Below are 57671 nucleotides of genomic sequence, written 5' to 3' on the forward strand. Positions count from 1 at the left end.
TGGAGCTGACTGATACTAATCGTTCGAGGACTTAACCAAAATAGATTGCTCGTTCTTCTTGTTTTCTTCTTACAACATTATCTAGTTTTGAGGGTACAAAACCTCAAATCAAATAGTCTGGTGGCGATGGCGAGAAGGTCACACCCGTTCCCATACCGAACACGGAAGTTAAGCTTCTCAGCGCCGATGGTAGTTGGGGGTTTCCCCCTGTGAGAGTAGGACGCCGCCGGGCACACGAAAGAACAGCTGTAATGGCTGTTCTTTTTTTTGTGTAAATGTCCGAGTGGGATATAGGATTAAGCCGAATAAATGTCTAAGTAGAAAGGTTAGCAAGGAGGACCGCATCGTATGATATACGCGGGCACTGAGTGACTGAAACTGACGCACAGACCCGCCGGTGATGTGTAATGAACAGCAGAGAGCACTGTTCTTTGTTGTGTGTAGTCATGGTTGCGATAGAATGTTCTCAGAAGAGAAGGCTAACTCCTGTCAGAAAAGCAACTTTTATAGTCTCCGCACAACCAAATGGTCACCAAATTTCAACCTTACAATATCTCCTTTTAAAGTTGTTGCAATCTCTTGTGACATCGCTTTTTGTTCTTCTTCACTCTCAGCGAGTAAAGTTAGCTGCTTTCCTCCCATTACTCGGTCTTTTGAAAGTGTAATGATGGCTAATACATCAAATTTAGGGAAGCCTCCGCTGGTCTCAGCCAAATTAATTCCTCCCAACGAAATTTGTTCTTAGTACATCTTTATTTTTTTTGGTGCTCTCAAGCAGGGGGGTTTTTTTAATGGCTTCGAGTAACCGGTCAGAATCCTTTAGTATTGGAACAAAGGTTATGATGACCTTGCCATTATCAAAGTCTTTTCTAGTGAAATGGTATCGTTTTAAGCCTAATGTCCGTGTTGCTTCAAATAAGGCTGCTTGTTGTTGTCCCCTATGGTCTAAAGTGATACGAAAACGGTCTTCATTCGGTGTGAGTACTGCTGCAATTCCCTCACTTTCAAATAAACTTGATGCATTTTCGGAGCCAAGAAAATTAGTTACAAAAATATCATCTACATATAAATCAGTTTCTTTTATTGATATAGAACCTTGTTCAACCGACGCTATGTCTCCAATTGTTTTACCTTTAGAAAACCTTTTGAGAATGAAGAGGACTATTACTCCGCTAATTACTCCTGCTGCTATCCTAATCGGGATTGATTGGCTATTGACTGCTTGTATTGCCAGAGCTGTACAGAATGATACGATAAGAGCAAAGTAGTTACGAGCTTCAAAGGTTTTTGCGATACCATCTATATATGCGTCGCCTCGACTTGTATACTCTGTATTCTCAAGATCTTTTAAGCTTTCTCTTTCTGCTTTTCTTACATCCCTGAATTGCTGAATGGCCAGAGTTAAAAAGGTAACTGCGATAAAATTCTTAGTCATTAGTGCGGGAATCGCTACTGCACCTAGAGCTGAGGCTATGAATCCAGTCACTAAATTAGTCATATAACCATTTGGATAACTGGGGTATTGTCTGAAATCCTCTTTAACAGTAAGAATGCGTGCGAGTGTCCCAGTCGTGATAGCTACTGCAATCATGACAATATGTTCAGTTGAAATAACGTCTGCTTTCATAAAGACACCCCGATGAATGATTTTAGCATTTGTGAATGAAATATTTTGAACATATACACTGGACAAGGTGAATAAAAATGAGAGAAAGCCTATCCATATTTTTTGAAAAAGTTGGGATGCATTTATGATAGCTTTTCTCCGAAAAAACGTAATGGTTATAGCAGGAGGTACCATTCAAGGCATAGGAATGGGACTTTTTTTATTTCCACATGCAATCCCGTCCGGGGGAGCAGGCGGGATCGCAGTGCTTTTGAATTACTTTCTCGGTATAGACATGGGATTGGCTCTTTGGATTGTAAATTTCTCTATGCTTGTTGTCGCAGCAAAATATCTGGGAAACCGTTGCGCTCTATGGACCATGTGTGCTATCACTGTGACCTCATTTACCATTACATTCTGTGAACAATATTATTTTCCAGCGGTCCGCAATGAATGGATTGATCTTGTTATGGGTTCCATCTTTTTAGGAACTGGCATTGGTCTATTGCTTAAGGAAGGAGTCTCAAATGGCGGTGTTGGGGTCATCGCGCTTATTATCGCCAAGAGAAGGAACTCACTTCCAGGATCCGCTTTATTTTGGATTAATTGCTGTATCTTTGTAATGACTGGTTTTATCATCAGTTTGGAACTCATCGTCCAGGCGTTAATCAGTCAATGGATTTCCACTAAAATGGTCGATATTGTTTATTATTATAACTATAACCAGGCTTATACTTTGGGTTGGAGGAAAAAGTAGTTTATACATAATTATAGCGGAAAGCAGAATTTTTCTCTTTTTTTCCGTCAGACCTTTTTACATGAATCGTCAGAATGGCAAGCAGTCCTACGATGAAAGTGAGAGTTGCGATTGACAAAAACATTCCTGTACGCGACCAATCCATTAGCCTGGTAAAAATTGGCGGCCCGACAGCCACTCCTATAAAGCGGACTGATCCATATAAGGAAGTGACAAATCCTCTCATTTCTTTCCCAACAGACCCAGTGATTAAGCTGTTTATGCAGGGAAGAACCAATCCCGTACCGATACTGCTAAAGATAAGGACGAAAAGGAATGGAACAATTTTCTCAACCATGGTCAGGAAAACGTAGGAGAGAGTCATCAGCAAAAACCCAAGAACTATCAGCCGTTTCATCATCAGCATGTTCTTGCCGATCTTAGACCCTGTTATGTAGGCAGTGCCTCCTTGTACTAGCAAAGGAATTGCAAGGATTAGCCCTTTTTTTACTCCATTTATTCCATATTTAGACTCTAAAACATCTGAAAGGTAAAACAAAATCCCAAAAAGGGTAAATAAACAAGTGGCACCAGCAAGGTATGTTGTAAAGAGCCATCTGCCCTCCTTTTTAAAGACATGCAAAAGACCTCGTGAATACTTTTCAAAAGGGGGAGGGACTTGACGGTTCCTCTTCTCTTTTATGAATATCCAAGTCAGTATTATAGAAATCAGACATATAGCTGGAAAGGCGTAAAAAACCGCATACCAGGCTATGATGGCAAGCAGTGAACCAATAATGGGGGATAGTACCTTACCCAGGCCGTTTGATGCTTCTACAATCCCTAAAACCCGGCTTTGTTCTCCGCCTTTAAATAAATCCCCGGTAAGGGCCATCGCTATAGGTGCTGTACCTGCTGCCCCGATTCCCTGTAATGTCCTGCCAATAAGAATCCATATATAATGATTTGATAAAGTACTGGCACCGAAACCAGCAAGCAGTCCACCAATTCCATATAAAATTAGGGCAGGAAGTATGATGGCTTTTCTCGAAAAACGGTCAGACAGGTACCCAAATATGGGAATGAATATTGCAGCAGCAACTGAAAATACAGTAATTGTCAGGCTTACCTGCAGCTGTGTCAGTCCCAGTTCTGATTTCATTTTGGGAAGGATGGGAATCAGCATCGAATTACCCAGCGTCATGATTAACGGGATTGATCCAATTGCAGCAATTAACATGCCTTTATTCTGTTTAGCCAAGTATCCTGCACATCCTTCTTTTTAAAATGCAATGTTTATTTAAGATTGATCGGCGGGGGAACAAGCCAGCCTTTTTCTTTCGTGATTTTAAGTAATTTCCCCTCATACTCGGTCTTTTGGACGTGAAATTCTCCAAACATTTCCGCAATGTCTGACCTGATTGAAATACCCATGACATAGCTGCAAAGAATTTTACCGACCATCAATTCTCTTTGGACGAGCAAAGCAATTTCAGGATCATTGAAACGCGCACCTGCTGGTATATCCTCTACTTGAACATCAGGCCTTGCGGGGGGAGCTGGCGGCAAACGAATTCCGTTTTGCTTTAAAATTGCTTCTGTTTGCTGCTCCTCCTGCTTATAGCAATTCTCCAGAAGATCCTCCAAAAAAACCTTTAAATCATGGTCCCCAGTGTGATTAATCATAATTTGAAGAGTTACAAGATATCCTTTTGCAGCATAAAGATGGGCCCACAAATTGAATACCTCTCCCGAATGAAGTGGTTCATTCTCGGGTTTACCAGTAAAGATTCCCATAAAAACTCCCTCCAGCTTTTTTTCAATGTAATTAGTTTTCCTGCTTTTAAAATTTTTATGTTCTTTTTTCTTTGCTATAGACAGGAACCTAGTTTTTGTCTGTGACATAGGCTAAAACAGTTGTTATCAAATGATTAAGAGGTGTAAGAGGATGAAGTGTAATTCAGCATATATCAAAAAGATGATTGCAGGCTTTGTTCTGCTGTTCAGCATTGTCCTTTCTGGATGTAATCAATATAGTGAAAGGAAACAGGATGCGGAAGCTTCATCTTCTGACAAAATAGTCCGGATTGGTTATCAAAAAAATTGTCCGCTTGTGATTTTAAAATCGTTGGGAACACTTGAAAAGCAACTTGAGAAAAAGGGTGTAAAGGTTGAATGGAAGGAATTTCAGGCAGGTCCAGCATTGTTGGAGGCATTGAATGCAGGAAGTGTTGATTTTGGAAGAACAGGAGATTCCCCGCCAATATTTGCCCAAGCAGCTGATTCTCCAATTGTCTATGTTGCAGCAGGTTATTCCAAATTTAAGGGCAGCGGCATACTCGTACCCAAAGAGTCAACCATTCAATCGTTAAATGATTTAAAGGGAAAGAAAATTGGTTTTGCTAAAGGTTCAAGCTCCCACTATCTTCTTGTGAAAGCATTAGAAAAGGCAGGTTTGGAATATGGTGACATCACTCCAGCTTACCTTCAGCCAGGTGATGCCAGGGTCGCCTTCGAACAAGGAAACATAGACGCATGGGTTGTCTGGGATCCTTTCGCTTCAGACACAGAATTAAATTCAGAAGCAAGAATGCTTGTAAATGGTGAGGGGTTGACTTCTGATCGTGACTTTTTTATCGCAAATGCCAATTATGCTAAATCGAATAAAGAAATACTTAATACGATAGTGGACCAGGTTCAGGAGTCTTCAGAATGGGCTAACTCCCATCATGAAGAATTAGTATCAATGCTTGCACCTCTGCTGAAAATCGATGAAAATTCAATCGAAATGGCAGTAAAAAGAAGAGAATACGGAGTGGATCCATTATCCGATGAAATCATGAAAGAGCAGCAGGAAAAAGCTGACACCTTTTACCAGCTAAAAATTATCCCGAAAGAAATTGTTGTTAAGGACGCCTTATTGGACTGAGCTATATAGGGAAGGAGAGGTTTTATGAAAGCCCGATTTATAGCAGGTATTCGCCAGATGATTCCGTGGGCTATACCCATTTTATTATTGGTGTTATGGCAGCTGCTTTCATGGAAAGGAATCATCTCAGAGAGAATTTTACCCGCACCCACTGATGTGTTCACAGCAGCAATTGTATTGATAGGGACAGGAGAGTTGACGGAACATATTACGATCAGTCTAGGAAGGGCTATGCTTGGTTTCTTGATTGGAGGTCTTCTTGGTTTTTTCCTGGGGATCATAAACGGTATCTTTCGACTATCCGATCTATTACTTGATACATCCATTCAGATGCTAAGGAATATTCCTCATTTGGCGTTGATTCCCTTAGTAATTTTATGGTTTGGCATTGATGAAACATCCAAGATTTTTCTAGTTGCACTCGGTGTTTTGTTCCCGGTTTATATTAACACGTATCACGGAATCAAAAATGTCGATAGTGATTTGATTGAAATGGGCAAGGCATATGGGTTAAAGGGCGTAAAATTATTTCTAACCGTAATCTTTCCGGGTGCGTTATCTTCTATTTTAGTAGGCATTCGTTTTTCACTTGGTGTAATGTGGCTGACTCTCATCGTGGCTGAAACGATTTCTGCTCATTCAGGAATTGGTTATATGGCCATGAATGCAAGAGAATTTATGCAAATGGATGTCATAGTACTGAGTATCCTGATTTATGCTTTATTTGGGAAGTTATCCGATATGATCGCTCGTTATATGGAAGGTAAATGGCTTAAGTGGAAGACATAATCCCTTAGGAGGATTGGGTGATGAAAAGTGGAGGAAAAGAGCAGCATATACACTTGAATAATTTGAAGAAGAGCTTTGATAACACGGTTGTACTGGACGGGATCAGCTTAAAAGTGAATCACGGTGAGTTTATAGCAATTGTGGGGAAGAGTGGGTGCGGCAAGAGTACACTCCTTCGGCTGATTGCTGGTCTTGAGAAATATGATGAAGGCGCTATATATATCAAGGATAAAAAACTTGATGGTTTAAATGCACATGCCAGGATTATGTTCCAGGATGGCCGTTTGCTGCCCTGGAAGAAAGTGTTGGAGAATGTTGGCATAGGCTTAAAAGGGAAATGGGAGCATGATGCAATGGAAGCCTTGAAGGATGTAGGATTAGAAGGAAGGATGAAGGATTGGCCATCAAAACTATCGGGTGGGCAAAAGCAGCGAGTCGCCTTGGCCAGAGGGCTGGTGCATAAGCCAGAGATTTTGCTGCTCGATGAACCATTAGGTGCGCTTGATGCGCTCACAAGGTTAGAGATGCAGGAATTAATTGAATCGATTTGGGAGAAAGAAAAAATTACGTCCATTCTTGTCACTCACGATGTTGAAGAGGCAGTGGCACTTGCTGATCGTGTTATTCTTATTGAAGATGGAAAGATTGTACTCAGTAAAACCATTAACCTTCCAAGGCCTAGGCAGAGAACCCAGCAGGTCTTCACTAATTATGTTGATGAAATTTTATCTAGGATTATTGACCCTAATGAGAAGAATCTCCGGCTAATCATTAAATAGAAAAAATTATAACTATGATGGGGATGTTAGTTACTTTTTACCCCATATAAGATACAGGCGAGTCCACAGAAAATCAAAATGATTTTTTGAAAAGAAATTTTTTCAGCAAGCCCAACCAAACCGATAGTAGTTGTAGCAATGAGGATAACCGGACCGACAAATGCGAGTGTGCTATTGACGATCAAAGCCTTTTCCACATCATTGTATTTTAAAATTATAGCAGCCACCAAAATCTCAAAGCTTCCTGAAAAAAACCTCAAAAAAGCCATGCCTAAAACTGCTTTTTCAAATAAATGGAACATAGTATCCTCCTTAAAAAGCTTTTGACCCCTTCTAATAATATGCACCATGTTTATGACAGAGGACAGGTAAAGGGTGTACATGCAAAATTTTTTTAAATGACACATTTATAAACATAGTAAAATGAGAGAAAGCATAACAGCCTAACAGACTGTTATGCTTTCTATTTATGTTGTGATTTCTTCTTTTGTAAATTCAATTTCAAATCCCAAATCCTCAAGCATTTTATGATCAGCTGTCGTTTCTTGCCCTGCTGTTGTCAGGTAATCTCCAACAAAGATTGAGTTGGCAGGGTAGAGGCCCATAGGCTGGAGGCTTCGCAAATTAACTTCTCTGCCTCCGGAAATTCTGATTTCTTTTGTAGGATTAATAAAACGCATCAGACAAAGGACTTTTAGGCAATATCGAGGATTCAATTCATCGGTTCCTTCAAGAGGGGTTCCGTCAATCGCGTGGAGGAAATTGACTGGAATTGAATCTGCGTTAAGTGCCTTCAGGCTTCTGGCCATGTCGACCACATCGTGCTTTGTTTCCTTCATTCCTATAATCACTCCGGAGCATGGTGAAATCCCGGAACTTTTAACAAGCTCTACAGTATTTACCCGATCTTCGTATGTATGCGATGTCGTGATGGCATCGTGATGGTTAGAGGAAGTATTGAGATTATGGTTATAACGGTCAACACCGGCAGACTTGAGTCTTTCTGCTTGTGAAGGTTTAAGTATGCCAAGACAGGCGCAAACCTTAAGGCCATATTTTGCTTTAATTTCCTCAACTGCCGAAGTAACAGTTTCAATTTCCTTTTCACTTGGTCCTCTGCCGCTGGCAACAATGCAATATGTGCCAGCATTCAGATTGAACGCTTGTTCTGCACCCTTTAGGATTGTGTCCTTATCCATCATTCGATACTTTTGGATAGGGGCATCGGAGACGCTGGATTGCGCACAGTAACCGCAATTCTCCGGACACATTCCCGATTTGGTATTGATAATCATATTTAGCTTTACCCGATTTCCATAATAGTGATGGCGAATCGTGTATGCAGCCTGAAGCAATTCAAGCATTTCTTGGTCTGGACAATCAAGTATACTTAAAGCCTCCGCATCAGACAACTCGTTCCCATCGAGTACGCCCATGGCTAACTCCTTCCAGTATCCCATTGATCTATCCTCCCTTTAAGCTGCTTTTCTTAAGTGTTTGAAGCTGCCTTTGGATAAAACAGATTTCTCTAGTCTGTGACCCATCATGCCGGCGAATACAGCAAGGATGATGTCTTTTGGAAGAGGGACAACCATCCATAACCAGGCCATTTTATACGTAAAGCCCTCTGGTGCTGCTGCCCAGAATTTATAGGCAAAATACATCCAATTTGTACCGAAAACATAATTAATGACAAGCCCAATTAATGAAGCGATGACAAAAGCAGAAAGAGTGCGGTTCTTCTCAACAATCTTGCCTGCAACATATGCTGTGAAAATGAATGAAAGGATAAATCCGAATGTTGGACTGATCAAAGTAGACATGCCGGCGCCAAATTTGGCAAACACCGGTACACCCACTAATCCTACAAGTGCGTATACGGTCATTGAAATTGCCCCCAGCCGGCTGCCAAGGATGATGCCTGCCAGAATGGCAAAAAAGGTTTGGAGTGTAATCGGCACCCCGCCAACCACCATAAATGGCACAAACGATGTTATGTTCGCCCCGATAGCCATAAGACCGACGAACATGGATGCTAGAGTTAAATCAAGTGCTTTAAACTTCATGTAATTTGCTCTCCTTTTCTGTAATATAAATTCAGGATAAACTTTTTGAATATTTTATGTCAACTTAAAAATAATTAAGTTAACAAATATTCTGCAAAAAACAAAGAATCTAGGTATATATATGGAATAAGGGAGAATTCAAACTAGTAGATTTTGTGATGGCAGCTTGCACAGAGGAAAGTTTTTATCGATTTTTAAACAGAAGACGGATCTCAAACGGTCAAATCAATCAATTTCTAAACGATTAGCAGCGGATCATGAAAAAAAAACAAGGTGCACGGGGATAATCCGTGCACTTTGTATCATCTAACGCGATTATTCATTGCCCGTTCAGGCAATGGACGATCTATATCCTTGCTTTTATCGGTTTCTAATGCAGGATTTTCTGATGGGTCATCCTTGTAATCTTCAAAAGCAGGTTCCCCCATATCCAGCTCGCCTGGACTAAAGGCATTCGTTGGATATTCCTTGGTTGACTTCTTTTCGACATTATAGCCTGAAATGGAACTGTTGACAGGATTATCTTTTTCTTCCTTTATTTTCTCGATTGAATCTATAGCTTCTTTTTCGTTTTTGTATGATTTAATGATATGTTTTTTCTCAATTTCCATTTCGATCAGCCTCCTAATCGGTTTTATTTACTTATACCCAAGATATAATACAGACTAACTTTTACTTTTTTTCCATGGCTCGTCTTTTTAAACTATCTTTCTGGTAAAATATTTTTAATACAAAGATGTTTTTGCATCTAAATTGAATAAAGGGGACTTTTAATTGTGAAGAAAAGGATCATATGGATTGCTACCGGGATCATCCTGGCAATTTTCATCGGACTTACTGCTGCTGGGAATTACTTTTATAATGTCGCCATAAACCGGAGCCAGGAATCTGTGGAACTCCATGGTGGCGGGGAAAGTGTCACGGCAGCCACACTGTTAAGTGAAAAAGAGGAGCAGAAGAAGCTTGAGGAAATTACAGCCTGGACAAAGAAACAAAAATTCGAAGTGGTCGAAATAAAATCAGAAGACGGACTAAGGCTGAAGGCACGGTTTTTAAAAAATGAACAGCCCTCTGGGAAAGCTGTGATTCTTGCTCATGGTTATAAAGGGAACAGTGAACAAATGCCAGGAATCACGAAGTTTTATTATGAGCAGGGGTATGATATTCTTAAGCCTGATGCCAGGGGGCACGGCCTTAGCGAAGGGGACTATATAGGTTATGGCTGGCATGATCGCAAGGATTATGTGCGGTGGTCAAAATTCTTATCTGAAGAAGCTGGGGCTGATGAAATTTTCCTTCATGGATTTTCCATGGGAGCTGCGACTGTCCTGATGGCGAGCGGGGAAGAACTGCCGGAGGAGGTTAAGGGAATTATTGCTGACAGTGGCTATACGACGGTGCTCGAAGAACTAAGCCACCAATTGAAATACATGTATAATCTTCCTGCATTCCCGGTTATGCAGGTTACCAGTGTAATCACGAATATACGGGCAGGCTACACCTTTGCTGAAGCCTCGGCTATTGACAGTGTCGCGAAAAATAAACTTCCATTACTCATTATCCACGGGGACAAGGACGCATTAGTCCCAACTGAAATGGGAAAACGTATTTTTGAAAAAGCAAACAGTGATAAAGAGCTTTGGATTGTCCCAGGAGCCGGTCATACGGAGGCATATACAATTGCTGAGCAGGAGTATCAAGAAAAATTAAAGGCCTTCTGGACGAAAGCCATAGGAAAATAGGTGAATTTAATGCAAAAAATCGAAAGAATAAGCGAGCGCTTTTGGTATATGACACCTGTTTCTGAGACAGACAGGCCGATCCTCGGTATCGTTGCAGGCAAAGAAAAAACACTGATGATTGACGCCGGAAACTCAGAAGCGCACGCCACTCTTTTCAAGGATATGGTTAAAGAGCAGGGTGTAGCTGTGCCCTCTTATGTAGTTTTGACACACTGGCATTGGGACCATATATTCGGCCTGTCTGCGCTTGGAAATACTCTATCCATCTCTTCTAGGAAAACGAGGGAGGAAATTGAAAAGCTGCGCCCTTTATCATGGTCAAACGATGCAATCGATCAAAGGGTAGCAGAAGGAACAGAAATCGAATTTTGCGCAAAAGCGATAAAACAAGAGTTTCCAGATAAGCGGGACATTACAATCGCTTTACCTGAATTGACTTTTGAAGATGAAATCGAAATTGATCTAGGCGGTATTACGTGTATCATCAAGCACGTAGGTGGTGACCATGCTGAAGATTCGGTCGTCATTTATATCAGAGAGGAAAAGATTCTGTTCCTGGCCGACAGCATTTATCCTGATATCTTTTCGGTTAAAGATAACTATACGATCAATGGAATTAGAGACTTGCTCAGTAAAATTGAGATCTTTGATGCTGACACCTATATTCTCTCACATTCAGGGATAATTTCTAAAGAGGAATTCAATCAGGAAGCGAAACTCCTAAAATCTATCGCTGATTTGACTGAAAAGCATAGTGGAGATTCTAAATTGATGATTGAGGACTATAGAGAAAAGGTTAACAGAGACCTTGCAGAGGAAGAACTTGAAACAATTGAATACTTCGCCAATGGATTTGAGTAGAGATGAAACACGCCTTATAAGGTGTGTTTTTATTTTACTAGGGAATACGAATAGTGTTCTGTAGTGATTAATTCCAGTTGGCTTAAAACTTTATGAAAATTGCAATAATCTATAAGTGATACTTTTAGCATGTTACTAAAAGAAAGGACAAAGTATAAATTCATTTGAAAAACATATATCTCTTAAAGGATATTCATCAAAGGAGGAGAGAGCATGCCAGAAGGAAAGCACGACATCATTATTGATGTGCCGATCAAACAGGTCTGGGATTTCGTGAAAGACATGGACAACTGGGCACCTTTATTGCCTGGGTATATTAGTCATGAGAAACTGAATGAAAAGCAGTCTAACTGGACCTTTAAGGAAACGGTCGGTGTATTGAAAAAGAAAATCAGTTTACAGGTTACCATCAAGGAATGGATTGAACCAACTAGAGTGACATTTGAATTGAAGGGAATTAATGAAAACCTGACTGGAAATGGTTATTTTAGCGCAGAAAGCCTGGGCCAAAACCGGACAAAGATGACTGGTTATCTACAAATGACAGCAGAAGGTGCCCTTGCACCAGTCATGAATGCTGTAATGAAGAATTCACTCCCGAAAAGCGGCCAGGAGCTTACCGAAGCAATCGCCGAGAAACTTGAGCAAAGAAAAGCAATTCGGTGAAAATTGCAGGGAGCCCGCAAAGAGCTGGCTCCCTAGTCTAATTTCTTGATTTTCACCGGTCCATCAATCCGTCCGCTTTTGTCAAAATACACAATAACAGCATCTCCATTCTTTATTATTTGGTATGCTGTCAATTTTTCTTTTTTAAAATAAATCCTTTTATCATCCGTGCTTTCTCCATAATATCCAGAACTGTCAACCTTATTGATCGTGTATTCTTCAGTAAAATACTGGGTTTCAACCTCATTGGAAATTTGTTGCGCTTCGTCCATTTCAAACTTCAGGAAAACCATCAATCCAAGAAGAATAGTCAATAAAAACAGCAATAATACCCTCATTTGTTTATCCTCCACTGCATAATCCGTAAACATTATATGTAGCTGGCTTGTCTAAATGACTTAATTCATTGAAAAAGTTTGCTATAATAATAGGAAAATCGGAGAAATGACAGAAGGGTTTGACACATGACGAAACTATACGAAGCCGATTTATATGAGCCGATCCGAAAGCATTTTATAAAACAAGGCTATCGTGTTAATGGTGAGGTACACGATTGCGATTTAACGGCTGTTAAGGATGAGGAACTCATAATCGTCGAATTAAAACTGAACCTGAATATCGACCTTTTGCTTCAGGCAACGAGGAGACAGCGCCTGACTGATCTCGTTTATATCGCGATACCGAAACCAAAGCGCATATCAAGGAAACGCTGGAATGATATTATCCAGTTAGTAAGAAGGCTAGAGCTGGGCCTGATTATAGTATCGTTAGCTGGTAATCGCAAGAAGATTGAGTTCAAGGTCCACCCGGAACCATATAAGCGCATGACAAGCAAGAACACCAGGAAGAAAGCTGCCTTGATTAAGGAAATAGAGGGAAGAAGCGCTGACTACAATATCGGCGGCAGCAACAAAACCAAGATCATGACTGCCTACAAAGAAAATTGTATCCAAATCGCCTGTTACCTAGAAAAACTCGGACAAATGTCTCCGAAAGCGCTCGTTGCTCTCGGGACAGGGGATAAAACGCCCTTGATTCTTCAAAAAAACTATTACAAATGGTTCGAACGGGTGCAGAGAGGTATTTATGTCATCACAGAGCAAGGAAAGTCCGATCTTGAAGAATATCCTGAGGTCGTAGCTTATTATTTAGGTGGGTTGAAAACGGAAGATTGATTTTGAGTGCAAATGAAGCACCAAGATGCTGGAAAGAATCATGTTGCCATCAACATTAAATGAAACTGTAAATTAAAGTCACTTTTTAAGCTGTTTTTTGACCTTATCAAAATTTAATGTTAATTGGGAAAAAGGGCTTAAAATTTCCAGTTCGCCAATATATTTTGATTTTCGCCAATAATTAGGCACATTTCGCCAATAAAAGTTTATAATCGACAATAAAATCAAATTATCGCCAATAAAGTTGTGAAAACCGCCAATAAATATTTATTCATCAATAAAATGCTAGCAATCAAACCTAATTGAAGGAAAATTCAGTTGCTAATTTGACTTTAATGAAGCTCTTTTCTCAAACTTTGTTGCTATTGACTAAAAAATAGGATTAAATGACATTTTTTCTTTGCAAACTTGACTCTTTATAATGAGAAAAGAGCCTGCAAACTTAATACCGACCAGCAAAATGACTTTATATACGTTAAAATCGGCTTTAGGATTTTAACAACTATCTTTACGAAAACAGCCTTAATGAAAAACCCAAGCAACATATTCTCACATTTTTATCGATCATGTACCAATATAGCTAAAAATATATTTACGATTACATATAAGCAAAATAAATTGACCGGCGCCAGCACAATCCTCCTATTAAAATTCAAAAAAACGGGGAGAAAACAAATAAACTGTTTTCTCCCCGTTTTTTTATGCCTTCTCAAGCAGATTATCGTCTAACAGTGATTGTAATTCATCTAACTCACTTTTATTGAAGGTGTTCAATGATAACAAAACACTGTCAATCAGGAATTTTCTTGGTGATGATGATCGAAGCATTTCTTCCTCGATGAAATCCAGCTTTTTGAGAGAATCCCTATTATTGCATTCCATCTTCTTCAAGCGGGATACGACTGATTGAACTTTCATCCTCCAGTCAAGAGACTCAGTTGCAGACACCGGAAGCCAGTTATCCAAGGTTTCGGGTGGCAACAATTGGTCTTCAGATAACGCTAGCTCTTCAAGCATATTTAAAATTCGATTTACACTATACTTGACAACCGGGCGTAAACTTGCTGCCTCACCGTTAGCTTTACGATGAAATCTGATATTCTGAATCAGGATTCCATTAAGCATTATGGCCGCATCGAGAAGGTATGGCTGGCAAATTTCATCCGTAATGTCTCCAAGCCGATTTGAAAACCAGCGTAATATCTTCATTTGTCCAACTTCAATGAATTGCTTAAGTTCTTTATCTCCAGAGAAAAACACTTCTTCAAATAGCGGGATGATTTTGTTTTTACGGTTTGCATTCATCTGAAATTCGATTTGGCTGATAAAGACTTCCGGGTCACCAGGAGCCTTTCCATGCAGCAGTCCATTACGATCAATCTCCATCTTTCTGAACGCTGTTTTAAAAATATCCATAAGCAATTGATTTTTGGATGAGAAATAATTATAGAAGGTTCCTTTTGATATTCCGCTGTAATCGAGGATATCCTGAATAGAGGTGGCCTGGAATCCTTTTTCTATAAATAGCTGATGTGCTTTTTCAATAACATGCCGTTTTCTGTCGTTCATTTTATCACCTCGACCTTTTTGTACTGATTGTATAAAAATTATACTACATTAAATTTTCGGTCTTTACAAATCCCTTTGTTAAGGGGATTTAAAAACGTTGCAAAAATTGTACCGATGGTATATGCTAGTGTCTATGCAATTACATTGTTTACAAATTTGTGAACAATTATAGGGGGATATAGAATGGAACAAAATATGAAAACACCTGAGAAACCGCCCTATGGAATATTGGCGGTATTAATTGTTGGGGCTTTTATCGCATTTTTAAATAATACCTTGCTTAATATAGCTTTGCCTTCGATAATGACTGATCTTGAGGTAGAAGCAACGACAGTTCAATGGCTGACAACCGGGTTCATGCTCGTCAGTGGAATCATGATACCTCTTAGTGCGTATTTGATCCAAAAGTATTCGGTTAGGAATTTATTTTTGACCGCAATGGGTTTATTCACATTGGGTACGATCTTATCAGGAGCAGCACATATATTCCCGATATTATTGGGAGGACGGATGATCCAGGCTTCGGGTACAGCGATCATGATGCCGCTGTTGATGAATGTCATGCTTGTAAGTTTCCCGATTGAAAAACGCGGGACCGCAATGGGAGTATTCGGGTTGGTGCTTATGTTCGCACCCGCTATCGGTCCGACACTTTCAGGCTGGCTCATCGAGCATTACCACTGGAGGATGCTTTTCCATTTTGTAACGCCAATCGCAGCCACGGTATTGTTACTGGGATTCTTCCTGTTAAAAGATAAAAAAGAGAAAGTGTATATGCGTTTGGACATCATTTCTTTATCACTATCAAGCGTAGGATTCGGCGGGCTCCTGTATGGCTTCAGTTCTGCCGGTTCGAAGGGATGGGACAGTCCACATGTTTATCTAACATTAACGATAGGTGCAGTTTCACTAATCGTCTTTATCCTTCGTCAATTACGCCAGGATAATCCGATGTTGAATTTCAGGATTTATAAATATCCAATGTTTGCTTTATCATCAGTGATTTCTATGATCGTCACAATGGCTTTGTTTTCTGGAATGCTGCTTCTGCCAATCTACGTGCAGACAATACGCGGCATTTCACCATTGGATGCGGGCTTAATGCTGTTGCCAGGAGCGATTGCCATGGCAATTATGTCTCCGATTACTGGAAAATTATTTGATAAGTTTGGCGGTCGCGCTTTGGCTGTCGTTGGTCTGATCATTACGCTTGTGACGAGCTACTTTTTCAGCAAGCTTTCTATGGAAACGACTTATACTCAGCTGATCATCCTTTATACGGTTCGCATGTTCGGCATGTCGATGGTTAATATGCCAGTTAACACAAATGGACTAAACCAGTTGCCGGCTCGTTATTATCCACACGGCACAGCAATGAACAACACGCTGCAGCAGGTTTCTGGTGCAATTGGAACAGCCTTGTTGGTAACGGTAATGTCAATGCGTGCAGAATCCTATGGAAAAGAATTAGCAGCCTCAGCACTTAAAGAAGCTTCAGCTGCAGGTAAAGCAGTTACTCCTGCTGTACAAGCGGAAATGGAGCAGCAGATTGCCATGCAAGCGATGCTTCAGGGAATCAATGACGCTTTTTTTGTCACTGTATTCTTATCAGCGATTGCGTTGGTGCTTGCTTTCTTTATCAAACGTGCAACACAGGCGGAAGACACAATTGGCAAAAATGCTCCTGCCAAAAAACCTTCTCATAAATTAGTTAATAATTAATTACTTCCCCCTGGATACCAGGGGGTTTTGTATAATAAAAAGTAAACAAATTTGATTTATAGGGAGAATATTAATGGAGAAAATATCAGAAATGCTTGCGCAAAAACAACTTGACGCTTATAACAAACAAGATTTAGAAGAGTTTTTATCTGTTTATAGTGATGATGTAGTGATTATGGATTTTCCTGGTAACAGGGTGACTGCACGGGGTATTGATGAAATGCGAACCAGATACGGAAAGCTTTTTACAGACCATCCCAATAACCATGCGGAACTATTGGCCAGAATGGTCCACTGGAACAAGGTTGTTGACCATGAACTCGTAACAGGAAGGGAAAATTCCGAACCGAAAAAAGCGGTTGCCATATATGAAATAGAAGGCGAGAAGATCGTGAAGGTTTGGTTTTTATAATCTTGGCAAATAAAAAGCCAGCACCAGTTCGTTACAAGGTGCTGGCTTTTTAACTTCTGGGAATAATCCAGTCCTACTGGTTAAAAGAAGGTTGTTGCATGAATTGGGACACAGACTGCTGCTGATAATGAACCGGTTGCTGGATGGCAGTCTGGAATCCATAGGTGGAAACATTGTTGCCTGATAGCTCGCTGGCCATCTGGGAGCATAAATTGATGACTTCCTGGCATCGATTAATGGCAAGGTCATGATTTCGAAGGCTAACCTCAATCATTTGCGCTGCTTGCTTCTCACGCTGAAGCAATTGTTCAAGCATGTGAATGTTCTGTTGTTCCTGCTGCAGCATCATCTGATATTGCTGGCTGCCCTGCTGAGTTTGTTGAATCAACTGCTGAGCGATCTGGCGTGTTTGATTCACTTGCTGTAACCCATGCTGAATTGTATGCATCTGTTTTCCTCCCAATAATGTAGTTGTGGAAACAATGTTCCTGCAATAGTTTGCAACGAATATCAGGTAAAAAAACTGTTAATGCAGACCATAACCGGTCGAGTTATACCATTATAATTTCGTTCTTAAGGGGGAATCTATCCTTAACTACACAGAAGGGTTTGAAAGAAGTGACGAAACACGAAAACATCCAATTGACATCAGCTGAATTAGCAGCGCTTCACCAAAATTACCTTGGAGATACAATGTCTGTCTGTGTTTTTGGGCATTTCCTTGAAAAAGTTGTTGATCCAGAAATCAAAACAGTCGTGGAGCATGCATACGATATATCAGCACAACATGCAGAAATTATTAAAAAAATATTCCTTAAGGAAAACATTCCTGTTCCCATCGGCTTTACGGAACAGGACGTTAACAAACAGGCACCCATGTTGTTTTCAGATCCATTCTATTTGAATTATGTCAAGCATATGGCAAGAGGCGGCTTAGCGGTATATGGATTTCTTCAGCCACATGTTTTCAGAGAAGACATCTTATCTTTTTACACGAAATGTTTAAAGTCGACAATCGAGTTGAATAATGAAGCAACAAAACTATTGCAAGAAAAAGGACTCTTAGTCAGACCCGCTTATATCCCTTATCCTGACAAAAATGAGTTCATTCATAAACAAAGCTTTTTATCAGATTTCATGGGCAGTAAACGAACTTTGACGGCCATGGAGATTACTCACTTGTACGCGAACATACAGACAAATAAATTAGGGGAAGCACTTGCAATTGGTTTTAGTCAGGTTGCCAAATCAAATAAGGTTCAAAATTATCTCCTAAGAGGAAAGGAAGTAGCGGAAAAGCATATCAAGATTTTTTCCGGATTTCTTCGCGATGAGAATCTTCCTGTTCCGATGACCTGGGATCACGAGATATCCAAATCAAAGGAATCGCCATTTTCAGATAAATTGATGATGTTCCATTTTGGCCTGATGAATTTTTCCGGCAGCGGCAATTATGGAATGTCTATTGCGGCCAGTCAAAGGAAGGATATTGCAGCAATTTATGCCCGTTTAAACGGAGAGATTTTATTATATGCCGAAGACGGAGCAAATATCATGATCCATGAAGGATGGCTTGAACAGCCTCCGCTTGCTGCAGACCGGAATGATTTAGCTAAGAAATAAGCAGAAATTAGTGATGAGCACAATGAGCGATCAAAATAAAGTTATTTCCATGGAAGATTCAAACCTGTCTAAAGAAATTACGGGCATGAAATTCATCAAGAATTTTCGTTCTGCATCAGCAGAAGAATGGTATGTATTTATCCCAGGGTTTAAGGATCCAGTTAGCGGGGGAGCTGCGGGGAAGGCGATAATCCATTACAATCTATACGGCAATAAGGAAATATTTATCAATACAACAGTCATTTTTGATGATCCTGACCTTCATGGGGAAGGAAATCATCTGCTTGTCTATGGACTGGCAGAAGAAATTGTAAATCGGCTGGTAGGGTATGCAGACACATTGCTGTCGGTACATTCTGGGCACAACTCCTATCAGGCGGAATATCGTTCTTAGATAAAATCCTTGAACGGAGGTGAACGCAAATGAAAAAAGATACAGAAGGCGAGGCCTATGAGAGTGAAGTAGCCAAATTATTTGGACTCGATGAAGAAACAAGTCTGCAATCCGTCAATTTTGCCACAACTGAAAACCCTTTATTAAATGAACAATTCCATGAGGAACAGCAAAAATAAATAAAAGCCAGGCGCACGGCCCAGCTTAATTTTGGCGGTTTGCCAGGACGGCATCCGCTTTATGCTGTTGTTGGAACTGCTGGAGGATCTGACTCGATATGGCTGTATTGCCAGAAAAGTTCGGATGCACTCCATCACTAGACAAATATTCCAAATTATCACTGTTGATGACATTCGTCGTTTGTACCACAATCGATGATGTAGTCCCTTTTGCTGCTTCATAAATCATTAAATTCCATTTTGGAAGAAGCTTATCTGCCAGGGAATAGAATTGGTGGTCGGCTGGCATCGGGTTATACAGCTCAAGAAGCACGATTGTTGCAGAAGGATTCAATTCAGCAATTTTCGTGGTAACCTCAGCAAGATTTTGTGAAAAATCCTTTTGCAGACTGTCAAAGGATTTTAAAGCACTGTAAATATCGCTCTTCTTTACCAATTTAAGAATATCATTGCCGCCAACGTTAACAGTTATAAGGTCGGCCTCTTTGATCGCTTCGTCATACACTCCGTCCTGTACCATAAGATTCAACCTCTCACTGGTAATACCGATAACTCCTTCGTTCTGGGAAACGACTTGTTTGCCTGTTTCGGCACTTAACTGGGTGGAAAATTGGCTGATGAAGTTTTCTTTCTCCGGGATATTGTAGCCACGGATAATTGAGTCCCCGATTGCAAGATGATGGATGGTACTGTCTGGTATTGCTCTGTAATAATCTATATAAGTAAGCTTATTGGTCTTTTCAACTGTTGGTGCATTTTCCTGCTTGATTTTATTGATTTGGTATTGGGGATAGTAAATCCACACGGAAAATGACAGGACGGCAAGCAGCGATGATAGCAGTAGAAATTTTATGATTTTCATGTTGATTCACTCCTTGATATATTTCTATTGTATCAAGGATTATGAAGGAAATAATTAGGGGGGTATTTCCATTTTTAAAATAATATTAATATTTAGTAATTCGAAAAAACAACGGTCGTTAAGCTAAGATTTTGCTATAATTATATAATTACTATATTCAAGGAGTACACAGATGTACCAGACATATTCGACAAAAGAGAAAATAAAACAGATTTTTGTCATGCTGATCCCAATCTTGATCACTCAATTAGGGATGTTTTCAATGGTCTTCTTTAATACGATCATCTCAGGAAAATATAATTCTACGGATCTAGCCGGAGTGGCGATTGGGTCATCGATTTGGAGCCCGGTCTTCACAGGACTCAGCGGAATACTTCTTGCAGTTTCGCCAATTGCAGCCCAGCGGTTTGGTGAAAAGAAGGGAAAAGAAGTCTCATCCATCCTCACTCATGGTATTTATTTGGCATTAATCATTGCAGTACTTGTTATCGTTTTGGGTGTTTTTCTGCTGAATCCTATTTTAACAGCGATGAACCTTCCAGAAGGTGTTCACGAAACGGCCTTTCGCTATCTGGCCGGATTAAGCTTTGGAATCATCCCATTATTTATTTTTAATGTATTGAGGTCATTCATTTATGCACTTGGTAAAACAAGGGTGGTCATGTATATACTGCTGATGTCCCTGCCAATCAATTTCTTCTTGAATTATGTCCTGATTTTCGGTCATTGGGGTTTTCCTGAATTAGGAGGAGCCGGAGCTGGTTATGCAACGTCGATTACCTATTATGTAATCGCGGGATTGACTGCTGTTGTCATTATCAAGCAAAAGCCATTCTCGGAGTTTGTCGGGTTGGAATACTTCAAGGAATTTTCGGGTGAGAAAGTGAAGGAGATCTTGAAAATCGGTGTCCCGATGGGATTATCCATTTTCTTTGAAACTAGCATGTTTGCTGTCGTCACCATATTGATCAGTAAATTTAACATCACTACTATTGCCGCTTATCAGTCAGCTTTGAATATTGTTTCTTTTCTATATATGATTCCGATGAGCATATCAATGGCGCAAACTGTTTTGGTCGGATTCGAAGTTGGGGCTGGCCGTTATGATGATGCTAAAGCCTACAGCTGGATGGGGATCTATCTTGGTGCGATCATTGCAGTTGGAGCCGGACTGCTAGTCGTACTATTCCGCTATAAGGTAGCAGGATTTTATTCAAATGAACCAGCAGTGATTGCATTAACCGGCCAATTTTTGGTTTACGCCTTATTTTTCATGATTTCCGACGCAATCCAGGCGACTGCGCTCGCAGCATTGCGCGGATACAAAGACGTGAATATATCTTTTGTTATCACATTGATTGCATACTGGCTCATCTGTCTTCCGGTCGGCTACATGCTGGCCCATAATACCGGGCTTGGAGCTTCTGGTTACTGGGTAGGTCTGACAATCGGATTGCTCGCAGCAGGGATATCCTTATCTTTAAGACTGATATTTATCCAAAAGCGCCGTTTTAACGCTAATTTGGCAGAAGTTATTTAATTTGAGTGAGATTCCATAAGGAATCTCGCTTTTTTTATGCCTCTATCATCGTTTAACCTATTGGTTTTCGAACTCATAATTACTGGATATCCGTACAATGTGATTAATAAAAAATCCTTATCTTGATAAAACAAAGAAGGGATTCTCTCTTTTCGGAGGAATAATTAGTTTATGGAGGTGTAAAAAATGACTTATTTAAATTTGGCCACTGAGAATTTCAAGAACATAAAAAATCAGTCTGAAAGAGCGATGGAGCAATTGAATTTTCAGGAGCTTCATTATTCGCCAAACGAAGAATCAAATAGCATTGCCATTATTGCTAAGCATATGAGCGGGAATCTTCAATCAAGATTTCGTGACTTTTTGACAGCGGATGGTGAGAAGCCTGACCGCAACAGGGACGGGGAATTCGAAGGTACATTTCCCACTAGGGAGGCACTGATATCACATTGGAATGCTGGCTGGACTGTGCTTTTTCAAACACTTTCACAGTTATCGGAGGAAGATTTGGATAAAACAGTCTTTATAAGAAATGAACCGCATACTGCCATTGAAGCGATCCAGCGTCAGGTTGTCCATCAAGCAACCCATGCTGGGCAGATTGTCTTTTTAGCGAAGATAATCAAGAATGAGGAATGGAACACGCTCAGTATTCCAAAGGGTTATTCACAGCAATTCAATGAAAAAATGATGGGGAATCAAAACAAAGAAGAGACCTAACGGAAGGTCTCTCTTAAGAATTAACTGCATGTTTTTTTGGTTTGTATTTAGACCATTGAAAACGAATGAAGCAGCCAATGCAAAATCCGAGGATTGCTATAAATGCGGCTAAAGCTACCATTATAGTAAATATATTTGCCAACAACGTTAAACCATTGGCATAGGCAATCAGTCCGCCTGCTAAGCAGCCAACAGCGATTTTTTGATTGAACTGTTGTTGATCCCACTCCTCCGGGATATAATCCGATTTATTCTTGCTAAGGAAGCTGCTCGCTATTCTCATTACCGGATTATATCCAAATAACAGCCCTGAAATGCCAGCGAGAAGTGGCAAAGCCAAAATCCATTCTAAACCTGTTAACCAGGTACTAATTACACTTAAGACAATAAACCACTGATTTGTTCTAACCAGGGGCCGAGGAATTGTGCGAATTTCATCAGTCATTTCAATTCCTACCTTTCATATTGGTTTATAAGTATTTTATCTTTTTTTTCTTGAAAAGTGAAGCCTTAGGTATTTATTTTTATTTTTTAAAGAACTTGCGGAAATATGGAAAAGTATCCCTGAATATAATGGAATGCTGGTTTTAAATATATAGAGGAATGATGGGGGTAACATGGGGAGAAAAATGAGGGTTATTTGGCTGTTGATTGTTGCGGTATTCATTGGATTGGCTGGCTGTTCGGAATCTACTGCAAAGAAAGCTGAGACAGAGAATAAGGTGAATGAACAGGAGGGCGAGCAAGAAACAGAAAATGCAGATGAAGGAAATGAGCCTGTTAAAGAAGAAGAAGAGGCTCAACCAATTGTAGTGAATGTTATCGAGCCTACCACTCAAGAATTGGTTCGATCACTTACACCGGAGAAGATGGGTTATGGAAATGACAATGCAAGGTATAGAGCAGAATTGGAGAAATGGGCCCGACAATTGGCTCGCGGGACGGATACGAAACCTGGGTACGACCAAAGGATGATTCCGGATAAGCTTGGTCCGGATGGACAGGTGATTAAAGGGAATCCTTTAATTGTTTTGGAAGAAGCGGAGCTAGTTGAAAAGATCCTCGAGGCTTCAGAACTAGGGGGAAATGTCGAGCTGCCACTTTATGTAACGGCGAGTGGTTACCAACTCAATGATGCTGCTCAGCTGGGCGAGGTTGTTGTTGGAAAATACACAACCTATTTTAACGCTTCCGTTGCAGGCAGGACGAAGAATATTGAACTGTCAGCTGAGGCTATTAATAATGTTATCTTGGGAACTGGGGATGTGTTTTCATTTAATACGACTGTCGGACCAAGCGATGAAGCACATGGCTATCAGCCTGCTGAAGAAATTGTGAACAAAAAGCTGGTCATGGGGATAGGAGGAGGCATCTGCCAGACTTCGTCTACTTTATACAATGCAGTTGATGTTCTAGGTGTTGGATATGTGGAAAAACATCATCATTCCTTATCTGTAGGCTATGTCCCAGAAGGAAGGGATGCAACGGTTTCCTATGGAGGCAAGGATTTCAGGTTCGAGAACACAACAGGCGTGCCACTTTTACTGAAAGCAATAGTGGGAAAAGGGTCTTTGACCGTAGAAGTGAGGACCTCCAAAGAGTACCAAGCTCAAATGAAGAAAGGTATTTAATGGTCTTAAGCTGATTCCGCCAAAAGATGGAGGAAGAATCAATCTGATGGTGAATGTTTCCATAATTCAAATCCCTTATTCTTGATTTAAGAATAAGGGAGGCGAAAGATATGGAAATGAATTATTTAGCATTAGAATATATATGGAATACAAAGAAAGAAGAAATGAAGAGAAAACATGATTATTGGGAAACTTATAAACTTTATCAAGAGTTTAAAAGGATTAAGTGGAGTACTTCGTTAAGAAGGAATAATTAATCGAATACTTCCTAATAGCAATACAAAAGAAAACAGCGGCTAATATACCGCTGTTTTCTCCTTTTAGGATGTCCGCCTTTTTTCATTAACATTCACCAACAAGCCGCGTTTGATCCAATAGTCAAAGTTATCCACCGGAAAAACACTCCGATTCTCCGCGTTGTTCATTTTGATGATTACGCTGCTGTTTGAAACCTCTAGAACCTTCAATCTGTCTGAGTTATACATATTGGGCAAAAAGCCATTAAGGATTTCGAACTCCATGTTATTTTTGTATTCCACCTTGAACCTCCATCTACTTTATGAAAATAATATTTACCAGATATAGTTTTATTATCCAAAAAATTAAAAGAAATATGTCATCTTTGCCACCAGGTATAGCAGTTCCAGTAAAGATTTCGCTAAAGACAAAATTTAGTTTCCTGTCTGGCTATATTTACAGCTAGATAACAGAAACTATATAGCGACAATGAAAAACATTTGAAAGGGAAGATGAGATGTGAGGAATAATCGTTATATACTTGGTGAGGGTTTTGAAGCTAAAGCTGTTTCAGATGCTTTAAGGCTTCAGCTAGATGTAAATCGAATGGATCATATTAACGTAGTTGCTATTGAGAAAAGGAATGAGGTGATTGTACAGGTACCGGAAGCGAGTGGTGATTTGGAAAAAGTTATTGAGAGCTTTATGTCAAGTTACCAAACACAAATCATACAGGAATAAAAAGTATCCCCGGACGAACCGGGGATCCTTCTTAAAATGGATCATTATTAGTATTAGAATATGATTCAATTGCATGCTGCAGGGCATTATAGGCTTGTCCGAACGCGCCTGCGGAAGAAATATCACCTGCATTCTCAAGAGCCTGTTCTGAGTGTTTGGCTTGACTTAATGAGCGGATAACATCTTCAATCATTGTGCCTTTGTCACCGTATTGTTCCTTTGCATCCTGAAGCTGGCGAATGCTCTGACCTAAATCATTCGATTCAGGATTTGTATAAGCCTTTTCTAGCTCACTTCTGATTTGCTGTAAAAGTTCCTTCATTAGTTGTCCCTCGTTTCGAAATATTTGTGCCATTGAGTATCTTTACCGATAACAATAGTTGTTATTCGGGATACTTAAGGTCAGAATCCTCAAATCGATAAAACCCAGTACTTTAAAATACTGGGCTTCGATTCCTATTAAGTTTTCAACACATTGAAATACCTTGCGTCTGGATGGGAGAAGACCATAGCTGTGACCGATGCCTCGGGCTCCATCATGAATCCTTCGGTTAAATTAATCCCGATATCTTCTGGTTTGATCAAGTTGAAAAGCTTTCTTTGATCTTCCAGGTCTGGGCAAGCTGGATATCCGAATGAAAATCGCTGGCCTTGATACTTGGCGGCGAAACGGTCCTTCATTGTCATAGCCGGTGTGTCCGGGAAACCCCAACGATCACGGATTTGGCGATGGATCAATTCCGCGAATCCTTCTGCCGTTTCAAGAGCAAGTGCCTGGAGTGCATGGCTTTCCAGGAATCGCCCTTCGTTTTTCAGCTGTTCTGCTGCCTGGCGAATTCCTGCACCTGCTGTCACTGCGAACATTCCGATGTAATCCTTTTCGGAATCACTGACAGGGCGGACAAAATCTGCCAGGCATAATCCAGGTGAAACCTCTTGTCGCGGAAATTCAAATGTTTCTGCAATTTGATCGGGTTTTTCAGGATTAAATACATACAGCCTATTTCCATCTGACTGGGCAGGGAAGAACTGATAAACGGCCGCAGGTTTAATCCAATTATTTGTCTTGGCTTCTTTTAAAAGGGATTGGACTACTTCCTGGAGCTTGACTGCCTTTTCATTGCCATCAGCCAGCAGTCTTTCTACCTTTCCCTTTAGTCCAAGGTGATGCCCCAGAAGCATTTGCTGGTTTACATAGGGCTCAATATGGGACAGGGAGTAGGATTTAACAAGGTGCCTCTTTGTATCCTGCGGGATGAATACCGGTGCCTTTGCTGTTACCTTTGGACGTTCTAAAACGGTTGTGGCAGAAGTTCGGCCCGTTGTCGTATAGTCCTGCTTATCCATCGCAGCTTCTTTCTTAGCCTTTTGTTCAGTTAAAAATTGTTCGTACCCGTCCGGCTCCTGCAATTGATTCGCAATCGACAGCCCATTCATCGCATCTTTTGCATATAAAACAAGTCCGTCATACTCCTTAGCGATTTTCGTATCAGTGAATTTCCTTGATAAGGCAGCGCCGCCCACAAGGATAGGAGTGTCGATGCCAGCCTGTTTCATATCATGGGCAGTCAGCACCATCTGCTGTGCAGATTTAACAAGCAGTCCTGAAAGGCCAACGATATTTGGTTTTTCCTTTTTAATCGCCTCAATAAGGGCAGTTGGTGTCACCTTGATTCCTAGATCGACAACATCATAACCATTATTGCTGAGGATAATATCCACCAGGTTTTTGCCAATATCATGGACATCGCCCTTTACAGTCGCTAGGAGCACCTTTCCCTTTGCTGCTGTTGAATCATTTTTCTCCATATGTGGCTCTAAATGGGACACAGCCGCCTTCATGACCTCTGCACTCTGAAGGACCTCCGCCACAATCAACTGGTTGTCATTGAACAGCCTGCCAACTTCTTTCATCCCGTCCATCAATGGACCATTGATGATATCAAGCGGGGCAGAGTAGGCTTCAAGTGCATGATCAAGGTCGGGAAGAAGGCCTTCTTTCGTTCCTTCAACTACATAGTAGGAGAGTCTTTCTTCAAGCGTCATATCAGGCAGGGTGCTTTTTGTTTCTTTCTTTTTACCCCGATAAAAATCGGTGAATTCCGCAAGAGTTTTATCGGTTGTATTGAATAATAAATCTTCGGCCATTTTAACTTCTTCAGAACTTATTGAAGCAAAACGCTCTAGTTTTTCCGTGTTCACAATTGCGTAGTCTAGGCCAGCCTGGGTGCAGTGGTAAAGAAATACTGAATTTAACACCTCACGGCCAACAGGAGGGAGGCCAAAGGAAACATTGCTGATTCCAAGAATCGTTTGTGTTTCCGGGAAAGTTTCTTTGATTCTCCTGATTCCCTCCACGGTCGCTTTCGCTGATCCAATATATTGTTCATCCCCGGTGCCGACTGGGAAGACAAGCGGATCAAAAATCAAGTCCTGTGCCGGTACTTTATATTTATTGACAAGAAGGTCGTATGACCGATTGGCAATTTCCAATTTTCTTTCAGCGGAAACTCCCATACCTTCCTCATCAATCGTTCCTACCACGACAGCTGCACCATATTTGTGGATAAGGCGTGCAACTGATTCGAACCTTTCTTCGCCATCCTCCAAATTGATGGAATTGATGATTGCCTTACCCTGCGAATAACTCAATGCTTTTTCAATTACCTCATCATCAGTAGAGTCAATCACAAGCGGCGCTTTCACTTTTTTAACAACTTCCTTAATAAAACCTTCCATATCTTGAAGTTCATCTCTGTCCGGGTCAGCCAGGCAGATATCGATGACATGGGCTCCATTTTTTACCTGAGCCCTCGCTATTTCTGCTGCTTCCTCCAGTTTGCCTTCTGAGATCAGGCGTTTGAATTTTCTGGAACCGATCACGTTCGTCCGTTCACCAACCATAATTGGCCTTAGTGTTGGATCATCATAGATGAAAGGCTCAATCCCCGAAACCATATGCAGCTTATTTTCTTCCGTTTGCCTTGGCGGGCGTTCCTGCATTTTTTCCGAAATCGCCTTAATATGTGCAGGAGTAGTGCCGCAACAGCCGCCAACAATATTAAGCCAGCCTTCACGGGCAAAGTCAGATAGCTTCTGAGCGAGCGTGTCAGGCGTTTCATGATATTGACCTTCCTCATCAGGCAGCCCAGCGTTCGGATAACAGCTGACAGCAGCAGTCGAAAGGGAGGACAGGGAACGCAGATGTTCCTGCATGAACTCCGGTCCGGTTGCGCAATTAAGTCCGATCGCAATCGGATTCATATGCTGGACTGAAATATAAAAAGCTTCAATAGATTGGCCAGCAAGTGTCGTGCCCATTGGCTCAATTGTGGCAGAAATCATGAGAGGTAGTTCTTTGCCACTTTTCTGAAATGCACGCTGGATGCCGGTATAAGCCGCTTTTACGTTCAACAAGTCCTGGCTCGTTTCAAGCAGGAGCAAATCGACATTCCCATCGATCAAGCCAAGCGCCTGTTCTTCATAGGAAGCAGACATTTCTTCAAAGGTTGAGCCACCGGTCACGCTTAGTGTTTTGGTAGTCGGACCCATTGAACCAGCCACAAATCGCGGCTGGGAGGGAGTGGAGGCCTTGTCAGCCGCTTTCCTGGCAATAAGGGCGGCTTCTTTGTTGATTTCATAAGCTCTATGGCCGATGCCATATTCATCAAGGACCAGGCTCGTAGCACCGAAGGTATTGGTCTCCACGATGTCTGCACCGGCTTCAAAGTATTCCCGATGGATATTTTCAATTACTTCCGGAACAGTTATATTCAGGATTTCGTTACAGCCGTCATATTCTTCTCCGCCAAAATCTGCGGGGGTCAAGTCTGCCTGCTGGAGCATCGTTCCCATCGCTCCGTCCATGATCAGGATTTTATTCTTCATCTGTTCAGTTAACAAGGTTGACATTCTGTTTCCTCCTCTTTAGAAGGCTGCTGCACTCATTAGCGTAGCTCGATAACTCAACACTCATCTCATAATTCATAAAAGGTGTGATGATATAGATTCCGTTAAACAGTTCTGCTGCAGCCTCAATCAAACCTTTTGTAATCGCGATGCCTTCCTTTTTGGACAGCAGCGGTTCATTATTGAATTTCGCCATAATGTTGAGTATTTCCTGTGAAATCTTGATGCCGGGAACTTCATTATGAAGGAATTCAGCATTTCTGCTGCTTGTTAGCGGCATGAGTCCGATATAAACAGGGGCATCAATATGCTTTGTTGCTTCATGGACCTCCAAAAGCATTTTTTCAGAGTAAACTGGCTGGGTGATGAAATAATCTGCACCAGCGCGGATTTTCTTTTCCATCCTCATGACAGCCTTTTCGATGGAACGAACATTTGGATTGAAGGCAGCACCAATAGAGAATGCACCTTTTTGTCCTAAATCTTTTCCAGAATAGGAGAGACCATCATTAAACTGTTTGATCATCTCTATTAGCTCGAAGGAAGAAACATCAAAAACAGACGAAGCACCAGGAAAATCACCGACACGGGCAGGGTCACCCGTTACGGCTAACACGTCATGCAGCCCGAGTGTATGCAAACCCATTAAATGTGACTGAAGGCCAATGATGTTCCTGTCACGGCAAGTTAAATGTACAAGTGGTCGCAAACCGATTTTTTCTTTTACCAGATGGCCGATAGCTGCATTTGAAATTCTGGGTGAAGCAAGTGAATTGTCTGCAAGGGTCAAGGCATCAATACCAGTTCCCTTTAATGCTTTTGCTCCTTCAAAAAAGCGTGTCGTATCCAGTTTTCGAGGTGAGTCAAGCTCCACGATTACGGATGGACGTTCTTTCACCACTTGATGAAGTGGAGCTAAAGGTCTTTTTACGTCAGCGGGTGTGACAACAATTTTCGGCTTCTTTGCAGGGAGTTTCTTATCCAACACTGGCGGCAACCCTTTTAGCTCATCAGCAAATGCTTTGATATGTTCTGGAGTCGTTCCGCAGCAGCCGCCAATCAGCCTGACTCCCTGGTCACGGAAGCTGCGGGCAGACTTGCCGAAGTACTCAGGATTGCCTTCGTAATGGAATTTACCATCTGTGTAGGCAGGCAGTCCGGCATTCGGATAGGCGGAAAGGAAGGCCTTTGATGGCAGCTCTATCTGCTCAAGACTGGAAATCATATGATGGGGACCAAGTCTGCAATTCAGACCCACAAGATCAGCGCCAAGATCCTCTAGTCTATTGAAAACTTCCTGAAGCGGGGTCTGGTCCTGCATGATTCCTATTTCCTGGAGGGATACCTGAGCAATGATTGGCAGGTCGGTCTCCTTCCGGGCTATCTCAAGAATGGTCTCGATTTCTTCCATATCATAAAATGTCTCTAATAAAAGTCCGTCTACGCCCTCAAGGAGTAAACAGTATAGCTGCTCCCTGAAGCTTCTTTTAATTTCCTCAATCGGGATGGCGGAAGGCCTGATTCCCCGGTTGCCGCCAATCGTGCCAAGTACATACGCATCAGTGCCTGCAGCCTGTCGGGCGAGCTTTACCGCCGCACTATTAATCTCTTTTACCTGATCCTCGAGCCCATATCTTTCAAGTTTTATATAATTGGCTGCGTATGTGTTCGTCTGGATTAAGTCGGCACCCGCATTTATATAGGCCTTATGAATCTGTATTACTTCTTCAGGATGGGAAATGTTCAACTCTTCAAAACAGATACCGGCTCCATAAGAGTGGAGGAGAGTGCCAATTGCTCCATCGGCAATTAATATTTCATTTTCCAGTCGTTTCAGGAAACTCATTAGACTTCCTCCTTTTGTGCTGCTAAAGTTCCTATGTAATCAAAAGCTTGCTCAAAGTCCGCAATCAAATCGCCGGCGTTTTCCAGCCCGACAGAGAGTCGAAGGAGGCCATCAGTGATTCCACGCCTTTCTCGTTCGTCCTGCGGCATGGCCGCATGTGACATTTTTGCAGGGTAGGAGAGGATGGATTCTACTGCTCCAAGGCTGACTGCAAAAACTGGAAGTTTCACTTGTTCTATAAATCTAGTTAAAACCTCCGCATCTTCCAGTTCAAATGAAAGAACCGCTCCTGGCCCATATGCCTGCTGGATCTGAAGGTCTGACTGCGGATGATTCGCAAGACCAGGGTAAAAGACATCCTTGATTAAAGGCTGCTTCTTTAAAAATCCAGCGATTTTCTTTGCGCTTTGCTGAGATTGGTTCATTCTGACTGACAAGGTTTTAATGCCTCTCATGACAAGCCACGCATCCTGAACCCCCAGGACTGCCCCGAACGAGTTCTGCAGGGAATAAAGCCTATTGGCCAGTTGTTCATCCTTAACTACCGCCAGACCCGCCACAGTATCACTGTGGCCGGAAAGAAACTTTGTGGCGCTGTGAAGGACAATATCAGCTCCAAGTTCAAGCGGACGCTGCAAGTATGGAGTCATGAAAGTATTATCAACAAATGTAAGTGCGCCGTGTTTCTTCGCTATTTCGCTGATCGCTTGAATATCTGTTACCTTCAACAGCGGATTAGAGGGAGTTTCAGCATAAAATAATGCAGTATTTGGCCTAATCGCTTGTTCTACCGCTTCAAGGTCTGTCATGTCCACAAAAGTATGCTCAATTCCAAAACGGTTCAAAACATTAGTAACCATTCGATATGTCCCGCCATAAACATCCTCGGTGATGACTACATGATCTCCCTGAGAAAGAAGCAAAAAGGCAGTTGAAATGGCAGCCATCCCGGAAGAAAAAGCAAAACCTCGTACACCGCCCTCTAGCTCGGCGATTATTTCCTCAAGTGCCTCTCTGGTTGGATTAAGGCTGCGGCTATAATCATATTTTCCGAACTTGTCTGCCGACGGCTGGTGGAAGGTTGAGGCATGCTGGATCGGTACGCTTACTCCACCGGTTGCAGGGTCGAATTTATGCTTGTTATGGAGCAGATGGGTTTCGAATGTATATCTGCTCATATCGCTTCTGCCTCCTGGCTTGCCTTTTGGAATGCGTCGTCTAAATCATTTATCAGATCGGCAACATTTTCGATTCCCACAGAGAATCGAAGCAGTCGGTCACAAACCCCGGTTTTTTCACGAATTTCAGCTGGGATATCAGCATGTGTCTGAGTCGCAGGGTAGGTAATGAAGCTTTCGACGCCACCAAGGCTTTCTGCAAAAGTAATGGTTGATAGACTTTTAAGAAACGGATTGACCATAGCAGGAGAGTGTACTCTGAAAGAAATCATTCCGCCTCTGCCTGGATACAAGACATCCTTCACTGCATGATGATTCTGCAAATAATCTACCAGTTCCCTGGCATTTTGCTCGTGGCGTTCCATCCTTAATGCCAGTGTTTTCATCCCGCGAATGAGCAGCCAGGAGTCGAAAGGACTTAACACCGCACCACCGCCATTATGATGAAGGAAGAGGGAATCACATATCTGCTGTCCCCTGGCAACGATGAGCCCTGCAAGGACATCATTGTGACCTCCAAGATATTTAGTTGCACTATGGATCACGATATCTGCACCTAAAGCCAATGGTTTTTGCAGCAGGGGGGTGTAGAAGGTATTATCCACAATCAGCAGAATACCGCTCTCTTTTGCGATATTTGCGATGGCTTCAATATCAGCCTGCTCCATCAGCGGATTTGTCGGCGTTTCTACAAAAAGAGCCTTTGTCCTATGATTGATTGCGGATTTGATTTCGTGTAGATCTGCCATGTCAGCATATGTACTATTTAACCCCCACTTTTTGAAACCCTGCTCAAGAAGACGGTAAGTTCCTCCGTATAAATCCTTAGAGACAATCCATTCATCCCCGTGTTCAAATAAGGACAGAACGGTCCAGATTGCTGCCATTCCGGAACTGCAGGCAAATCCCCGTTCACCTTCCTCAAGGTCTGCGATCGCTTTTTCAAGAATTTCACGAGTAGGGTTGCCAGTGCGGACATAATCATATCCGCTCGATTGGCCAATCCCTTCGTGGCGGTATGCCGTCGTTAAATAGATTGGTGGGTTGACCGCACCTGTTGATGATTCACTTCTGTTGCCAAGCTGCGCTAACTTCGTATCGATTTCTGCCAATGTATTCACTCCTAATGAAAGATAGTCAGATGGCAATTTTTGTTTTATGAAAAGACGAGATAATCGACTTAAAAGGGACTTGATCTACAATTTTGCAGGAAGTCGGTTACGAGAAGTCCCTAATAAAACAAAAAAGCCTTCTTAAGAAGAAGACTTTTACAGTTGATAGCCATTCTTCTTATCTGCCAAGTTTTTAAAACTTGCTGGAATTAGCACCTTTTCAACAAAAAATAGTTGAAGGTTGCTGAAGCTTCACAGGGCCAGACCCTCAGCTTCTCTGGATAAGATTTCATATTATTGAATTATTAAATTTCTCTAAATATTACAGCCATTATTGCAGAATGTCAATCATTTTATTAAAGCGGTGAAGTATATATGCAGAAGATTCCTATAGTGTCAGTTTAATTAAAGTATCCGTCATGGCATAGTGATTCTGTTTTGACAGCTTTTCAGTGTGTGTGGCCAAAGCTGTCAAGATTCTGCGGGTTTTGTGACAACTATTCTGGTTTCGAGGTCAAAGCTGCCAAAATTCCCTTTGTTTTGTGACAGTTTTTCATGATCCTAAGCCAAAGCTGCCAAGCTTCAGCAGACTCAATCCAGCTTACTCAAAACCATAATTCTATTCTTTCATTCAAACGAGAAAGCGCGGGAGCATCAGCATTGAAAAACTGGCTCACAAGAATAAATGAGCCAGTCTTACTAAATTTAAAGTTATTAATATATTCCTACAGCATCAAATGCTTTGTTGACAGCTTCAACTTCTGCCGAAGCTACACCATACAGGTCTTTTGCTGCTTGTACAGTTCCTGCCCGTGCCTGGCTGAAATTCGTGGAAGAAGTGAAATACACAGTGTTTGCACGGTAGAAGATCGCTCCCATTTTATCTGTTCCGACTCCCGGGACCGATACTCCATAATGTGAACCGCCTTCGCTCAGAAGGTAGGCAGCTTTATTGATGATTCCGCTGTTGATATGGACTCCGCCATTGTCGGATGTTCCAGTATAACGTTTCGAATAGTGATCCGGATCACCATATTTTGTAGGGTCACTCATTGAACGAAGGGCGTCACCAGCCGTATTTGGAGTGTAGATATCTTCGCCAATCTCGAAATCTGGGTTATTGTTGTCATGGAATTCAGCAAGTGTGCCGAAGATATCGGAAATCGCTTCATTCAATGCACCTGATTCATACTGGTAAACCAGGTCAGAACTGAAATCAGTCACAGCATGTGTCAGTTCATGCGCCACTACGTCAAGAGCACCGGAAAGCGGGATGAAGGTAGCGCCATCTCCATCACCATATACCATTTGCTGCCCATTCCAAAATGCATTGTTGTAGCTTCTGCCGTAATGGACTGTGGAATTCAGCGCTGCGCCATTGTTGTCATATGAATTCCGGCCAAAAGTGGTTTTATAGTAATCATAAGTGAGGCCTGCATAGTAGTGGGCATCTACTGCGGCTCCGTCATAAGCAGCGTTCAGGTTATTATCCGCATCGACCCAGAGGGAACCTGGCGTTCTCTGGCGGTTCTTGGCATCATAGGTGAACACACCATTTCCGCGAGTATTGTCCTGTAAGTAATAAGAGCCATTTGAAAGAAGCGTGTTCAACGACTTCGTGTCACCCAGCACTCCGACACCTGATCCAACCGTATCTGCTCCGTTTAAAGAAGGATTGTTTTTTCCAGCAGTATCAATGGCGTTGTATTTATTAATAATTTCACCTGTAACAGCGTTGATAAAGTACTGGTAATTGCCTGGTTCAGGGCTCAGGAAGTTCAACGTGACATGGTAAGCGTACACTGCTTGATCCTCACCAGGATAAACAACAAATTCAGCCGTTGGCGTTACTTCATATTCAGGCTTGTAGCCCAAATCACCTTCAGCCACGGCAATTGCATCTCTCTGGGATTTTTTGCTGGAGACTTTTAAAAGCTTGTCGCCCAGTCCCTTGCTGACAGTTCCGCTAAAAACCTTAAGAACACCGTTTTCGTCAACTCTGGCTGCCTGTGTTGCTCCCCAGACAGGAACTCCATTATAGACCTGCTGCAGTCGGACAATATCTCCGCCAAGCTTGTCTGCTTCCTGAGATTTAACAGCAAAACTATCATTTGTTCCCAGATTGTATTTTCCTTTCGAAGCTTTCAGGTACCCAAGGACAATATCCTTTGCTGCTTTCTCTGATGGATTTGTCAGCTTGCCAGCAACAAATTCAGGTACGCCATGGCTTTTCGTAAACTTGTTGGACGGTGAATCTGCTGATGGGGCGGCAAAGCCTGTGGCAGCAACCAATCCGCTGATTGCAAGGCTTGCTGTCAAACTTAGGGAAACGACTTTCTTCAAATAAATTCCTCCTAAAATCAAATTCTATCTAATAGGAATTAGTAGATTATCATATTTATACTTTAATAGTCTGAACATTTCAACAACTAAGTCTAAACTCGTCGAATCTGTAGGTTGGGAAATATTTTTGATAGAGGGATGAATGCTTGAATACAGGATTTTAAGAAAAGTAGTCAGAATTTATTGACTAATTAAGCAATATATTTTTATTATTAAGTTGTAATACCAACTCATAAAAAAGGAGGTTAATAAAAATGAATTCTTTATGGTTAGCCGTGATTGGGATGATTGTCTTTGCGATTGGCTATCGCTTCTATTCCAAGTGGGTAGCAGAAAAGATTTATCGTCTAGATCCTAACTACGTTACGCCGGCACACCAGTATTCGGATGGGGTGGATTTTGTCCCAACGAAGAAAATGATTCTATGGGGCCACCATTTTACCTCTGTAGCCGGAGCTGCACCGATTGTCGGGCCAGCAATCGCTGTATATTGGGGATGGCTTCCTGCATTCCTGTGGGTTACTTTGGGGACGGTCTTCGCGGCAGGTGTCCATGACTTCGGAACTCTTGTCCTTTCAGTCAGGAATAAGGGGCAGTCAGTAGGTACCATCACAAATAAGCTGATAGGCAAACGTGCGAAAATCATGTTCTTATTCATTATTTTAATACTTGTTTTGATGGTCAACGCCGTTTTTGCATGGGTCATCGCGAACTTATTTGTCAGCTTCCCGGCAAGCGTCCTGTCCGTATTCCTGCAAATTCCGCTTGCAATCTGGATTGGCTATGCTGTTTATAAAAAGAAAAAAGGGATGCTTCTGCCTTCATTGGTCGCACTTGCTGTCATGTATGGTGCAGCAATCCTGGCCAGCCGTGTACCGGCCTTGCAGATTGATCTTGTGAAATATTTTGGTGGAGCGGATAACACCGTCATGTTCGGGCTGAGTGGTGTATCAATGGCATTCTTAGTCTGGATTATCGTGTTGATGGTATATGTGTACATTGCTTCAACACTGCCGGTCTGGAAGCTCCTTCAGCCTCGTGATTATATTAATTCACACCAGTTGGTTGTTGGTTTATTCATTTTATATGCTGGGTTAGTCTTCCTTCAGCCCGAGGTTACAGCTCCTGCGATGAATGCAGCGGCTACTGATGTTTCCTGGTTCCCGCTATTGTTCATCACAATAGCCTGCGGTGCGATTTCAGGGTTCCATGGACTGGTTTCTTCAGGTACATCCTCCAAGCAGCTGGAAAAAGAAACGGATGCCCGTTTTGTTGGATACCTTGGTGCGGTTGGGGAAGGTGTTCTTGCGCTGATCGCCATCATCGCGGTTGTCACCGTTTTTGCGACAAAAGCTGACTTTACCGCTGCGTATTCAAGCTTTGCGGCTGCAAGTTCAGGCGGTCTTGGCAACTTCATCAATGGTGCTGCCCAGCTTGCGACTGGCATTTGGATTCCGGCGGACATCGCTAGGACAATTGTTTCTATCATTGTTGTCAGCTTTGCCGCTACAACTTTGGATACTTCAGTAAGATTGATGCGTTATATCATTGCCGAAATCGGAAGCGAATACAATGTCCAGGCTTTGACTAAAACCCATGTAGCTACAACTGTCGCAGTTGTTTCCAGTGCAGCGCTTGTACTATTGCCGAAAGGCCCTAACGGATTCGGTTCTGGTGGATACCTGTTGTGGCCGCTGTTCGGAACAAGCAACCAGCTATTGGCAGGTGTAAGCCTTCTGCTCGTTTCCATCTGGCTGAAACGTCAGGGAAGGAATTACTTCGTTACCTTCATTCCAATGGTTTTCGTTTTCTTCATGACACTCTGGGCTATGATTCAGCAAGTCGTTTTCCAGTGGTCTGGATATGGGGGCGGCGAGCTGAATATGCTGCTCTTTGGTATCGGCGGACTGATTCTGATATTTGTCTTCTGGATTATTATCGAGGCAGTCGCAGCCTTCAGCAGGAATAATCCACCGCCATTAAGCAAGGAAATGTAATGAAATGGAGGCCGGGCGACCGGTCTCTATTGTCATTTTTAGAAAGAGAGGTAATCAAGATGGGTTTTTATGAACAATTTAAGCGTGCCATAGCTGTGTATGATGAGATTCTCAGGCAGCCGCACAGGACCGAAATAGCCCGTGAATTGAGAGATGAAGAAGACCTGTTTATGCTGCTTTGTTTTTCAGAAATGCTCGGCCTGCCCAACCCGGCATTTTACTATACGCTTGAACTCTACCCTGTCATCATCGAGCGTTTTCATGATTGGCATCTGAGGGCCGGAATGGAAAAATCCCCGCTTGAAGGAATACGCTGCTGTTAGGAGGAAGTGTAATGGATATGCTGGAAAAGAAGATCTATTTTATCGGCGGAAAAGGCGGCGTTGGCAAAAGTACTACATCTGCAGCCATGGCGCTCTTACTTGCGCAAAAAGGGAAAAGGATTCTGCTGGTTTCAACCGATCCCGCCCATAATACAGGGGATCTATTCCACCGGAACTTTACTGGCGGTAAAATTGAAAATGCAACCCGGAATCTTGATGTACTGGAGATTGACTCGGAGCAGGAGTCCAGGAACTATATCAATAGTGTAAAAGGCAACTTGAAAGGCCTGGTGAAAGCGACGATGCTGGAGGAGGTTAACAGGCAGATTGACATGGCAGCATCCTCGCCTGGTGCAGAAGAGGCAGCGCTGTTTGACAAGATCACCTCATTAGTCCTGGAGGAAATAACAAATTATGATGCCATTGTTTTTGATACAGCACCGACAGGACATACAATCAGGCTGCTGACACTTCCGGAATTAATGGGCGTTTGGATGGACGGGCTGTTGGAACGGCGCAAAAAAGTGAATGAAAATTATGCACAGTGGATGAATGATGGTGAAGTGGTTGAAGACCCTTTATATGATAAGCTTAATGAACGAAAAAACCGTTTTAAGCGTGTAAGAGAAATCTTGCTTGATGGCATACAAACCGAGTATGTGTTTGTACTAAACGCCGAGCGCCTTCCAATCCTTGAAACGAACAAGGCAATCGAAACATTGCACCAGCACGGTATACATGTTAACTCGATCGTTGTCAACAAGGTCATCCCCAAGGAGGCAGACGGAAGGTTCATGGCGCAAAGGAGAACGAATGAGCGTTTGTATCTTGATGAAATCAAAGAGAAATTCAAAAATCAGAGACAGGTTTTCTTGCCGCTCCTGGAGCAGGATATTTCCTCGCTTAGCACATTGGAATACATTTCAGGTCTTTTGGGAAAACAAATCGATTCAGTCTTAAACCATATTCAAAAGTAGAGTTTTCATTTTATTTATTAGGGTTATATAAAAACATGGATAATTTTTTTGAGTAGCATGGAAACTAAAGCTAATGATTGGCGGAGAATTTGTTTTACAGAAAGGGGCACGAAAATGAGGCGGATCTATGCCGGTTCGATTACATCTTATAGTCAGTTCGGACATTTGAAGGTCCCAAAGGGCATTAGAAATATCTGTCCAGTATGCAAGGAAAAAGTTGAATTTGTTCTTAAGTCGACATATCAGAGCAGCAAACATGGGCTGATGACTGAAAGTGCTTGTCCCTCATGCAAACATAGTGTTCCCTTTGTTATCATTACAAGGGATCACGAGACCCAGCCCGATGTGTACATATATGATCCACAGAGCTCCACAGATCCGACAAGCCAGATACAGCATATTCCCAAAATACCCGAAGAATTGATAAGGGCTTATAAATCGGCAGTCAGCGTCTATCTTTCAAAAGAGAATACAGCCACTGCGGTACTGGCCAAGCGTGTCATTGAGAATGTTCTAAAAAACTTTTTAGGTGACAAGGCAAAGGGCATGACACTTGATCAGCAATTCGAGATATTACCAGACCATATTAATTTAGTAAATCCAGTTACCTCATTAAGCCCCTTGATGAAACCTGAAGGGGGACTCCATAGGATGCTTGAGTTGGAAACGGACATGGATGATGAAATGACAGAACTAATAATGGATTTACTGGAGGATTTGATCCAGTATCTGTTCGTATTGCCCGGAAAAATTGAAATGACCCGGGAACAAATTGAAAAAAAGTTAAATTGAATTGACTTCAAGCAGCTTCCACGGGAGGCTGTTTTTTTGGTATAGTAGGAGGGGTAAAAGGGGGAGCAGCTGTGAATTACATAAAAAACTTTAGTGTGATACTTGCCATCCTGATGGCATTTTTTATTTTACCAATCCTTGCCTCGGCGCATAATGGCTCACGGGATGAACTTGGCGGCCATTTCCGCAATGCAGATTGCGTATATATCCTTCATGAGCCAACGTCGATTGCGAAAAGCGCAGACAATATCGGCGAGCTTATCCGATTGATTCATCAGTATAACAGTAATTCTGATTGTGCAGCCGGACTCAATGAGGAAAAAGTAGATTTGGAGGGGAATACTTTCTCAGGGGCAGGGAATGATGCTTCTGAATCCAATCAGGCTGCAGGCGAAATGCCTAAAGCTGAAGTTTCTACCGGCAAATTGCAGCTTGGAAAAATGTATGAAGCAGAATTGTCTGATTGCATAGACGGCGATACGGCTGTGTTTACGATGAACGGCAAAGACTATAAAACACGTTTTCTCTATATTGACACTCCTGAAAGTACAAGGACGAAGGAACCATTCGGACCTGAAGCGGCACAGTATACATGTTCCTTTTTAAAGCAGGGAAAAATTAAACTTGAGACGGATGGCGGGAGCCTTTTCGATAAATATGATCGACTTCTAGCATGGGTTTGGGCAGGAGACAAGCTGCATCAGGAGGAAATCACGAAGGCAGGACTGGTCGAAGACTTTTACGATTATGGCAGTTATAAGTATGAAAATCGAATCTGGTCTGCGATGGATTATGCAGAAGATAGTGGAAAAGGCATATATGCAGCTACAGATGGTCCAGAAGAGGGAAATGAACAATCACAAGAGCAACCAAAAAACCAAGATGATCATACCAGCCAAGAGCAGCAACCTAAAAATGACAGTGAAGAAAATCAACAAGATAGTCAGCCTGAAGACAGGAAAGAAGATACCAAAGTAACAGACCAACAGCGTGAATCAAAACAAGAATCCGATCAGGCTGACACTGCTGACGAAGAATTTGACTACAGCTTTTTAATCGGCCTGTTGTACGCCTTGTTATTTTACCTCACCGTTCCCATAAAGAAGGCGATGGGGAAGCGGACGCTGATCGCTCACAGGTTGTGGAGCAAAAAATGGCCGCTCAACCTGTTACTTGGCGTAATTTATGCTTACCTTTGCTACATTACCTTACTACTATTGCTAGTGGAAATACTTCATTTTTTTAAGAATAAAAGGCGTAAGAGAAAGTAACGAACACTATCGGATGGAAAAAGGTAAAAATGTCCGTCATCAGGGTTATGACGGACACTAACTGCGGGAATACCCGAAAAACTGACCGTCATCCTTTATGGGTGGCGTTTTCTATTTTAGCTAGAACCCAGCTTTCCTATGGTGACGCGATCTTCAGCATTTTGAAGAAATCATCTCGATTATATGCCTCGTAAAGCAGTCTTTCATGATTGAAAATGGCGTAATACGGCAGCGAATCGATTTTTAAATCAGGGAATTGCTGGCGTGCTTCCTCAAGGTTGTTAATCTTCAAAGAATGTGCCTTGTGTACATATTTGTTATTTACCTGTTCGAGAGCCCAATTTTCCTGCAGCGCTTCTGGTTTATACAGTTCAAGTACAGCCAAGTAGCCTGGTTCTTCGGCAAGTTGTGCCTGATAAGCAACCACTTTTTCAATGATTAATGGAAAAGCATAATGATAGACTTGATCTCCACTGGAGGCCTGGATGATTACGGTACTTTGGCCAGCCACATTGTTAAAAGTATAGGTATCATCAAAAACTGTTTCCAGCGGAAGATTCCCCATCTCCAAATCTCCTTGTCCCTCTGAGCGGTAAACGGATATGTTGTCTATTCCCGCCTTTTCAGGAAAAGTAATCTTCATTTCGCTGAACGGCTTCACACTGACAGGCAGCTGATCATGGAACAGGATTGGCGGCTCATCCTGGTCGATGACAGGTCCGGTGCCTTTTTCTACCCAGGCAAATGTACCTGATTTATATATAACTTCCTGGTCTCCAACGGTGATTACTGCTTCTGGAATACTGTAAGACGGTTCTTTTTCCTGTTCCTGCATAAGCGTCCGGTATCTATCTATTGTGAAAATCAGCAATATCGCGATGAGAAGTATTCCATATGGGAGCCATTTACTTTTCATAGTTTGTATTCTTTGAAGTTAGCACCATTTCGATTTCCTCATCCGTTGGTGGTGGTAGCACTGGGTTTAGATGAGCATTCAACCTATCAATCTTCTTATGCAGTCTAACAACATCAATGAGTATGAACAAAAGTAAAACAATGATTAACCACATTAACATATGAAACACCTCTCTTTTTTCAAATATAAAACAAAAGGCATGGAATAGAAAGGTGAAATTGGATAAAATTTGCGCTGCGCACTGGATTATAATACTATCTTAGTGAGTATAAATGGTGGTGTTACAGTGGAAATTACAAAGCATTTATTAATGAATCTCTCACTTCTTCTTGTCCTTTTGTTTTTTACACAGTTAATCATTGAAAGGCAAGTGAAGGAAGAGAGCCGAGAAAGATATCAATTATTCTATTTTATTATATCGATTTTTACCTGTTATATTTTTTCGGTACAAGTCCAGGATGGCATTCGCTTTGACCTTCGACAAGTGCCGATGATTCTTGGAAGTCTCTATACTGGATATAGTTTTCTGCTTGCAGGCGTCACAATCCTTATGAGAGGTTTTTTAGGCATAAACGATGGGTTCTGGGTCTCGGTGGGGGTCTTTGCAGTGCTTGCCATCCTTCTCAAATGGATTCATCCCTGGTTCAATAGGCTTACTCTGAACAGCAGAGTAGGTATTTCGGTTTTATTGACCGTAATCACTTCTTTTCTGCTAATGCAGATGGTCGCCGTAGTCAGCGAACCAGTCAGACATCCGGAAGCCTGGATTAGTTTCATTTTGATTCCTGCCCTGACTTCAGGTCTAATCAGCTATTCAATAGAGACTATTCGTCAAACATTCATTATCCGGCAAAGACTAGCTAAGGCCGATAAAATTGAAGCCGTCAGCCATTTAAGTGCGGCTATTTCTCATGAAATCCGTAATCCACTTACAACTGTAAAAGGATTCCTTCAACTTCTCGGTGAGAAAGGTTATCCTGATGAAAAGAAAAAGGAATTCATCGATATTGCCGTACAGGAATTGAATCGTGCTGAAGAGGTCATTAATGACTATCTTACTTTTGCAAGACCTGCTTTTGAAAAGGAAGAGCAAATCGAAGTCGATAAGGAATTGAATCAGGTTCTTAATGTACTAAATCCATTGGCTAACCTTAATGGTGTGAAAATAATAAAAAAGTATAGTCCGGGATTAGTCATATCAGGAGATCGTTCCAAATTCAAGCAAGGATTCATCAACCTGATCAAGAACGGTTTGGAGTCTATGCCAAACGGCGGGGAACTAATCGTCCAAACCTTCCGCACCGGAACTGTGATCCATATCCTTGTGAGAGATACAGGCCTCGGGATGACTGAAGAACAGATTGCCCGCCTGGGAGAACCATACTACACGACAAAAGGGCAGCAAGGAACCGGTCTTGGCATGATGGTGACTTTCAGCATAATCCGTGCAATGAGAGGTAAGGTAGAGGTCAAGAGCCAGGTTGGCACAGGGACAACCTTCCATATCCGCTTCAGCAATATAATAGAAAACAGCTAACATTCTCCGTCCACCGATTTGGGGTGGTATTGGTTTTTTTCTACATTTCTCAGCAGAAATCTTCTGCCAGAAATAAGGGACTATAAACAAGAATTTGTCAGGTTTGTCTTTTGTTGACATTAAAATCCATCGTTGCTATATTGAAATTAGCTGATTGCACACGTATTAGGCACTTTGCAATTTGCTTATTCTAATGTTTTCAGACGTTTGAATAGGTCATGTATGAGGAACTAGTCGTTGTGATTTGCTAAATTTTAATCATGGCTTGTTCGGCCGATCTAGGAGGATTTGTCACATGAAAAACGGTAAGGTTAAATGGTTCAATGCAGAAAAAGGATTTGGTTTCATCGAAGCTGAAGACGGCAATGACGTATTCGTACATTACTCTGCTATTCAAACAGAAGGTTTCAAAACATTAGAAGAAGGCCAGGAAGTATCTTTCGAGGTTGTGGAAGGTGCTCGCGGACCGCAAGCTGCTAACGTTACAAAACGATAATCGTTACTAAACTATCATTCTAATTCTAATTTTTAGCTCAGCCAACTGGCTGGGCTTTTTATTTGCCAAAATTTCAATAATTCCGAAACCTTTCCATGATGTAAACCGTAATATCCTTAACAACTATTCCACAAGGCGAGGTGTTTGATGTTGGGTATCTTCTTAGCGATTGCGGCGGGTGCAGGGGTTCTCTTTGCCATAGCTTATTTTTCGGGCAATGGAAGCAAAAAGAAAGTTTTATTGAAGGAGAATATACCGGGTCGTCTCGGCTTGCTGGATGATGTGCCGGCTTCTGCTATCCTAAATAAATTAGAAAACGCACTTCCTTACGAGTATATCAATCAAGTAAAACTTCGATATTTAAGTGACCATCCCCAAATTTCCGATGATGAGTTTGAGTGGCGCCTACTTGAATTAAAACGATATTTCTTCCTCAATTCGGTTATGAAAAGCACTCCAATGTTCAGCAGCGAAGTCGATGAGGTGTGGCATGAGATGCTGATTTTCACGAAGCAATATGAATCATTTTCTGAAAAATATCTTGGCAGAATGCTTCATCATACGCCCAACCTCGAGCCTGAACCAGCACCCCAGCAAAGGGCGTTCTTTGATTGGGTGTTTGCTCAGCTATTTGAAATAACTGAATACACATGGCAGACATGGGGAGACTTTTTCCATTATCCATTGGATCAGCAGGTACTCCAAAAAATCGGTTCACTTAGTGACGATGAGCTGAAGCGGCAATTTTTCAAGGTCACCGAGGATAATCAGGAATTGGTTGATTATTTAACCAAACAGCTGAGGTCTCAACTAAGAAAAGCCCAAGAAATATACCATGTTGATAGAAAAGGGTCTTTTGAAAGGCCAGGACTTTTTGGTGACCTATCAGGTTTAAGCCTGGTAATGGTGTTTTATTCATATTATTACTTTGATGAATACTGGGACCATGCACAAGCTTATGCGTATTCACACCAGGCACATGGAACATCGGGCTGCAGTGCTGTTTTTTGCGGTTCAGGAGATACACATGATTCCCATAATGATGGCAGCGGACACAGCTGTTCTTCCAGCAGCTGTTCAAGCTGTGGCGGAGGATGCTCATCTTAAGAATAAGAAACCTGCTAGTAATCGCTAGCGGGTTTTAACTTTGGATGATTTTCTTAATTGGCTCATTTCTAAAACTTTGTTGCTATTGACTACAAAATAGGATTGAATGACCTATTTTTCTTCGTAAAGCTGACTTTTTTGTGAGAAAAGAGCATCCAAACTTAATACCGACCTGCAAAATAGACTTATATTACGTTAAAATCGGCTTTAGGATATTAACAACAATCTTTACGAAAACAGCCTTTTAATTACATTCTGCAGATTGCCTTCTGTAATAATATCTGAAAAATCTATTCCCAGCTGAACTGCTGTTTGTGCAACCTCCGGCCGGATACCTGTAACAATGGTTAGAACGCCCAGCAGCTTTAAGGCGTCCATCAGTTTGAAGATTTGATGGGCTACCATCGTATCAACCATCACGACTCCTGAAAGATCAACTATCAAGGTATTGATTCTCGCATCGATACTTTGTGTAAGCGTTGATTCCATCAAGCCCTTTGCTCTCGTTGTATCGATTTCACCTATCAATGGCAGAAGCCCGACTTCCTTTGTCAGACTAATTACTGGTGCGCTTAATTCCTTAATTAAAGTTGCTTGAGAGGCTAATCGATTCATAAGGATATCCATGAAAACAATAATAAATGTTTCAAATACGTAATCAAGAGTGTAATTGATTTTTTCTTCCCATGTAAAAACGTCGTCCAGTGTGATCTCCATGTCAGTCTGTTTTACGAATTTTTGAACATATTCCCAGTAAACACGACGGAATACGCCTGAATTCCACGCCACTTCTGTCAGGTCCGTTTTAGATTTTATCCGGTCAGCTGCAGTCTGGCTCGTCCAGGCCGAAATGGTTTCCTTCATCTCTTCCTCAGTCTGATAAAGTGATTTGGCCACAAGGCGAACATAATTTGAATTCTGCTCCTTCACCCTGTTCATAACTTCTGGCGGCGCGTCAGCAGAATAATCCGATCCCTTAATAATCCGCTGGCGTTTAAGCCAATCCTCTGTAAAATGGCTCGCATTGTCGACAAGAAACTTATATAACGCCTCAGTTTTTGGTTCCATTCATAATCCCTGCTTTATTGATTAGTCATAACTCTATTGTGAAAAACAAGCACTTAAAAGTCAAATTTCAAATATAATTAGTAAATGTTAATTCAATAGACAATAGTGAAGGAAAAATCAGGTAGATTTTCAAGAGGGTGTCTGATAGGATTAGAACAAACGTTCCCTGAATCTTTCCTTTTTTTGAGCACCCATTAAATTTTTGAGTTTGATATAATAGTAGCATTGTCAAAAACGCTTTTAGCAAAAATTAAAATAGATGAACTTTAAAAAAGGCTGTTTTCGTAAAAATTGTTGTTAAAATCCTGTAGGCGATTTTAACGTGATAAAAGCCATTTTGTAAGTCGGTACTAAGTTTGCAAGCTCTTTTCTCATAATAAAGCGTTAATTATGTGATGAAACTTAGGTGATTCAATCCTATTTTGTAGTCAATAGCAACAAAGTTTGAGAAAAGAGCCTTAAAAAACAGGGGGGATTGGCATGAAATTTATCCATACAGGTGACTGGCATCTTGGAAAGCTTGTACACGGTATGTACATGACTGCAGATCAGCGAGAGGTATTGAATCAATTTGTAGACCTTGTCGCCGACGAAAAGCCTGATGCTGTTGTAATTGCAGGAGATCTTTATGACAGGTCTGTACCGCCGACAGATGCTGTGGAACTTCTTGATGAAGTACTCTTCAGGATCAACGTGGAATTGAACACGCCGATTGTCGCGATTGCAGGAAATCACGACAGTGCAGAACGGCTGTCCTTTGGGAGTTCATGGTACCGCCATAACCATTTTTACCTTACCGGTAAATTGACGAACGACTTTAGGCCTGTACATATTAACGGGGTCAATTTTCACCTGATTCCTTATGCTGAACCTGGCGTCGTCCGCCATTTGCTTGACGATTCTTCGATTCATTCCCATCAGGATGCGATGAAAGCAGTGATTGGCAAAATTGAAGAAAACCTGAATCCTGACGAAGTAAACGTTTTTGTTGGACATGCTTTTGTGCTTGGCGGTGACTCGTGTGATTCGGAGCGTACCTTGTCGGTTGGCGGTTCAGGCTGTGTCACCCAGGACCTTTTTGACCCATTCGCCTTTACTGCATTAGGGCATCTTCACAGCCCAGACGCAATCAAGCATGAAAAAATAAAATACTCTGGATCCCTGTTAAAATATTCATTTTCGGAAGCAAAACAGCGCAAATCGATTTCAATCATTGAAATGAATGAAAACGGCAGTTTTGACATGCGCTACAAGACCCTGAAACCGAAGCAGGATATGCGTGAATTGGAGGGCCATCTTGAACAGCTTTTGGATCCATCCTTTTATGAAAAAGAAAATACGAGTGATTATTTAAAAGTAACTTTGCTAGATGACGGGGCCATAATCGACCCAATGGGCAAACTCCGCCAGGTCTTTCCGAATGTCCTCCATCTTGAGCGTAAAATCGAATCTATAGATCAGAAGCAAAAGCAGCACTTCAGCTCCATCAGGGAAGAGAAAAAGACGGAGCTTGAGCTTTTCGAACAGTTTTACAAGGAAATGACAACAAGCGAATTCTCAGAAGATAAACGCGGCGTCATTACAGATGTGATTGGCAAAGTATTGAGGGAGGAGGGTCAAAAATGAAACCTCTGAAACTGACGATGCAGGCTTTCGGGCCATATGCCGGTACGGAAACGATAGATTTCAAGCAGCTTGAGAACAGGACAATGTTTGTCATTTCGGGTAAAACTGGATCAGGAAAGACAACCATTTTTGACGGCATCAGTTACGCGATTTATGGCAAGGCAAGCGGTGAGGACCGTAATGGCCCCGATCTGCGGAGCCAATTTGCTGAAGATGAGTTATTGACTGAAGTTACTCTTGAATTTTCATTACGTCAAAAGACATACCGGATTACAAGGTCTCCGCAGCAGGAGAGGAAAAAGAAGTCTGGTGAAGGAACAACAAATGTTGGTGCAAAGGCAGAATTTTATCTGATCGACGAAAACGGAGAACTGCAGCTGCTTGCTTCAAATGTTCGCGAAGTGGATGAAAAGATCAAGGAGATCATGATCATCGACAGCAATCAATTCCGGCAGATCCTGATGATTCCCCAGGGGGAATTCCGAAAGCTTTTAACTTCCGACAGTAAGGAAAAGGAAGTCATCCTGCAAAGACTATTCCATACGGAAATCTATAAAAGAGTAGAGGAAAAGCTTAAGGAAGAAGCCACTGTGCTGAAAAAATCGGTCGAGGACCAGGTTGAAAAAAGGAATTCAGCACTTCGCAGCATAAAAGCTGTGGAAAATGAGGAACTGAAGGAGTATGTAGAATCCGGCAGTACAAATGATGTACGGATCCTCCCGCTTTTAAAAGAAGAAATTGGGGCAATGGAAATAAAACTTGAAAAGCTAAACAGGGACCGTGAAAAGCTTCAGCTTGAACGCGATAAAATGCAGCAGCGTTTGTTCGAAGCGGAAGCAACTTTAAAACAAATACAATCACTAGAAACCCTTAAGATGACAAAGGAAAAGCTTGAAGGCCAAAAGGATCTTTTTGCGGAAAAAGAAAAACAAACAGTACTTGCAAAAAAAGCAGCTCTTCTAGAAGCTCAGGAACAGCTTTGCCACCGACTTAAGGCCGACCTGGAAAGTATAACAAACCAGGTAAATGTGATCACAAAACGAATTGAACAGTTAACAGTCAGACTCACAGCAGCAGAAAAAGACCACCAGAAACAAATTGATCGGGAACCAGAGCGGAAAGCAGCTGCTGAACAGGTTAACAGGCTTGAAAATATGAAGGAAGATGTCCATGTATTCGCCAGCATAGCTTCACAGTTTGCTGAACTAAAGCAAGCACTGGAATCATCGGTAAAGAACCGGGAGAACAATGAATCCCAGCTTAAGTCCTCTGAGGAGAGACTTAAAGTCTTGCTTACAGAAAAAGAAGATGCCGAAAAGGCGCAGATCACTTATCTGGAGAATGACCGGAAATTGGAAAAACTGCTCCTTGAATTGGACAAGTTGAATAGGCTTGGCAATCATAATCAGAAAGTTAAACAAGCACGAACAAGCTTTGAAGCACGGAAAGGCATTTTTGACCAGGCTGTATCCAGACTGAATGATGCCAAAACCACAGTGGAAGAGCTTGAACAAAAATGGCTTCATTCGCAGGCTGCAGTTTTGGCTGCCTCACTGCATGATGGCAGTGCTTGCCCTGTTTGCGGATCAGAGCAACATCCTGAACCCGCGAAAGCAACTGAAGGTTTTATTCCGACCGAAGAAGATCTAAAAGCTGCACGGGTGCAGATCACTGGTGTTGAAAGAGAGAAGAGCGCTGCTGAAAAGTCTTTTATCGAGGCTGATACGACCCTTAGGTCAATGATTGAAAGCGGAGAGGAAATGGTTGCTGAAATCGTCAAATTCCGCTCTGACTTTGTCGCCGGCCAGTTAGCTGACACGGTACTGCTGACTCAAAGTGACGTTGAAAAACTGCAATATGAGCAGAATCAACACTCGGTGAAGTTAAAAGGCCTGGAAAAAATCAAATCTGAAATCAAAAGGTTTGAAGATGACAGAGAAAGGCTGAATAAGCAGCTGAAAGCTATAGATGAACTCTATTCCAGCCTGATGATCCAATTTACCGAAAAAAAGACTACACTTGAGAGAATGAAAGAAAAAATACCCGAACAGCTTCGTTCACTTCAGGTATTCGAGTCAAAACTGAAATCAGCTGGTCTCTTGCAAAAGCAGCTTGATGAACAATTTGAGCAGGCCCGCAAGAACTATCAGGATGCAAAAGAGCTGCTGGGGACTGAAAAAGCACGCGGTGAAGAAGCTGAAAAGAGGTTAAAGGAAATAGAATCCAAATTGGCTGAAGAACGGGAAACTTTCAGAAACAATTTGACAGCCCAGGGGTTCGAAAACTATCAGGCATATCACCAGGCCAAACTATCCGAAAAGTCTATTCAGCAGCTAGATGCAGATATCATGAATTATCGTGAAGAGGTCAGGTCTGTAACGGACCGTTTCGCAGAGTTGTCTGACCTACTGAAAGACATTAAAAAACCTGATATGGAAACACTTCAAGCAGACTTCGCACAACTAAATAATATGATTAAGGAGACTGATGAAGCATACCAGGATTTAAACCTTAAAAAACGCGATAATCAGTCCATCTTGGATCAGGTAGATAATCTGAATGAGCAGATGAAGGTTCTCGAGGAAAAATACAAGCTGGTCGGCCATTTATTCGAAATTTCAAAAGGCCAGAACACTTACAGGATTACCTTCGAACGTTATGTCCTGGCGGCGTTCCTAGATGATATACTGGCTGAGGCAAATCTAAGGCTCAACAAGATGACGAGCGGACGATACCGCTTATTGCGAAAAACTGATCGTTCAAAAGGCAATGTACAAAGCGGATTGGAACTTTTGGTTCTGGATGCCTATACCGGACAGGAACGGCATGTAAAAACATTGTCTGGGGGAGAAAGCTTCAAGGCGGCGCTGTCACTGGCGCTGGGACTGGCCGATGTTGTCCAGAATTACGCAGGTGGAGTTTCATTAGAGACAATGTTCATCGATGAAGGCTTCGGAACCCTTGATCCAGAGTCCCTAGACCAGGCCATAGAAGCATTAATCGATATTCAGAGCAGCGGCCGGCTTGTCGGCATCATTTCTCACGTACCGGAATTAAAAGAGCGGATTGATGCAAGACTTGAGGTCATATCAACACAAACCGGAAGCAAAACAGAATTTGTATTGTTGAATTAATCGACAAGTACAGCATCTTGCAAGAGATGCTGTATTTTCGCGCTTACAGGTTAGACCTGATTTCCTACTCAAAGTATATATGCTTATTAAAAGGAATCATTAAATAAGTCAGCAGGGAGTTTTACCATGGAATTCGAAGTTCAATACTTATCATTTTACGTTGTTCAGGTTGAAGGCAAAGGCGAGCAGGCAGATAAAAGATATAAACATTTCCAGACATTGAATGAGGAAGAATATGAATCCAGTCACCTTAAGGATTTTCTTGATGGCGAGTTTGCCAAAATAGTCAAACGGAAGGTGGAACGCCATCCAAAAACAGATGAAGTTCCTACTAAGCTCGGATACTTCATCGTAGAGGAAGGGCATGATTTAACCTCCAACCCAAACTACAATCTTTTCCATCGTGTGCGATTTGCTGAATCAAAGGAAGACTTCCAGCAAGAGAGCGAAAAGTTTGCAATAGCATACGTTGATACAAGCGCAGTAAGAGGCGGGGCATTCATTGTTGCGAGAGCTAAGCTTCGCAAGTTTTTTGACGATGCATTTGTGTTTATCCTGAAATGTGATTTTGAACCAAAGGTTGCCTCAATTTCTGATGAATCGACCTTGATCCGGCAGGTTGAAATGGCGATTACAACTAAAAACATGAAATCCATACAGTATCCCTATATGCCGGAAGAGGGAATGATCCAGGATAATGAACTAAAAATTAACCAGTCCTCACATGCTCGTTATTTTGAGGACTTCCTGAAATATGTTGAGTATGGCCAGTCGATGCCGGAAATCGTAAAGACTCAGGTCATTGAGATGGTCCGCGGGCATATGGAGGAAACCTTTGAACCAGAAAGCGAGGAGCGGGAGCAGCTTGAGAACGCCATGGAAATCTGGGCAGCCAGCGACAAACGCGAGCTCCAGGAACGATTCGAGCCCGATCAGGTCATTGAAGCAGCTGCACAGCTTATCGAGCATACTCCTGAATTGGAGCTTAAAATGAAGCTCGACCACATTTCGGTAAAAGGATTGCTGGCTGATTATGGAGACAGTATCCATCTTGCAAAGGTGAATGGGAAGTATGTCATTATGATTGAAGCAGATACCATTACCTTTGAAAAAGGGTTCTCTCCTGTTGAATTTGCCAAACCTGATGAAATCGGTACAGTAGTAGAAAGGATCAGGCAAAAAAGCTGACAATCTATAAATTTACTACTTGATAATGTGAGCTGGATTAACACTTTAATATTACATTGAAGCATTGGCGTATTTGCCAATGCTTTTTTATGGCCTTGTCAAGCACTTCATATTTTGGTTACAATTGGAAAAGGAGGTGAACTTATAGCAGCAAGGGGGATTATGGATGGTCACTACATATGTAAACTGGAACAATGGCAGAGTAAAGTTAAGCTGGCAGACAGATACTCATCTTCCGCCGAGGGATTTGATAAGCAGTGTTCACGGGTTCTGTTTTCACAATGAAAAAGTGTTACTGGTAAGCTTGAATCATCGCGGATGGGATATGACTGGCGGTCATATTGAGGCAGGTGAATCAGCTGAGGAATGCTTTAAGAGAGAGACTATGGAAGAGGCTTATGTTACAGGTGATTGCATATTTTTAGGTTCCATCATAGTCGATCATAGCGAAAACTTGCAATGGAATGAATGATAGCCCTTACCCTAAAGTTGGATTTCAAGTGTTTTACAAGATGGATATAACGGAAATTCATGAATTTGAAGCAGGCTATGAGTCCTCAAAAAGAATCTTTGTCGATCAAGATCAGATTTCCGAATATTACCATGATTGGCACGAGCTGTATGAACATATTTTAAAATTTGCTGCTGATAAAAAATAATAGATTAATATAGTTAGGATGAATGAAATGGATGCTGTGAAACAAAATAGTCTTGCATGGGACAAGAAGGTTGAAAGTGAAGCTGTTTATACTAAAGCGGTTTCAAGAGAAGTGATTGAAAAAAGCAAAGCGGGTGGATGGGAAATCACAGTGACGACTGGAAAACCAGTTCCTAGAAGCTGGTTTCCACAATCACTGGCAGGATTAAAAGTTCTTTGTCTTGCTTCTGGCGGAGGACAGCAGGGGCCCGTTCTGGCGGCAGCGGGAGCCGATGTAACAGTTGTTGATATCTCCCAAAAACAGCTGGAGAGGGATGAGTTTGTCGCCAAAAGAGATGGACTGCAATTAATTACACTACAATGCAGCATGACGGATCTTTCGGCGTTCAGTGATGAAGAATTTGACTTGATCATCCATCCAGTGGCAAATCTATTCGTCGAAGACATCTCACAAGTTTGGAGGGAAGCGTCAAGAGTATTGAAAGATAAAGGGACACTTATATCGGGCTTCACGAATCCTCTCTTATTTATTTTCGATGATGAAGAAGACATGAAAGGGAACCTGGTGGTGAAAAATAAGGTTCCAACCTCATCTCTTGATCACCTGACAGATGAAGAAAAGGACGAGTATATGAACTCTGATCAAACGGTTGAATTCGGCCATACATTAGAGGACCAAATTCAGGGCCAAATTGATGCCGGATTCGTCATCACTGGATTGTATGAAGACGATTTTGGCGGCAGAAGGCCACTAGATGAATATATTAAATGTTTTGTCGCAACAAAAGCTGTTAAAATAAATGTATAAATCGCTCGCGCCCTAAGAATCCTTAGGGTTTTTTGTTATTTAATCAGCATAAACTTCACACCCCCGATCAGTGTTTGGCTCAAGCTTCCACCTCCTCGAGTTTCTCAACTTTTTCTAGATTTTTTAGAATATTTAGACTAATAGTTGAATATTTCAATATAAACGTTATAATAAAGTTTATAATACATACCGACCGGTTAGTAGAAAGCTTTAGGGGGAATAAAATGAGATTAGGAGACAAGACAGCGATCATTACTGGCGGTGCCAGTGGAATTGGCCGTGCAGCCGCACGTCGCTTTGCCGCTGAAGGAGCCCAGCTGGTAATCGCAGATGTGAATTGTGATGGCGGCAGAGAGACAGCCCAGCTTATTGAACAACAGGGGGGCAAGGCTCTTTTTATCGAAACAAATGTAAGCGATTCCAAACAGGTGAAAGATCTCGTTTCAGCAACTGTTGAAGCATACGGAAAACTGGATATTCTCTTTAATAACGCAGGCATAGGCAATCCGGATGTTAAAAGTGTTGATCTCGCTGAAGACGATTGGGACAGAATTATAGATATTAATCTTAAAAGTGTTTTCCTCGGCATAAAACATGCTGTTCCTGAACTGAAAAAGGCTGGTGGAGGAGCGATCATCAACACCTCTAGCTTGCTTGGAATAAAGGGGCAAAAATATCTTGCCGCTTACAACGCATCCAAGGCTGGCGTTATCCTTCTGACCAAAAATGCAGCATTGGAATACGGCAGGGATTATATCCGTGTAAATGCAATAGCCCCGGGTGTCATCGATACCCAGATTATAGATGGCTGGAAAAATGATGAGCGGAAGTGGCCGATCATTTCGAGAGCAAATGCCTTGGGGAGAATTGGAACACCCGAGGAGGTCGCTAATGCCGTCCTGTTCCTCGCCTCTGATGAAGCTTCTTTTATTACTGGTGCGACATTGTCAGTCGACGGCGGTGGACTGACATTTTAGCCATATACAATTAAGTAAAATTTAGAATGGGGGAAATCAAATGAGCGAGAACAATGTCTGGCTTTCCAAGTATCCTGACTCCATTGCATCCACTATCACAATTCCTGAAAAATCTTTGCCGCAAATGCTTCGAGAATCAGCAGAGAAGTATCCTCTTAACAATGCCTTATCCTTCTATGGCAGAAAAATCACATATGAACAGTTGTCCCAGAATGTGATGCATTTTGCATCAGCACTGCAAAACAGAGGAGTAGAGGCTGGAGACCGGGTGGCTATCATGCTCCCGAATTGTCCTCAATATGTCATTTCCTATTTTGGCATATTGACTGCAGGTGCGATCGTTACACAGGTGAATCCAATGTCCGTTGAACGTGAGCTTGAATATATCCTTAATGACTCAGGAGCGGAAACAATTGTAGTGTTTGATGCGCTCTATGCCAAAGTGAAAAGTGTTGAGGCTTCTACTAAACTTAGAAATATCATAGTTGTCAGCCTGCAGCCTTCTGAGCATACTTTTGCACCAGACACAAAATTTGAAGTGTTTTTATCAGAAAGCAGCGGCAGGACATCCGTGGTCGATGTTAATCCTCTTGAGGATGTTGCCGTGCTCCAGTACACGGGCGGCACAACAGGACGATCCAAAGGTGCGATGCTAACTCATCGAAACCTTCTGGCCAATGTACTGCAATCCCATGAATTTTTCAAGAATGATATCAAACCTGGTGTTGAGCGTTCGTTGACGGTCATCCCCCTGTTCCATGTATTTGGGATGACAGCCTGCATGAACCTATCAATCTATACAGGCGCAGAGATCATTTTATTGCCTCGCTTTGACCTGGAAGAAGTCCTGAATACGATAAAAAATGAACAGCCAACGATGTTCCCTGGGGTTCCGACGATGTATGTCGCGATTACGAACCATCCGAAAGCGGAGGAGTATGGAATCGGCAGCATAGAAATATGCAACAGCGGGAGTGCGCCAATGCCAGTAGAACTCCTAAAAGAATTTGAGAGAAAAACTGGTTCAAAGATCCTTGAAGGCTATGGCCTTTCGGAAGCATCGCCAACTACCCATTGCAATCCAAGCTTTGCTGAAAGAAAACCCGGAAGTGTCGGCATCGGCATGCCATCAACAGAATACAGAGTCGTCGACCTGGCAACAGGAAAAGAAGAAGTTCCAGCTGGAGAGCTGGGTGAAGTAATCATTAAAGGCCCGCAGGTTATGAAAGGCTACTGGAATATGCCAGAGGAGACAGCAAACACATTGAGGGATGGATGGCTTTATACAGGAGATATTGCAAAAGTTGATGAAGAAGGATATTTATATATTGTCGACCGAAAAAAAGACATGATCATCGCGAGCGGTTACAATATTTATCCACGTGATATTGAGGAAGTATTGTATGAACATCCGTCTGTCCAGGAAGCCGTTGTCATCGGCATACCGGATGAATACCGCGGCGAAGCAGTCAAAGCAGTGATCGTCCTAAAAGCAGGAAAGGAAGCCGATGAAGCACAGATCAAGGAGTTCTGCCGACAGAATATGGCTGCCTACAAGGTACCAAACGTCGTCGAATTCCGTGAACAGCTGCCGAAGACAAGTGTGGGCAAGATTTTGCGAAGAGCACTAAGGGAAGAAGTAAGGAGTAAATAAATACTTTCTCCGTAATGGGACAGGGGGTAAAATATGGTATAATTTCTGTGCAGACTAGTAGGATTGCGAGGACAGCAAAGTGAAAGAAAAAATTACCGCACATAGCATAAGATTATTCGAGGTAAAAGGTTTCAGTGAGACTTCAATCCAGGATATTGTCGACTCACTAGGGGTGACTAAAGGTTCGTTTTATTATTACTTTTCCAGCAAAGAAGAATTACTGATGGATATACATCTCAGATATATTGACGAGTTATTAAGCCGTCAGGAAGAAATTCTTTTAGAACAGTCGACAAGCAAGCAAAAATTGTTTGACATCGTTTATATGCTGATCAGCAGCATTAAGTCAAAAGGGGCATCCGCAAAAATCTTTTTCAGGGAAATGCGTCACTTAAGTGATGACAGGCTGGCACAGATTGTCGCAAAGCGTGATCAATTCAGATCGAATGTGGAACGGCTGATTCGCGAAGGAATTGACAGCGGCGAGTTCCGAAAAGATTTGAATCCCATCATCGTCACCTTTGGCATACTTGGTGCCGCAAACTGGAGCTACCAGTGGTTCAATCCAATGGGAAAGGTATCTGACCGGGAAGTGGCCGAGATTTTTGTCGAAATGATCCTGAAGGGAATCGAAGTCAATTGAAGAAATATGTAGGGAGAGGCTTATGAAAGCCAAGCCTCTTTCTTTATTTTTTACATACCAACCGGTTAGTACGAAGAAATTCCGAATAGAAAGTGGGGAGACAAATGCAGGAAATCCAGGTACAGGCACGATTTGGCGAGACGGACGCGCTAGGACATATTAACAATACCAGTTATTTTGTCTATCTGGAGGAGGCAAGGATCCGCTTTTTTGAAACATTGGGCTACCGCATGGAATTGAACGACTGGAAATTCATTTTAGCTTCCACCAAATGTGATTTTGTCAGCCAGGGGTATTTCGACCAGCTGTTGACGGTAAAAACATTTGTATCAAGAATTGGTTCGAAAAGCTTCCAGCTAGAACATGACATTGTCTGCACGCAGACGCAGCAGTTGATTGCAAAGGGCAATGCAATCATTGTGTATTATGATTTTACAAATCAACAGAGTCAGGTTTTACCCGAATTGCTAAAAGAAGGGCTGAAAAGCTATTTGCTGCCCGCATAAATAACTGAATATTCCGTATATACAGGAGGTGTCGGAGTGAGATTCCAAGAAACAGTGGTTCTTGTTACAGGAGCGGGGAGCGGAATCGGAAAAGCGACAGCCGCTCGGTTTGCCAGTGAAGGGGCAAAAGTAATATTGGTTGGGCGGACGAAATCTAAGCTTGAGATGGCAGCAAAAGAAATAAATGAATTGCATGAGCTTCCTAGGGCTGAAATCTTTCCTGCTGACGTAACAGATGAAGATGATGTCAGCGAGTTAGCATATTACATGGAGGAGCAATTTGGCGACCTGCATGTCCTTGTGAATAATGCTGGAGGTTCTGTCCACTCAAAAATCATGGACACCTCAGCCAGTGATTGGGACTTTGTACAAAATACGAATTTAAAAAGTGTTTTCCTGGTCTCGAAAACGCTTGGGAAGCTCATGGCAAAAAGTTCAGAGAAGGAGGGAGATTTTTCTCAAAACCGTTCAATCGTCAATGTAGCCAGTTTATCCGGACACCAGGCAGGTGCGCATATCCCCCATTACAGTGCTGCTAAAGCTGGTGTCATCAATTTTACAAAATCAATGGCATTGGAATTGTCTCCTTACGGGATAAGAGTCAATTCAGTATCACCTGGTTTTGT

57 protein-coding genes, 1 rRNA gene, 1 pseudogene and 1 riboswitch (1 of these 60 running past the window's edge) are annotated in these 57671 nt (G+C 42.0%); of the genes and pseudogenes, 37 read left to right on the top strand and 22 right to left on the bottom strand.

All coding sequences use genetic code 11. From position 1 onward, the window contains the following. Positions 1 to 116 precede the first annotated feature (116 nt). Positions 117 to 232, top strand: a 5S ribosomal RNA gene (rrf, locus tag J7E35_RS08175). 272 nt (positions 233 to 504) lie between these two features. On the opposite strand, the gene J7E35_RS08180 is transcribed toward rrf, so the two are convergent. Then, a complete protein-coding gene (locus tag J7E35_RS08180) occupies positions 505 to 714 on the bottom strand; it encodes a capping complex subunit for YIEGIA (RefSeq protein WP_214778742.1) in 210 nt (69 codons plus the stop codon). A gap of 1 nt (position 715) precedes the next feature. Next, entirely contained in the window at positions 716 to 1627 is a 912-nt protein-coding gene (locus J7E35_RS08185) for a YIEGIA family protein (protein WP_214778744.1), read from the bottom strand. A gap of 151 nt (positions 1628 to 1778) precedes the next feature. On the opposite strand from J7E35_RS08185, the gene J7E35_RS08190 reads away from it, so the two are divergent. Next, on the top strand, positions 1779 to 2363 hold the full coding sequence (locus J7E35_RS08190) for a YitT family protein (protein ID WP_251040844.1): 585 nt from the start codon (positions 1779 to 1781) through the stop codon (positions 2361 to 2363). 1 nt (position 2364) lies between these two features. Here the strand turns inward: J7E35_RS08190 and J7E35_RS08195 are convergent, their stop codons facing one another. Further along, on the bottom strand, positions 2365 to 3582 hold the full coding sequence (locus J7E35_RS08195; protein WP_214779325.1) for an MFS transporter: 1218 nt from the start codon (positions 3580 to 3582) through the stop codon (positions 2365 to 2367). 56 nt (positions 3583 to 3638) lie between these two features. Further along, a complete protein-coding gene (locus J7E35_RS08200; RefSeq protein WP_214778748.1) occupies positions 3639 to 4139 on the bottom strand; it encodes a DUF3231 family protein in 501 nt (166 codons plus the stop codon). A gap of 151 nt (positions 4140 to 4290) precedes the next feature. On the opposite strand from J7E35_RS08200, the gene J7E35_RS08205 reads away from it, so the two are divergent. The 3 genes from J7E35_RS08205 to J7E35_RS08215 are packed head-to-tail and all read left to right on the top strand — an operon-like array spanning position 4291 to position 6839. After that, positions 4291 to 5271 (top strand): sulfonate ABC transporter substrate-binding protein, encoded by a 981-nt coding sequence (locus tag J7E35_RS08205; RefSeq protein ID WP_214778751.1) that lies wholly within the window; start codon positions 4291 to 4293, stop codon positions 5269 to 5271. Positions 5272 to 5295: 24 nt separating this feature from the next. Next, positions 5296 to 6060: an ABC transporter permease subunit gene (locus J7E35_RS08210; protein WP_214778752.1), complete on the top strand. Its 765-nt coding sequence runs from the start codon at positions 5296 to 5298 to the stop codon at positions 6058 to 6060. Positions 6061 to 6080: 20 nt separating this feature from the next. After that, a complete protein-coding gene (locus J7E35_RS08215) occupies positions 6081 to 6839 on the top strand; it encodes an ATP-binding cassette domain-containing protein (protein WP_214778753.1) in 759 nt (252 codons plus the stop codon). A 26-nt stretch (positions 6840 to 6865) separates the two neighbouring features. On the opposite strand, the gene J7E35_RS08220 is transcribed toward J7E35_RS08215, so the two are convergent. The 4 genes from J7E35_RS08220 to J7E35_RS08235 form a co-directional block, all read right to left on the bottom strand. Beyond that, positions 6866 to 7141, bottom strand: a complete 276-nt coding sequence (locus J7E35_RS08220) for a YqhV family protein (protein ID WP_214778756.1) — start codon at positions 7139 to 7141, stop codon at positions 6866 to 6868. 165 nt (positions 7142 to 7306) lie between these two features. Then, positions 7307 to 8299: a biotin synthase BioB gene (bioB, locus tag J7E35_RS08225; RefSeq protein WP_214778757.1), complete on the bottom strand. Its 993-nt coding sequence runs from the start codon at positions 8297 to 8299 to the stop codon at positions 7307 to 7309. Between the two features lie 15 nt (positions 8300 to 8314). Further along, complete coding sequence (locus J7E35_RS08230; protein WP_214778760.1) at positions 8315 to 8905, bottom strand: biotin transporter BioY; 591 nt, start codon at positions 8903 to 8905, stop codon at positions 8315 to 8317. A 302-nt stretch (positions 8906 to 9207) separates the two neighbouring features. Then, on the bottom strand, positions 9208 to 9516 hold the full coding sequence (locus tag J7E35_RS08235; protein WP_214778762.1) for a hypothetical protein: 309 nt from the start codon (positions 9514 to 9516) through the stop codon (positions 9208 to 9210). A 165-nt stretch (positions 9517 to 9681) separates the two neighbouring features. Between J7E35_RS08235 and J7E35_RS08240 the strand changes: the two genes are divergently transcribed. The 3 genes from J7E35_RS08240 (at position 9682) to J7E35_RS08250 (ending at position 12174) form a co-directional block, all read left to right on the top strand. Continuing rightward, entirely contained in the window at positions 9682 to 10647 is a 966-nt protein-coding gene (locus J7E35_RS08240) for an alpha/beta hydrolase (protein WP_214778763.1), read from the top strand. A 9-nt stretch (positions 10648 to 10656) separates the two neighbouring features. After that, positions 10657 to 11508, top strand: a complete 852-nt coding sequence (locus J7E35_RS08245; protein ID WP_214778765.1) for an MBL fold metallo-hydrolase — start codon at positions 10657 to 10659, stop codon at positions 11506 to 11508. Positions 11509 to 11721: 213 nt separating this feature from the next. Continuing rightward, positions 11722 to 12174, top strand: a complete 453-nt coding sequence (locus J7E35_RS08250) for an SRPBCC family protein (protein WP_214778767.1) — start codon at positions 11722 to 11724, stop codon at positions 12172 to 12174. A 32-nt stretch (positions 12175 to 12206) separates the two neighbouring features. Here the strand turns inward: J7E35_RS08250 and J7E35_RS08255 are convergent, their stop codons facing one another. Continuing rightward, positions 12207 to 12512 carry a hypothetical protein gene (locus J7E35_RS08255; protein WP_214778769.1) on the bottom strand — a complete coding sequence of 102 codons (306 nt, stop codon included), beginning with the start codon at positions 12510 to 12512 and terminating at the stop codon, positions 12207 to 12209. A gap of 126 nt (positions 12513 to 12638) precedes the next feature. Between J7E35_RS08255 and J7E35_RS08260 the strand changes: the two genes are divergently transcribed. After that, a complete protein-coding gene (locus J7E35_RS08260) occupies positions 12639 to 13349 on the top strand; it encodes a DUF2161 domain-containing phosphodiesterase (protein ID WP_214778771.1) in 711 nt (236 codons plus the stop codon). Between the two features lie 699 nt (positions 13350 to 14048). On the opposite strand, the gene J7E35_RS08265 is transcribed toward J7E35_RS08260, so the two are convergent. Then, positions 14049 to 14918: a TetR/AcrR family transcriptional regulator gene (locus J7E35_RS08265; protein ID WP_214778773.1), complete on the bottom strand. Its 870-nt coding sequence runs from the start codon at positions 14916 to 14918 to the stop codon at positions 14049 to 14051. A 183-nt stretch (positions 14919 to 15101) separates the two neighbouring features. On the opposite strand from J7E35_RS08265, the gene J7E35_RS08270 reads away from it, so the two are divergent. Further along, entirely contained in the window at positions 15102 to 16640 is a 1539-nt protein-coding gene (locus tag J7E35_RS08270) for a DHA2 family efflux MFS transporter permease subunit (protein ID WP_214778775.1), read from the top strand. Positions 16641 to 16713: 73 nt separating this feature from the next. Then, positions 16714 to 17052 carry a nuclear transport factor 2 family protein gene (locus J7E35_RS08275; RefSeq protein ID WP_214778776.1) on the top strand — a complete coding sequence of 113 codons (339 nt, stop codon included), beginning with the start codon at positions 16714 to 16716 and terminating at the stop codon, positions 17050 to 17052. A gap of 73 nt (positions 17053 to 17125) precedes the next feature. Here J7E35_RS08275 and J7E35_RS08280 read toward each other — a convergent pair whose 3' ends face one another. Next, positions 17126 to 17500 carry a hypothetical protein gene (locus J7E35_RS08280; protein ID WP_214778777.1) on the bottom strand — a complete coding sequence of 125 codons (375 nt, stop codon included), beginning with the start codon at positions 17498 to 17500 and terminating at the stop codon, positions 17126 to 17128. Between the two features lie 170 nt (positions 17501 to 17670). On the opposite strand from J7E35_RS08280, the gene J7E35_RS08285 reads away from it, so the two are divergent. The 3 genes from J7E35_RS08285 to J7E35_RS08295 are packed head-to-tail and all read left to right on the top strand — an operon-like array spanning position 17671 to position 19248. Then, positions 17671 to 18675 (top strand): DUF3231 family protein, encoded by a 1005-nt coding sequence (locus tag J7E35_RS08285; RefSeq protein ID WP_353050342.1) that lies wholly within the window; start codon positions 17671 to 17673, stop codon positions 18673 to 18675. A gap of 22 nt (positions 18676 to 18697) precedes the next feature. Continuing rightward, a complete protein-coding gene (locus J7E35_RS08290; protein WP_214779329.1) occupies positions 18698 to 19069 on the top strand; it encodes a hypothetical protein in 372 nt (123 codons plus the stop codon). Between the two features lie 29 nt (positions 19070 to 19098). Then, positions 19099 to 19248: a hypothetical protein gene (locus J7E35_RS08295; protein WP_214778778.1), complete on the top strand. Its 150-nt coding sequence runs from the start codon at positions 19099 to 19101 to the stop codon at positions 19246 to 19248. 25 nt (positions 19249 to 19273) lie between these two features. Here the strand turns inward: J7E35_RS08295 and J7E35_RS08300 are convergent, their stop codons facing one another. Beyond that, positions 19274 to 20110 (bottom strand): GDSL-type esterase/lipase family protein, encoded by an 837-nt coding sequence (locus J7E35_RS08300; RefSeq protein ID WP_214778779.1) that lies wholly within the window; start codon positions 20108 to 20110, stop codon positions 19274 to 19276. Positions 20111 to 20282: 172 nt separating this feature from the next. On the opposite strand from J7E35_RS08300, the gene J7E35_RS08305 reads away from it, so the two are divergent. Continuing rightward, entirely contained in the window at positions 20283 to 21650 is a 1368-nt protein-coding gene (locus J7E35_RS08305) for an MATE family efflux transporter (protein ID WP_214778780.1), read from the top strand. A 186-nt stretch (positions 21651 to 21836) separates the two neighbouring features. After that, the gene (locus J7E35_RS08310) at positions 21837 to 22370 is read left to right on the top strand and encodes a DUF1572 family protein (RefSeq protein WP_214778781.1); all 534 of its coding nucleotides are present in this window, start codon (positions 21837 to 21839) and stop codon (positions 22368 to 22370) included. A gap of 13 nt (positions 22371 to 22383) precedes the next feature. On the opposite strand, the gene J7E35_RS08315 is transcribed toward J7E35_RS08310, so the two are convergent. Continuing rightward, the gene (locus J7E35_RS08315) at positions 22384 to 22815 is read right to left on the bottom strand and encodes a DUF4395 domain-containing protein (RefSeq protein ID WP_214778783.1); all 432 of its coding nucleotides are present in this window, start codon (positions 22813 to 22815) and stop codon (positions 22384 to 22386) included. A 172-nt stretch (positions 22816 to 22987) separates the two neighbouring features. On the opposite strand from J7E35_RS08315, the gene J7E35_RS08320 reads away from it, so the two are divergent. After that, entirely contained in the window at positions 22988 to 24001 is a 1014-nt protein-coding gene (locus tag J7E35_RS08320; protein WP_214778785.1) for a VanW family protein, read from the top strand. Between the two features lie 110 nt (positions 24002 to 24111). Then, positions 24112 to 24258 (top strand): hypothetical protein, encoded by a 147-nt coding sequence (locus tag J7E35_RS08325; protein WP_214778787.1) that lies wholly within the window; start codon positions 24112 to 24114, stop codon positions 24256 to 24258. Between the two features lie 63 nt (positions 24259 to 24321). Here J7E35_RS08325 and J7E35_RS08330 read toward each other — a convergent pair whose 3' ends face one another. Further along, positions 24322 to 24540, bottom strand: a complete 219-nt coding sequence (locus J7E35_RS08330) for a hypothetical protein (protein ID WP_353049995.1) — start codon at positions 24538 to 24540, stop codon at positions 24322 to 24324. Between the two features lie 217 nt (positions 24541 to 24757). Here J7E35_RS08330 and J7E35_RS08335 point away from each other — a divergent pair, with 217 nt between their 5' ends. After that, on the top strand, positions 24758 to 24979 hold the full coding sequence (locus J7E35_RS08335) for a hypothetical protein (RefSeq protein ID WP_214778789.1): 222 nt from the start codon (positions 24758 to 24760) through the stop codon (positions 24977 to 24979). A 31-nt stretch (positions 24980 to 25010) separates the two neighbouring features. On the opposite strand, the gene J7E35_RS08340 is transcribed toward J7E35_RS08335, so the two are convergent. The 6 genes from J7E35_RS08340 to J7E35_RS08365 form a co-directional block, all read right to left on the bottom strand. Beyond that, complete coding sequence (locus J7E35_RS08340) at positions 25011 to 25301, bottom strand: hypothetical protein (RefSeq protein WP_214778791.1); 291 nt, start codon at positions 25299 to 25301, stop codon at positions 25011 to 25013. Between the two features lie 137 nt (positions 25302 to 25438). Next, positions 25439 to 28891 carry a methionine synthase gene (gene metH / locus J7E35_RS08345; protein ID WP_214778793.1) on the bottom strand — a complete coding sequence of 1151 codons (3453 nt, stop codon included), beginning with the start codon at positions 28889 to 28891 and terminating at the stop codon, positions 25439 to 25441. Beyond that, positions 28872 to 30734 carry a bifunctional homocysteine S-methyltransferase/methylenetetrahydrofolate reductase gene (locus tag J7E35_RS08350; protein WP_214778795.1) on the bottom strand — a complete coding sequence of 621 codons (1863 nt, stop codon included), beginning with the start codon at positions 30732 to 30734 and terminating at the stop codon, positions 28872 to 28874. Before J7E35_RS08350 ends, metH begins: the two co-directional genes overlap by 20 nt. Then, entirely contained in the window at positions 30734 to 31912 is a 1179-nt protein-coding gene (gene metC / locus J7E35_RS08355) for a cystathionine beta-lyase (RefSeq protein WP_214778797.1), read from the bottom strand. Before metC ends, J7E35_RS08350 begins: the two co-directional genes overlap by 1 nt. Next, a complete protein-coding gene (locus J7E35_RS08360; protein WP_214778800.1) occupies positions 31909 to 33024 on the bottom strand; it encodes a methionine biosynthesis PLP-dependent protein in 1116 nt (371 codons plus the stop codon). The genes metC and J7E35_RS08360 overlap by 4 nt, the downstream gene beginning before the upstream one ends. Positions 33025 to 33199: 175 nt before the next feature. Continuing rightward, a riboswitch (SAM riboswitch) is annotated at positions 33200 to 33312 on the bottom strand. 426 nt (positions 33313 to 33738) lie between these two features. After that, positions 33739 to 35325 (bottom strand): M4 family metallopeptidase, encoded by a 1587-nt coding sequence (locus tag J7E35_RS08365; protein WP_353050000.1) that lies wholly within the window; start codon positions 35323 to 35325, stop codon positions 33739 to 33741. A gap of 296 nt (positions 35326 to 35621) precedes the next feature. Between J7E35_RS08365 and J7E35_RS08370 the strand changes: the two genes are divergently transcribed. The 5 genes from J7E35_RS08370 to J7E35_RS23665 all read left to right on the top strand — a co-directional run bounded on the left by J7E35_RS08370 (position 35622) and on the right by J7E35_RS23665 (position 40727). Next, on the top strand, positions 35622 to 37364 hold the full coding sequence (locus J7E35_RS08370) for a carbon starvation CstA family protein (protein ID WP_214778808.1): 1743 nt from the start codon (positions 35622 to 35624) through the stop codon (positions 37362 to 37364). A gap of 59 nt (positions 37365 to 37423) precedes the next feature. After that, the gene (locus J7E35_RS08375) at positions 37424 to 37687 is read left to right on the top strand and encodes a cory-CC-star protein (RefSeq protein WP_213367584.1); all 264 of its coding nucleotides are present in this window, start codon (positions 37424 to 37426) and stop codon (positions 37685 to 37687) included. A gap of 11 nt (positions 37688 to 37698) precedes the next feature. After that, positions 37699 to 38664: an ArsA family ATPase gene (locus J7E35_RS08380; RefSeq protein WP_214778810.1), complete on the top strand. Its 966-nt coding sequence runs from the start codon at positions 37699 to 37701 to the stop codon at positions 38662 to 38664. 114 nt (positions 38665 to 38778) lie between these two features. Continuing rightward, the gene (locus J7E35_RS08385; RefSeq protein ID WP_214778812.1) at positions 38779 to 39456 is read left to right on the top strand and encodes a hypothetical protein; all 678 of its coding nucleotides are present in this window, start codon (positions 38779 to 38781) and stop codon (positions 39454 to 39456) included. A gap of 71 nt (positions 39457 to 39527) precedes the next feature. Further along, complete coding sequence (locus J7E35_RS23665; protein ID WP_214778814.1) at positions 39528 to 40727, top strand: thermonuclease family protein; 1200 nt, start codon at positions 39528 to 39530, stop codon at positions 40725 to 40727. Between the two features lie 136 nt (positions 40728 to 40863). On the opposite strand, the gene J7E35_RS08395 is transcribed toward J7E35_RS23665, so the two are convergent. Beyond that, positions 40864 to 41643, bottom strand: coding sequence for a hypothetical protein (locus tag J7E35_RS08395; protein WP_214778816.1), 780 nt, complete (start codon positions 41641 to 41643; stop codon positions 40864 to 40866). Positions 41644 to 41929: 286 nt separating this feature from the next. Between J7E35_RS08395 and J7E35_RS08400 the strand changes: the two genes are divergently transcribed. The 3 genes from J7E35_RS08400 to J7E35_RS08410 all read left to right on the top strand — a co-directional run bounded on the left by J7E35_RS08400 (position 41930) and on the right by J7E35_RS08410 (position 44783). Next, positions 41930 to 43180 carry an ATP-binding protein gene (locus tag J7E35_RS08400; protein WP_214778817.1) on the top strand — a complete coding sequence of 417 codons (1251 nt, stop codon included), beginning with the start codon at positions 41930 to 41932 and terminating at the stop codon, positions 43178 to 43180. A gap of 295 nt (positions 43181 to 43475) precedes the next feature. After that, positions 43476 to 43676: a cold-shock protein gene (locus J7E35_RS08405; protein ID WP_214778819.1), complete on the top strand. Its 201-nt coding sequence runs from the start codon at positions 43476 to 43478 to the stop codon at positions 43674 to 43676. 150 nt (positions 43677 to 43826) lie between these two features. Further along, complete coding sequence (locus J7E35_RS08410; RefSeq protein ID WP_214778821.1) at positions 43827 to 44783, top strand: glycine-rich domain-containing protein; 957 nt, start codon at positions 43827 to 43829, stop codon at positions 44781 to 44783. Positions 44784 to 45011: 228 nt separating this feature from the next. On the opposite strand, the gene J7E35_RS08415 is transcribed toward J7E35_RS08410, so the two are convergent. Beyond that, positions 45012 to 45851, bottom strand: a complete 840-nt coding sequence (locus J7E35_RS08415; RefSeq protein ID WP_214778823.1) for an STAS domain-containing protein — start codon at positions 45849 to 45851, stop codon at positions 45012 to 45014. A 480-nt stretch (positions 45852 to 46331) separates the two neighbouring features. Between J7E35_RS08415 and J7E35_RS08420 the strand changes: the two genes are divergently transcribed. The 10 genes and pseudogenes from J7E35_RS08420 to J7E35_RS08465 all read left to right on the top strand — a co-directional run. Beyond that, positions 46332 to 47477 (top strand): exonuclease SbcCD subunit D, encoded by a 1146-nt coding sequence (locus tag J7E35_RS08420; RefSeq protein ID WP_214778825.1) that lies wholly within the window; start codon positions 46332 to 46334, stop codon positions 47475 to 47477. Then, positions 47474 to 50611: an AAA family ATPase gene (locus J7E35_RS08425; protein WP_214778828.1), complete on the top strand. Its 3138-nt coding sequence runs from the start codon at positions 47474 to 47476 to the stop codon at positions 50609 to 50611. The genes J7E35_RS08420 and J7E35_RS08425 overlap by 4 nt, the downstream gene beginning before the upstream one ends. A gap of 126 nt (positions 50612 to 50737) precedes the next feature. Then, positions 50738 to 51799, top strand: coding sequence for a DUF3900 domain-containing protein (locus tag J7E35_RS08430; protein WP_214778830.1), 1062 nt, complete (start codon positions 50738 to 50740; stop codon positions 51797 to 51799). A 166-nt stretch (positions 51800 to 51965) separates the two neighbouring features. After that, positions 51966 to 52458, top strand: a pseudogene (locus tag J7E35_RS08435) (NUDIX hydrolase). Between the two features lie 27 nt (positions 52459 to 52485). Continuing rightward, positions 52486 to 53265, top strand: a complete 780-nt coding sequence (locus J7E35_RS08440) for a class I SAM-dependent methyltransferase (protein WP_214778832.1) — start codon at positions 52486 to 52488, stop codon at positions 53263 to 53265. Between the two features lie 224 nt (positions 53266 to 53489). Continuing rightward, a complete protein-coding gene (locus J7E35_RS08445) occupies positions 53490 to 54242 on the top strand; it encodes an SDR family NAD(P)-dependent oxidoreductase (protein WP_214778834.1) in 753 nt (250 codons plus the stop codon). Positions 54243 to 54282: 40 nt separating this feature from the next. After that, positions 54283 to 55896, top strand: coding sequence for a long-chain-fatty-acid--CoA ligase (locus J7E35_RS08450; protein WP_214778836.1), 1614 nt, complete (start codon positions 54283 to 54285; stop codon positions 55894 to 55896). Positions 55897 to 55975: 79 nt separating this feature from the next. Further along, positions 55976 to 56539, top strand: a complete 564-nt coding sequence (locus J7E35_RS08455) for a TetR/AcrR family transcriptional regulator (protein ID WP_214778839.1) — start codon at positions 55976 to 55978, stop codon at positions 56537 to 56539. 104 nt (positions 56540 to 56643) lie between these two features. Continuing rightward, a complete protein-coding gene (locus J7E35_RS08460) occupies positions 56644 to 57045 on the top strand; it encodes an acyl-CoA thioesterase (RefSeq protein ID WP_214778840.1) in 402 nt (133 codons plus the stop codon). 36 nt (positions 57046 to 57081) lie between these two features. Next, positions 57082 to 57671: the 5' portion of an SDR family NAD(P)-dependent oxidoreductase gene (locus J7E35_RS08465; RefSeq protein ID WP_214778842.1), read on the top strand. The gene runs 190 nt beyond the window's last position; the window shows 590 of its 780 coding nt (coding positions 1-590); its start codon is at positions 57082 to 57084; its stop codon lies beyond the right edge, outside the window.

The sequence above is a fragment of the Bacillus sp. ISL-45 genome (assembly GCF_018613195.1).
Lineage (GTDB): Bacteria > Bacillota > Bacilli > Bacillales > Cytobacillaceae > Mesobacillus.

Excerpts from the sequence above, each read along its gene's own strand:
- J7E35_RS08230 (WP_214778760.1), bottom strand. The coding sequence starts at position 8,905 with ATGAAGTTTAAAGCACTTGATTTAACTCTAGCATCCATGTTCGTCGGT.
- J7E35_RS08200 (WP_214778748.1), bottom strand. The coding sequence starts at position 4,139 with ATGGGAATCTTTACTGGTAAACCCGAGAATGAACCACTTCATTCGGGA.
- metC (WP_214778797.1), bottom strand. The coding sequence starts at position 31,912 with ATGAGCAGATATACATTCGAAACCCATCTGCTCCATAACAAGCATAAA.
- J7E35_RS08245 (WP_214778765.1), top strand. The coding sequence starts at position 10,657 with ATGCAAAAAATCGAAAGAATAAGCGAGCGCTTTTGGTATATGACACCT.
- J7E35_RS08205 (WP_214778751.1), top strand. The coding sequence starts at position 4,291 with ATGAAGTGTAATTCAGCATATATCAAAAAGATGATTGCAGGCTTTGTT.
- J7E35_RS08305 (WP_214778780.1), top strand. The coding sequence starts at position 20,283 with ATGTACCAGACATATTCGACAAAAGAGAAAATAAAACAGATTTTTGTC.
- J7E35_RS08375 (WP_213367584.1), top strand. The coding sequence starts at position 37,424 with ATGGGTTTTTATGAACAATTTAAGCGTGCCATAGCTGTGTATGATGAG.
- J7E35_RS08265 (WP_214778773.1), bottom strand. The coding sequence starts at position 14,918 with ATGAACGACAGAAAACGGCATGTTATTGAAAAAGCACATCAGCTATTT.
- J7E35_RS08445 (WP_214778834.1), top strand. The coding sequence starts at position 53,490 with ATGAGATTAGGAGACAAGACAGCGATCATTACTGGCGGTGCCAGTGGA.
- bioB (WP_214778757.1), bottom strand. The coding sequence starts at position 8,299 with ATGGGATACTGGAAGGAGTTAGCCATGGGCGTACTCGATGGGAACGAG.
- J7E35_RS08300 (WP_214778779.1), bottom strand. The coding sequence starts at position 20,110 with ATGAAAATCATAAAATTTCTACTGCTATCATCGCTGCTTGCCGTCCTG.
- J7E35_RS08295 (WP_214778778.1), top strand. The coding sequence starts at position 19,099 with ATGAAAAAAGATACAGAAGGCGAGGCCTATGAGAGTGAAGTAGCCAAA.
- J7E35_RS08210 (WP_214778752.1), top strand. The coding sequence starts at position 5,296 with ATGAAAGCCCGATTTATAGCAGGTATTCGCCAGATGATTCCGTGGGCT.
- J7E35_RS08320 (WP_214778785.1), top strand. The coding sequence starts at position 22,988 with ATGGGGAGAAAAATGAGGGTTATTTGGCTGTTGATTGTTGCGGTATTC.
- J7E35_RS08215 (WP_214778753.1), top strand. The coding sequence starts at position 6,081 with ATGAAAAGTGGAGGAAAAGAGCAGCATATACACTTGAATAATTTGAAG.
- J7E35_RS08315 (WP_214778783.1), bottom strand. The coding sequence starts at position 22,815 with ATGACTGATGAAATTCGCACAATTCCTCGGCCCCTGGTTAGAACAAAT.
- metH (WP_214778793.1), bottom strand. The coding sequence starts at position 28,891 with ATGTCAACCTTGTTAACTGAACAGATGAAGAATAAAATCCTGATCATG.
- J7E35_RS08395 (WP_214778816.1), bottom strand. The coding sequence starts at position 41,643 with ATGAAAAGTAAATGGCTCCCATATGGAATACTTCTCATCGCGATATTG.
- J7E35_RS08430 (WP_214778830.1), top strand. The coding sequence starts at position 50,738 with ATGGAATTCGAAGTTCAATACTTATCATTTTACGTTGTTCAGGTTGAA.
- J7E35_RS08195 (WP_214779325.1), bottom strand. The coding sequence starts at position 3,582 with ATGTTAATTGCTGCAATTGGATCAATCCCGTTAATCATGACGCTGGGT.
- J7E35_RS08425 (WP_214778828.1), top strand. The coding sequence starts at position 47,474 with ATGAAACCTCTGAAACTGACGATGCAGGCTTTCGGGCCATATGCCGGT.
- J7E35_RS08310 (WP_214778781.1), top strand. The coding sequence starts at position 21,837 with ATGACTTATTTAAATTTGGCCACTGAGAATTTCAAGAACATAAAAAAT.
- J7E35_RS08385 (WP_214778812.1), top strand. The coding sequence starts at position 38,779 with ATGAGGCGGATCTATGCCGGTTCGATTACATCTTATAGTCAGTTCGGA.
- J7E35_RS08405 (WP_214778819.1), top strand. The coding sequence starts at position 43,476 with ATGAAAAACGGTAAGGTTAAATGGTTCAATGCAGAAAAAGGATTTGGT.
- J7E35_RS08250 (WP_214778767.1), top strand. The coding sequence starts at position 11,722 with ATGCCAGAAGGAAAGCACGACATCATTATTGATGTGCCGATCAAACAG.
- J7E35_RS08185 (WP_214778744.1), bottom strand. The coding sequence starts at position 1,627 with ATGAAAGCAGACGTTATTTCAACTGAACATATTGTCATGATTGCAGTA.
- J7E35_RS08415 (WP_214778823.1), bottom strand. The coding sequence starts at position 45,851 with ATGGAACCAAAAACTGAGGCGTTATATAAGTTTCTTGTCGACAATGCG.
- J7E35_RS08275 (WP_214778776.1), top strand. The coding sequence starts at position 16,714 with ATGGAGAAAATATCAGAAATGCTTGCGCAAAAACAACTTGACGCTTAT.
- J7E35_RS08270 (WP_214778775.1), top strand. The coding sequence starts at position 15,102 with ATGGAACAAAATATGAAAACACCTGAGAAACCGCCCTATGGAATATTG.
- J7E35_RS08460 (WP_214778840.1), top strand. The coding sequence starts at position 56,644 with ATGCAGGAAATCCAGGTACAGGCACGATTTGGCGAGACGGACGCGCTA.
- J7E35_RS08340 (WP_214778791.1), bottom strand. The coding sequence starts at position 25,301 with ATGAAGGAACTTTTACAGCAAATCAGAAGTGAGCTAGAAAAGGCTTAT.
- J7E35_RS08260 (WP_214778771.1), top strand. The coding sequence starts at position 12,639 with ATGACGAAACTATACGAAGCCGATTTATATGAGCCGATCCGAAAGCAT.
- J7E35_RS08190 (WP_251040844.1), top strand. The coding sequence starts at position 1,779 with ATGGTTATAGCAGGAGGTACCATTCAAGGCATAGGAATGGGACTTTTT.
- J7E35_RS08380 (WP_214778810.1), top strand. The coding sequence starts at position 37,699 with ATGGATATGCTGGAAAAGAAGATCTATTTTATCGGCGGAAAAGGCGGC.
- J7E35_RS08420 (WP_214778825.1), top strand. The coding sequence starts at position 46,332 with ATGAAATTTATCCATACAGGTGACTGGCATCTTGGAAAGCTTGTACAC.
- J7E35_RS08220 (WP_214778756.1), bottom strand. The coding sequence starts at position 7,141 with ATGTTCCATTTATTTGAAAAAGCAGTTTTAGGCATGGCTTTTTTGAGG.
- J7E35_RS08255 (WP_214778769.1), bottom strand. The coding sequence starts at position 12,512 with ATGAGGGTATTATTGCTGTTTTTATTGACTATTCTTCTTGGATTGATG.
- J7E35_RS08290 (WP_214779329.1), top strand. The coding sequence starts at position 18,698 with ATGAGCGATCAAAATAAAGTTATTTCCATGGAAGATTCAAACCTGTCT.
- J7E35_RS08235 (WP_214778762.1), bottom strand. The coding sequence starts at position 9,516 with ATGGAAATTGAGAAAAAACATATCATTAAATCATACAAAAACGAAAAA.
- J7E35_RS08450 (WP_214778836.1), top strand. The coding sequence starts at position 54,283 with ATGAGCGAGAACAATGTCTGGCTTTCCAAGTATCCTGACTCCATTGCA.
- J7E35_RS08325 (WP_214778787.1), top strand. The coding sequence starts at position 24,112 with ATGGAAATGAATTATTTAGCATTAGAATATATATGGAATACAAAGAAA.
- J7E35_RS08440 (WP_214778832.1), top strand. The coding sequence starts at position 52,486 with ATGGATGCTGTGAAACAAAATAGTCTTGCATGGGACAAGAAGGTTGAA.
- J7E35_RS08280 (WP_214778777.1), bottom strand. The coding sequence starts at position 17,500 with ATGCATACAATTCAGCATGGGTTACAGCAAGTGAATCAAACACGCCAG.
- J7E35_RS08350 (WP_214778795.1), bottom strand. The coding sequence starts at position 30,734 with ATGAGTTTCCTGAAACGACTGGAAAATGAAATATTAATTGCCGATGGA.
- J7E35_RS08370 (WP_214778808.1), top strand. The coding sequence starts at position 35,622 with ATGAATTCTTTATGGTTAGCCGTGATTGGGATGATTGTCTTTGCGATT.